We start from the raw sequence: 57,671 nt of genomic DNA, 5'->3' as shown, positions 1-57,671 counted from the left end.
CGCGTGACCGTGAACAACTCACCCAGACGATTCTCAAGTGGCGTGCCGGACAAAACCAACCGAAACGGACTCTCCAATTGCCTAATCACGTTGCTCGTTTTGGATTCCCAATTCTTGATCCGTTGGCCTTCATCCAGAATGATCAAATCCCAGGGCACGTTTTCGACGGCCGTCAGATCGCGCAGGACTTGTTCGTAGTTGCAGATCGTGAAGAACGCATCCCCTTGGTATTGCTCGATCCGTTCGTCGCCCTTCCCCAGAATGATCTGCGAAGAACGTCCGCTGAACCGAGTGATTTCGTCTCTCCATTGGCTTTTCAGCGAAGCCGGGCAAACGACCAGCACGCGAGAAATATCGGAAAGGTTGGCGAGCAATTCCGCGACGCCAATGCCTTGGATCGTTTTGCCCAATCCCATGTCATCGGCAAGAATCGCTCGTCCCGCTCCAGCGGCGAACGCGATCCCATCAAGCTGATACGGCAACAACTCAGCGTTCAGCAACTTCGTTCGCAGCGGGTGATCACTGATGGATGCACGAATCCGGTCGCATTCATGCCGAATGTGTTTCTGCATCAATTCGCGTTGCAGAAACGCTTCCGCATCCGGGTAGATTTTGACGTCATGCCCAGCCGTTTCGATCGCGTTCAAGCGGTTCATCACCAGGTCGGCCGCGAGCATCGGTTTCGTTGCCCCGTCGCCGATAATTTCGACGACGGATTCGTCCACCTTGGCGGGCACATGAAACATCAACCCTTTCGGGGTGCCGCCGTCGAACGATCCATAATGGACGGCCAGAGAAATCTGTTTGCGTTGGTAGGGCTGACGAAGCTTCGCAGCGGAAAAACGATTCTTGAGTTTCTTCTGGACATGCAAAATGTGCTTGCACGTCCCCAGCCGATTCGTGCGAAAGTCGGGGCAAGTGCAATACGATTCGCCATCGTCAAATCCACGCATCGCAACTCGGTAAGTGCGTCCGGAACGTTCACTGGTGACAACATAATCCGTCCAGGGCGTTTCCGTCTTCATCGATCGAACTCGCATGCGTTCTTCTTGGGCACGCTTGGTTCGCTCCGCGATCGCTCGCTCTCGAAGTTCCTTGGCGGTCAAATTCTCGAGCGGCACGGATTCATCCGGCGGCATCGCCAACCCCAAAACTGATTTCGCATCGAGCAAATAATCCAGCGCGGCCCCCAGGTGTTCGCAAGGAACCTCGCATTGATCGCAATTCAATTGGAGCTGTTTCTTGCGGTCCGAATTCAGCGTGATCGTCGCGATCGCAAAGCCCCCCTCGAACTGGGCATCTTCGACTCGAACTCGAAACAAATCTCCACCAAGATAAACGTCTCGGTCGGATTGGATCTCAAAGTTTTGCCCGCCAGTTCGAATCAACTGCGAGCCTTCCTCTCCCAACAGATTGACCGCTTGGTGATACGTCAACGTCCCCAATCGCTGGTGAAAAACATTCGGGCGACGCTCCGTCTTCGTCTTTCGTTTGCCTGCCGTCTTGGTTTCCGTCGCCATGTGTCAACGCTCCTGCTTTCCAAGCCACGATTTTGATCCGATACCAGACACGCATTAGAGCGGATCCGGGATGCTTGAGCAGGTGGGCAGGTTACGTTGGTCGTGGAGACGGACGGTAGCCAAGTGGTCCCATGACAAGTGAACTGGTAATCTGCACAACTCCATGGCCCTACCGGACGGCACAAAACATTCCGAAATACGAATCATGCAATACTTGATCAAGCTGCTGTTCCGAACGGCCACCAAGGCGATTCTCTTGATCGGTTTGTTCTACCTGTATTCTTTGCTACAAGCACACGTTCTGCACGTCGATGAGGACAGGAGGCTGCTCCGCGATTTTCCGTCCGACATTTGCTTCATGCTCCTCTTCGTCTCGTTCGTGGCCTCTTTTGTACAGGTTGAGAGAGAAGCCAAAGACCAAAATTCTTCGTCGCCCAGCGCCGACCTCGAAAGCCACCTGGTGCGAGCAGATCAGAATGGTCTTCCGTCATAGCATTCCCTTCACCATCAGAAGTCTGATGAATCAATCCACCAAAATCTTTCCGATCATCTTCTGTTTGCTTGGAACGCCGTTTCTGTCGGCAGATGAACCAGCAGAAATCGATACGAATCGTTTTCAACAGGCCAGCGAGCGGACTTTCAAAGCGTTTGACCCGCAAACCGAACAAACGTGGGACAAGCCCTTCTTTTTCATGCAGCTTGCCGATCCTCAGTACGGCATGTTCACCGGCAACAAAGGGCTGGACAAAGAAAAGGTGCTCGTTGACCAAGCGGTCGAACACATCAATCGCCTTCAGCCGAGATTCGTGATCGTTTGCGGCGACCTCACCAATGCCACCCCCGACCAAGCCCGCTACGAGGCTCAGGTCAGCCAGTACCAGCAAGATTTTTCGAAGATCGATCCCGAGATCCCACTGGTTTGCGTCTGCGGAAACCATGACATCGGAAATCGTCCCACGGCAGAGTCCATTGCTCGCTACAACCAGCATTTTGGCGACGACTACTTTTCATTTTGGGTCGGTGGCGTTTTCAACGTCGTGCTCAATTCAAGCCTGCTAAAAGATCCCAGCGGAGCTCCCGAGCGACTGCAACAACAGCAGAGCTGGTTGGGGCAGCAACTCCAGCACCCGAGAGTGAAGGAAGCCAAACACATTTTCGTGTTCCTGCATCATCCGCTGTTCTTGGAACAAGAAGACGAGCCAGACCAGTACTTCAACATTCCCTTGGTGCGACGCACGCCGTTGCTTGCGCAATTGAAAGCCGCCAACGTGCGAGCCATCTTCGCCGGACACTACCACCGCAACGCGTACGGGCAAGCCGGCGAGATGGAAATGATCACCACCGGTCCCGTCGGCCGACCGCTGGGAAAGGATCCTTCCGGTCTACGGATCGTTCGTGTTCAAGAAACGCAGATACAACACGCCTACCATTCGCTGGAAACCGTACCTGATGCCGTCGCCATCCCCTAAGCAGGTAGGCATGAAGGATGGGGAAGAATCATGTGAGCCGTTTGGGCATTGGCGCCGGTTGTGTGCGGGAACCGTCGTGAATGATGAATCGAGAATTGGCTGACACCAACCCAAAGCCACTCGCAAACAACCGCCTCACGCCAACGCTTCTCGGACACGCGTGACCAGCGAATTGTTTCGGTCGTTTTTCCCAGGTAGCAAATACGTCGCTGCGGCGAAGTAGCGGTTGCGCAGTTCCGGCGAAATCGCGTAGTAGTCTTCGAGCGCTGCGGAACTGTATTTGTAATCGTGCGAGTCGTTGCCTTTCAGGAACGTCAACTGCCGGGCAGCATGGATCAGATCCTCCGCCTTGCCGTCCGATTCGAGGTACTGGTAAGTCGCCGCGGAGGCACGCGAACGATCTTGACCGACCGAGTCAAAGATCTGGTCGACGCTCACGGCATCGTCGCTGGATGAATCCGCCGAGAGTTCGTTGATCTGTGAATCACTCACCTTGCCCCGAGAATCCATCGCTTGCCGAAAATGCGGGATGAACGCCGCGTTCTGGAGCAGCAATCGCATTCGGTTTTGATCCTTGGCGGCGGTTCGGTAGGCGTACTGCAACGCATTGGTTGATGTGGCCGAGTGCAACGCCACAATCGCGGGTTGTTGCATCACCATTTCGCCTGCCGACAAGAACAACGCGTCGCTGATCGATTGAGGATGCACACCGGATCGAATCAGCTTCGCCGTTTCTCGCACCGCATCCTCGGGTGTCGCTTGGCGAAGCGTTTGCAGGTGCTCGATCGCAGCTTGATGATCCACCTTTCCCTCATTCCACCGTGGATCCATTTCGAGGACCAGTTGTTCCGTCACTCGAACCGCACGATCCGCGGCCAAGTCACTCGTCGATGGGTTGGGTTCGCCGGAGTGATTGAGCAAGGCGTAGGTCAGCGATCGGAGCACCGGTTCGGCATACCGCCACCCAATGCACTGCAACGTCCGAAAACCATTGGCGACGTAGATCGCTTTGTGCCCGATGCTGCGGAAGTCACGACATCCAAAGTAGGCCATCGACTCGAAGACTTCATTGGCCCCCGCGGATCGAACGTAGCCCGTGATCGCGGCGTCGGCAGCTTCCACATCCCAGTTCCGCATCGCTTCTTCGAAGGCACGCTTGGCCTGATGTGGCGGCGGCACGGCGGATTCGTTGACGGCCGACATCGTCCAGTCGCCCTCGTTGACATCCCTGGACTGCGCGGACTTGAAGTAATCCAACGCCCAGAAGATTGGCAACCAGCGATCTTCATCCGGGGAACCGAGACTGGCCAAGTGCGCCGAGTTGACGACCAACACGGCGTGGAACTTGTGCCCAACAGAAGGTCGAGGCTGAACGTTTCGGATCCCTGCCAACAACAACGCCGTCAGCACCTCGCGGTAGCCGGTCCCACTGCGGATCTTGTCCGCGAACGCTTGGACGACGCGTTCGCGGGGAGTGTCCTCGAGCAACCGCACCAGAGGCTCGATGTCATCGCTGAACCGAACCGTGTTGTGATCCAGTTTGGCTTCCGCCGCGCTGACCCGCGGCAAGCCATGCATCATCGCCACGTCGCTCAACGCCAGAGCAGCGGACGCACCACCGAGAACCTCCATGAACTGGCGACGTCGCACTGGAACATTCACACGCGTCATCTCATTTCGTTTTGCTGGGTTCATCACAACCGTTCCTTTCGAGGCTTGAAATCCGTTGGCCCGCCTGATTGCCGTTGGCCCTCCGTCTCATTGTAGAGGTTGCCACCAACCGATGCATCGCTTTTGCCCCCGCCCATCGGCGGGCAAGCCATCAGAGTTCGTTGTCTTGCTTGGCTTTGCGATACTGGCTGGGTGAGAGACCCGTCGCCCGTCGAAATTGCCGAGTGAAGGCGCTTTGATCGGCGTAGCCAGCTTCTTGTGCGATTTGCACGATCGGTTGCTGAGTGGTCTCGAGATGATGACATGCGAAATCGATGCGTTGCTTCAGCAACCACTGGCCGGTATTGAGGCCAAACGCGATTCGCATCCGACGGTCCAATTGGAAGCGTGAAAGGTTGGCGACTTCGGCCATCTCAGTGACACTGGTCGGTTTGTCGCGATTGCGTTCCGCGTGCGCCAACGCTTTGGCAACGCTTTGATAGTCGTCGCTGGATTTGTTCGGCCGGCCCAGATCGCGAGAGATTCCGACCACCCCGACCGAGTCCCCATCGCGTCCACGCAACGGATACTTGTTCGTCAGGCACCACCCCACGTCTCGTGACGCATACAGGTGCAATTCCAATTGGGCTTCGAGTGGTTTGCCGGATTGCAAGACGGCTTTGTCTTGCGCCGTGAAGTTGGCCCCGAACGGTGCCCGCAAGATCTGCTCGGAAGTGCGACCGATCAACTGTGACTTTTGCTTCAAACCGCAACGCTGCACCAGTGTCTCGTTGACGACGACGTAATGCCCGTCAGCGTTCTTGATGAAGTACACCGTGTCGTGCAAACCATCAAACAAACGCTCCGCCGTGAAGGGTTCAGCGAGCAGTTCGAACAGCTGGTCAGGCAAGGGGTTGGACGACATGATTCAATTGTGCGCATTTTCAAGTTGCTTGTCGAGCCTCGGACAAGACAACCACGCCGCCAACATTTATCCTGTGACCGAACTTCCACCTTCCCATTGCGATTGCAGAGTCACCTTGCCATGAGCACCAGCCAACCCGCCATCGACGCTTCTATCTTTCAGGGTTGCATTCCCGCCCTGATGACACCCTGTGACGCCGATCGCAAGATTAACTTTGCCGGGCTGGTTCGCAAAGGCAAGGAAATGATGTCCGCGGGGATGAGGGGCGTTGTGTATTGCGGGTCGATGGGCGATTGGCCACTGCTGACGGATGAACAACGCCAACAAGGTGTTCGCGAACTGACCGAGGCGGGTGTTCCCGTGGTGGTCGGAACCGGCGCCCAAAACACGTCGTTGGCTGCGGCTCATGCCAGCCATGCGGCGGAAGTCGGTGCGGCAGGTTTGATGGTGATTCCGCGTGTGCTTTCGCGAGCCACCTCGCCAGCCGCCCAACGAAATCACTTCGCTGCAATTCTGTCCGCGGCGCCGAATACTCCCGCAGTGATTTACAACAGCCCCTACTACGGTTTCGAAACCAAAGCGGACCTGTTCTTCGACTTGCGAGCTGACTTCCCGAACTTGGTCGGATTCAAAGAGTTCGGCGGTGCCGCATCATTGTCCTACGCGGGCGAACACATCACTCACACGAGTGACGATGTGTTGTTGATGGCGGGAGTCGACACCCAGGTCTATCACGGGTTCGTGAAGTGCGGTGCCACCGGTGCGATCACAGGCATTGGCAACTGCCTTCCTGTTGAGGTCCTGAAGTACGTTGAATTGTGCGAAGCAGCCGCGAAAGGCGATTGCGAGGCCGATCAATACGCCCGTGAGTTGTCAAACGCACTGACTGTCCTCTCGACGTTCGACGAAGGCCCTGACTTGGTTCTTTACTACAAGTACCTGTTGTTCCTGTTGGGCGACGCGGACTACGAATTCCAACTGAACGCATCAGACTCGCTTGCCCCCAGCCAAGCCCGATTTGCGGAGAAGCAACTGGCACTCTTCCAAACTTGGTGGAAGAACTGGTCGGGTAAATCCTACACCTGTTCATGAGAACTCGATCATGAACGTCAACTCATCGCCCGAATCCGTCACCCTCGTTGGGGCGGGTGTTGTCGGAATCGCGTGCGCTCACTATTTAGCGGAGGCGGGGCTCGATGTCACCGTCATCGATCGCGGCTCCATCGCGGGCGAATGCTCGTTTGCAAACTGCGGGTACATCTGCCCCAGCCATGCGCTGCCGCTGACGGAACCGGGGGCCTTCTCCGTCGCCTTGCGATCGGTGTTCAACCCACGATCTCCGTTTCGAGTCAAACCCCAAATCAATCCGGCGTTGTGGAAATGGATGCTCCAATTCGCCAAACGCTGCACGCACCAGCAGATGCTGGCGGCGGGCAAACCGCTGCAGGCAATCCTGGATGCCTCGATGAGCGAATACCACTTGCTGATGGATCGGCTGAAGCTGGATTGCGAATGGAAGGAACAGGGCCTGCTGTACGTTCTGCAATCCGAACGCGGCATGGAATCGTTTGCGAAAACCGATCGTCTGGTGTCCGAAGAGTTCGGCATCCCAGCGACTCGCATCGACGGAAACAACCTGCCTAAATTTGATTCCGGCTTGAAAGAAGGATTGGCGGGTGCGTTCTTGTATCCCCACGACACCTCGGTTCGTCCCGATAAATTGAACTCTCAGTGGGCAGCGAACCTGAAGGAACGCGACGTTCGGTTCGTCGAAAACTGCGAGTTGAAATCAATCCGAAAAGAAGCCGGCCAGATCGTTGCCATCGAAACCAACCAAGGCGACTTCAACAGCAACCACTTCGTTTTCGCGATGGGAGCGTGGAGCACCAAGTGGGAAACGGAGCTGCAATGCTCCGTCCCGGTCCAACCAGGGAAGGGCTACTCGGTCACGCTTTCGAAGCCCGATCACTCGCCCAATCATGCCATTTTGTTCCCCGAACACAAAGTCGGTGTTTCGCCATTCGACGAAGGGCTCCGCCTTGGGTCAATGATGGAATTCGCTGGCTACGACACGACGATTCCCGAGCACCGAATCCAGCAACTTCGCGATTCGGCACGCCCCTACTTGGTCGCCTCCGTTGATGGACCGGCTCAATCGCAGTGGTTTGGTTGGCGACCGATGACCTGGGACAGTTTGCCGATCATTGGTTCGCTTCCAGAACTCAAAAATGGTTTGCTGGCAACGGGACACAACATGCTGGGGCTCAGTCTGGCGCCGGCAACGGGTCGCTTGATTGCCGAGATGATCACCGGACAAGAACCACACTTGAACCCAGCTCCCTATTCACCGAGCAGGTTTTGACCGACGGCCGAGTGAATTGCGTTCAACTGACGAAGGGCGGCTAAACTACAGGGACTCGTTTTCTCGCCCGGTTCCCTGTCACGTCCAAGACTGCTTCCCGATGAGCCTTCGACTGTTCGCCTGCTGCTTGCTATTGCTTCGACTCGCGACATCGACAACGGCTGAGTCGCCACTGCCGATCGATTCGAATCGGATTCTGCGAACTCCGACGCTCACAAACGGTGATCCTCAACCGGGGAAACGGGTTTCCGTCACGCCAATTGAATACGCTGGAACGGACGTCCATCACTCGATCTACCTTCCAAACGAATGGACCGCCGACGGCGAATCATTGCCGATCATTTTCGAATACACCGGCAATCACTATCCGGCATCGGGATCAACCGGCGAAGTGGCCGATGCGGGGTTGGGGTTTGGGCTGTCCGCCGGTCAATTCATTTGGGTGACGCTGCCATTCATCCGTCACGATCGTCAACGCAATCAGATCACCTGGTGGGGCGACGAGGAGGCGACGGTTGAATATGCGAAGATCAACGTTCCTCGGATCATGCGTCAATTTTCAGCGGATCCTGACCAAGTGTTCCTCTGCGGTTTTTCCCGTGGTGCGATCGCGGTGAACTACATCGGATTGCATGACGATGAAATCGCGAATTTTTGGACGGCGTTTGTTACCCATGACCACTTTGACGGTGTGCGTGCGTGGAAAGGGACCGATTGGGGCAGTCCCCTCGCAAACTATCAATCCGAAGCAAGCCAGCGACTCAAACGCGTGAGGGATCGTCCGTATCTGGTTTGCCAAAATGGTTCGTATGCCACCCAGGAATTTGTCCGTGACGTCCTCCCGAACGCACAAAACTTCACCTACCTGTCAGTCAACACGACCGAAGCACTTGGCCCATTCCCGAATGAATTCGCCAAGGCTGGACACAACGATCGCTGGCTGAATCGCCCCAACCGGTACCGCTCCGCAGCTTGGGATTGGATGAATCAAGTTCTGTCCGAGCGGACAAGCAAGACGTCGAAGTAAAACCATTCTCTCGAGGAAGATGCACGGGATTTTTGGATCATCCAAGCGATCAGGCGCGTTCGCCAAAACATTGGTCAGTTCCTGGTCCAGACTCATCAAACGGATGAGGCGAAACGCTTGAATCGTTCAGCCATTGACGCCGATCGGAAATTGGATTCCTGGCGAACGCGACGCGACCATTGCCATCGAAACGATGTGTCGCGACTGAAAGAAGGGTCCCCGACTCCTCAGCGAGCAATTCACATCCCATCCGTGGGCGGCGCGTCGGCCTACCAAGCAAGCTCACCCCGTTCCGGCGGCGTCAGTCGATCTCCCCCCCTCGGTCCCCACACGCAATGGAATCGCGATAAAATCGATCATCGAGCAGTGATTCAGTGCTCACCCGCGTCCATCACGATTGAATCCATGGTTTCCGAAAGCGAACGAGGGCGAGTAGATGACGATGGAAATCGAGCGTGCTGTCGTGATCAATCTCGATCGCGACTCCAAGCGACTGCACCGTTTCTATCAAGCTTTGCCGGCCGACTGGCCGTTTCCCAAACCAATGCGGTTCTCGGCATGGGATGGCTCACGAATCCCTGCTCCACCCTGGTGGGTTGCGGGGGATGCCGCCTGGGGTTGTTTTCGCTCCCATCAGTTCGTGATCGAGCAAGCCATCAACGATCAAGTCCAATCATTGCTCGTGATGGAAGACGACGCGTTTTGCCATCCCGAATTCAGTGGACTCTTCCAACGGTTCGCGATGGAACTTCCGAGTGATTGGCAGTGGGTTTACCTGGGCGGGCAACACATCCAAAGAGAGCGAGGTCTACCGATCCCAATCACCGAGCATGTCTACAGGCCGTTCAATGTGCATCGGAGCCACGCGTATGCGTTACGCGGTGCCACCGCCATGCAAAGGGTGGTCGCTCATTTGCATGACCGAGACTCATGGGGCGAGAAACACCACATTGACCATCGTTTCGGTGAGATGCACGCAACGCTTGACGCGGGGCTGTATTGTCCCGATCGCTGGCTCATCGGTCAGGAAGCGGGCTACAGCAACATCAAACGAAAGCACGTCGAAGCCAACTTCTTTCCCGATGCGCGATCGTTCTACGACCTGCAGATCGATCGTCCCGTCGTGGTGGTGGTTGGAATGGACCGGAAGCACCGACTGATCGTCGCGGCCATCCTGCATCGCATGGGCATCTCTTTCGGAAACGCACCGCCACCGGGATCAATCGACCAAGCACTGGATTCCTATTGTGCGCCGGGGCTCGATACCGTTTGCAACCACTTGGTCGTTGATCCGGTTCAGCATCTTGTCGCTGATGAAGCGTTCCGTATTTGCCACTTGAAAATGTGGGCTGACCGGCGTTTGAAGTCAGCCAATCCAAAGATGCCAATTGGTGCGACACAACCGAAACTCGCTTTGATGCATCGCGAGATTCGATCCGCCTGGCCGCAAGCGATCTTCATCGTGGTCCACGTTGAAAACCCGAGACCACCGGTCGGGCTGGATGCCGTTCACCATCGTCGAGCGATTTCCGCCATGGGGCACCTTCAGCAAGAGGCAAATTGCCATCGTGTCAACGGTGACGACTTCAAACGCCCCGATCAATTGGTCCACCAGTTGGCGGAGATGATTGCGGCCGACTTCAGCGCATCCGATATCGCGACCGCAAAACAATTTGCCATCGAACTTTGCCGGCAGGTCGAAGCAGGTGGACAGGAATGATCGGGAAGAACCATGTGATCTGTTTGGGCAATCGCTCCGGTTGCATGTGGGAACAGTGACGTTCGCCAAAACAGCTCCAGTGCCCAATGACTTCTGTTTAACCGGCGAAGACAACGCTGGTCCCGTTCCACTTCACGGAACGATTGTCGATCGTCAACCAATCCACCACCAAGTCGGGTGAACTCCCTTCCATCTGCCCTCAATTGCAAGACTGAGTTGCCTGGCAATCCGTTTGGTGGCTTACCGCCGACCCACGGGGTACAATCCCTCCTCCAAGGCCATTGAAACCCAATGCCTCCCACCCATGTGCCCCCACAGCACCCGCGAGGTCGTGACGACGCCTCGTTGCCTTCATCGCGGAGTCAGCGACACCCAACAGCGGCGTCGGCCCCTTCGCGGTGTCCCTCCTCCAGGCAATTCAAATGAATTCACTCCGCTGGTATGCATTGAGCTTCTTGATCGCCGCGAGCGTCGTGGCAGCCCATGCCGACGAAGGACTTTCGGACGCTCAAGTGGAGTTTTTCGAATCAAAGATCCGACCGGTGTTGGTGGAACACTGCTATGAATGTCACAACAGCGATTCGGCTCAGGAAGGTGAGTTTGCCTTGGACTGGAACGAACCGCTGCGAACTGGCGGTCAGTCAGGAAAAGCAATCGCGGAGTCCCCCAGCAACAGTCTCTTGCTGCAAGTGATGCGACATGAAATCGAAGGACTCGAAATGCCCGAAGGGGGCGAGAAGTTGAGCCCTGCGATTCTCGCTGACTTCGAACAATGGATCACCATGGGAGCACCGGATCCACGAGACGCTCCGCCATCCCCAGAAGCGCTGGCCAAGTCCACGTCTTGGGACGCCATTCGAAACAAGCGAGCCAAGTGGTGGAGTTTCCAACCCATCCGCGAGGTTCCCATTCCTGATCTAGAGCAAGGTTGGTCCAACCAACCGATCGACCAATTTGTGTATCGCAAGATGCACGCCACCGGTTTGAGTCCTTCCCCGCAAGCTGACCGGGTGACACTGATCCGGAGGCTGCATTTCGCGTTGATTGGATTGCCGCCGACTCCGGCCCAAATCGATGCCTTCGTGAACGATGATACCCCCAACGCATACGAACAACTTGTCGATCGACTGCTCGACTCTCCCCATTTTGGCGAACGTTGGGCTCGCCACTGGATGGACTGGTTTCGATACGCTCAGTCACATGGAAGCGAAGGCGATCCGCCTATCGTTGGAGCGGATCTGTACCGCGACTACTTGATCCGCGCGATCAATGCTGACGTGCCCTACGACCAACTGATCCGAGAACACATCGCCGGGGACCAACTCGCGCAACCGAGAATCAATCCCGAACTCGGGATCAATGAGTCGATCATCGGAACGGCCCACTGGCGGATGGTTTTTCATGGATTCGCGCCCACCGATGCCTTGGACGAGCGGGTGCGATTCACGGACGACGCGATCGATGTCGTCAGCAAAGCGGTGTTCGGGCTGACGGTTTCGTGCGCACGCTGCCACAACCACAAATTCGATGCGGTCAGCCAAGCCGACTACTACGCCCTTGCGGGAATCGTTGGATCCACGCGGCCTGCCCGGGCTGCCATCGATCTGCCTCAACGATTGAACATTCACCGTGACTCACTCGCCAACCTGAAACCTTCGATTCGCGACGCGATCACTGCTGACTGGCGGCCCGCCGCTGACCAACTCGTCGCTCGACTGCAGGACTCGATCGCGAATCCGACGCAGACAGAAGGTCCCGGTGCTTTGGTTGCGCTGTGGACTTCCCTGCAGAGGGAAATCAAAGCGGGTTCGTCATTCGAGGACGCGTGGCAACGCCGGGTTCAGGAGCACGACGCATTGCTAGAAGAACAGCGTCGATTTGCTGAACAAAGCTTCCCTCACAATTGGAACTTGGCAAACGAACAACCGGCCAACGAATGGTTTGCCTATGGCGATGGACTTGTCGATCGCGCGAGCGCCGATCGTCAACCGACCCCCACACCGGCAGGCGAGTTTTCAGTCTCGGTCAACGATCCCAACGCAGCCCTTCGAGCGATCTATCCTGCGGGTCTCTTCTCACACCTTCTCAGCGACAAGCTTCCCGGTGTGCTGACATCCACCGACTTCCGCGTGGGCGAGGAACAGCGTCTATGGTTGCAAATCGCGGGCGATGGCCAGGCATCCAATCGCTATGTGGTCCAAAACTATCCTCGCAATGGAACCGTTTACCCAGTCAACAATCTGGCGGGTCCCAAGGCGAAACAATGGCATTGGCAGGAGTTCAATCTCAGTTACTGGCAAGGCGATGACGCACACATTGAATTGGCCACCGCCCGTGACGCTCCCTTGCTGGTCAAGAACAGCGACCGATCTTGGTTTGGGATTCGTCAAGCGATTGTCACCTCACCGGGGCAAAGTCCACCGGCAGACTACCAGGAATCTCAGTCACCTGTTTTTCAAGCGGCTCGAACCCGCCAGCTCCAGTCGATGGAGGACCTCGCCACGCTCTACCGAGACGTCATCGAGCAAGCGATCGAAGCCTGGCAAAGCGAAACGCTCAGCGATTCCCAAGCGTTGCTATTGGACGCGTGTTTGCAACACAACCTGCTGCCCAACGCGCTGGATCAGCTTCCCAAGGCCAAACCGCTGATCGAACGCTACCGTCAATTGGAAGCCGAAATTCCTGTCGCGACGCGGATCCCAACGGTTGCTGAGTGGAAGGGGCAGGACCAAGCCTTGTATCTTCGCGGCGATCACAAACAGCCGGGTGCTCCCATTCCCAGACGATTCCTGGAAGCGTTTGATCCGTCCCCCTATCAAACGCAACTCAGCGGCCGCAGCCAATTCGCGGAAGACCTGATCGCGGATGAAAATCCGCTCACAACTCGCGTGCTTGTCAACCGACTGTGGCACCATCTGTTTGGCCGCGGCATCGTGGCAACGACGGACAACTTCGGTCGTCTGGGAGATCAACCAACGCATCCTGAACTGTTGGACTACCTCGCCACTCAGTTCCGCCAAAACGGTTGGTCACTCAAAACGATGATCCGCCAAATGGTGACCTCCATGACATGGAGACAGCAGTCCCAGCCAACCGAAACGGCTGAGCAGCTTGACCCCAAAAATCGGTTGCTCTCCTACCGAACAACCACTCGATTGGATGCCGAAGCCATTCGGGATTCATTGCTGTTTGTATCGGGGCGTTTGCAGATGACTCCGCCGCAAGGTTCCGTCGCGGGGAACAGCGATCGCCGGTCGGTCTACGTCCGTGTGATCCGCAACAACATGGATCCGTTCCTGGCCAGCTTCGATGCCCCGGTTCCCTTTTCCTGCAAAGGGCGTCGCGATGTGACCAACGTTCCGGCCCAAGCTTTGATGATGCTGAACAGCCCGTTTGTGGTGGGAACGGCGAAGTCTTCCGCTGAGAGCCTATTAGCGGATCCGTCGCTGACAGACACTCCCGCCAAAATCGGGGCCAGTTGGCGACAGCATTTCGGACGAGAACCGACTCCGGCGCAAGTCGCAGCGGCCGAGCAGTTCTTGCATCAAAGCGAAGTGAACTACAACGATCTCCGCCAAAAAATCTCGCGGCTCGACCAAGAAATTGCGGAGGCCACTCGCGAGATCGATACGATCCTTCTTCCCGCTCGCCAGCATTTGATCGCAGCGAAGAGCGAAATTCATGACGCTGATTTGCAGCAACCATCCACGACCGCTCCTGATTCGTCTTCCCGTCCAAGTCCTTTGAAGGAGTGGGACTTTCAACGACTGTCCGAATCCGACTCCGACTCCACCGCGAAGGACCTGACACTGCATGGCTCGGCAGCGATCCAGGATGGGGCATTGATTGTCGATGGCAATGGCTGGGCGACCTCGGATCCCTTGCCCGTGACCTTGTCCGCCAAATCGCTGGAAGTCGTCGTGCAATTGGATGACCTCCAACAAATCGGTGGCGGTGTGATCTCGGTGCAAACGACGGATGGTCTGCTGTTCGATGCCATCGTGTTCGCTGAACGGGAACCACAACGCTGGATGAGCGGAAGCGACTACAGCAAACGGACACAGAGTTTCCAGGGCACCGCCGAAGACGTCGCCAACACTGAACCGGTCCATCTGGTGATCACCTATGGCAACGACGGAAAGATCACTTGCTATCGCAATGGTCAGGCCTACGGAAAGGCTTATCAAACGACGGTGCAATCTTTTCCAGCCGATCGCTCACACGTGATCTTCGGCATGCGCCACGGCACCGGCCTCTCGAAAGGTCGAATGCTGAAGGGACGCCTGTTTTCCGCGAGACTTTACGATCAGGAACTGTCATCCGAGCAAGTCAAATCCCTGGCCCAAAACGCGACACACATCGTTTCGCGTCAGGCCATCGTTGACTCTCTGTCCCCGGCAACGCGAGATCGCCTGCTCACGCTCGAAGCACAACAGGCGGAACTTCAGCGGCAACGAGACACGAGCCCTGCGTTCCCGGAACCGCAACAGCACTGGATCGATTTCACGCATTCACTGATCAACATGAAGGAGTTCCTCTATGTCCGCTGAGCCTTCCCCGCACTATCTCGCCTCTCGTCGTCACTGGTTGAAATCCTGCAGCAGTGGGTTTGGCATGCTGGCGCTGTCGAGTTTGCAACACCGCCTTCATGCGGCTCAGGCAAACCTTTCGATCCAACCGAAAGCGACCAAGGTCATCCTGTGCTACATGTCGGGTGGAGTCTCGCATGTGGATTCCTTTGACCCCAAACCGGAGCTGAAAAAACGGCATGGCCAAGCGATGCCCGGCAAAGTCGAAAAGACTCAGTTCAACAACAATGGTTCCATCTTTGGCAGCCCCTTCGCGTTCAATCGGTACGGCGAGAGCGGACTGGAAGTCAGCGACCTGTTCCCCGAAATCGGAAAGTGTGCCGATCACTTGGCGGTGGTTCGTTCCGCGACAACCACAGTGAACGAACATTCACAAGGAAACTATGTTGCTCACACCGGATTCCCGTTTCTAGGTCACCCCAGCGCAGGTGCTTGGATCAGTTACGGTCTTGGATCCGCCAACGAAAACCTGCCCGGTTTCGTAGTCTTGCAAAGCGACGGAGGCCTTCCGCCTCTGGGCGGGGCCGGCGTGTTCAGCAGCGGTTACTTGCCCGCCCAACACCAAGCATCCATCCTGCAATCCGACCGCCAAGAGCCGATCCCTCACATCCAACCGGCTCAGGCAGCCGACATGCAGCGGCGACAGCTTGACTTCGTCGCCCAAATCGATCAATCCTTCGCAGCTCAATCACGCAACCAACAGGTCGACGCCGCGATCAAGAACTATGAGACCGCGTTTCGCATGCAGACTTCTGTTCCTGAGGTCTGCGACCTCTCCGATGAAACTGCCGCGACGCACAAGCTGTATGGCATCGATGATCCTGACCCGATGACCGCAGCCTATGGGAAACAAGCCCTGCTGGCTCGCAAGTTGGTTGAAAAAGGCGTCCGCTTTGTCGAACTGTCGTGCCTTTCACCAGCGACGGTTGCGCCCGCCTCCTCGCATCCTTGGGATCAACACGGCAACCTCGAAACAGGACATCGCGCCATGGCACATGAAGTCGATCGTCCGATCGCCGGATTGCTCCAAGACCTAGACGCTCGCGGATTACTCGATGAAACCTTGGTCGTGTTCACCGGGGAATTCGGCAGAACGCCCTTCTCGCAAGGATCCGCTGGCCGTGACCACAATCCATTCGGCTTCAGCATGTGGTTGGCAGGAGGCGGCGTGAAAGGCGGAACCGTCTACGGCGCAACGGACGAACTGGGATACCATGCCGTCGAAAACCCGTGCACGTTTTATGACCTCTGGGCAACTGTTCTGCATCAGCTTGGCATCGACCACGAACAGTTGACCTTCCGAAGCGGTGGTCGCGATTTTCGACTCACCGATGTTCACGGGAACGTGCTTCACGACATCCTTGTTTGAGCCGCAACCGCTTGGGACAAAAAGGTTGCCAATTGCTCAACAATGACTCAGTCAGAGGTCGGTGTCACGCCCCATGCTTCCGCCCCAAATGCAAGCAGGTCGGCAGGAATGATCGGGCACAATCATGTGAGCCGTTTGGGCGTTCGCCCCGGTTGTACGTGGGAGCAACAACGCTTTCCGAAAGAGTCCAAATGCGGAAAGACTCCTGCCGACCTGCTTCGGAGTCCTCGCCGAGGAACAACGCTTTCACTGGCACCGGCATGATCATCGAGTTCAGGTCAAGATCCTATCGAGAACGCTCGCCCCGCGAGGCTTTCTCAACGGCCTCGCTTCGTGCGTCTTCTTCTTTCCGGACGTTCGCACCATGAGCGTCGCTCCACTTTGGCGCCACGTTGTCGGCATCCCAGGCCTGGATCATTCCCGACAAACGAGCCACCTGCTCGGGATGCTGATCCGCCAAATCGTTCCGCTCCCAAGGATCATTCGCGAGATTGAACAGCAATTTCCGTTCTTTGTAGCGACTGTCGACCAGCTTCCAATTCCCATCGCGAACCGCATAACCATACGAATCGTTGCCCATCGAATATCGCCAGAACAAAGAGCGTTCCGGCAAACGTTTGTCTGCATCGGTCAACGCAGGCAACAGGTTTTGGCCATCGAGTTTTTCATTTCGAGTCGGGTCCATTCCCGCGGCTGCAAGTGCGGTGGGAAACAAATCGAGCGCAGTGATCGGTGAGTGTTCTTTCACACCGCGTCGAACCGTTCCCGGCCAGGAGACCAAGAACGGCACGCGTATGCCGCCTTCAAACAGCATGCCCTTGTGACCTCGGTATGGAAAATTCACCGCATGCTCGCGACGACCACCGTTGTCGCTGTAGAAGATGACCAACGTGTCTTCGTCCAACCCCGATTCGCGAATTTGGTCGACGACTCGACCGATGCCTTCGTCCATCCCCGCGACCATCGCCCCGTAAACAGCCCGACCTCCGTATTCGATGTGTGCCGTCTTCTGCAGGTGCGCTCGCGTCGCGTGGTCAGGTGCATGTGGTGCGTTGTAAGCCAGATACAAAAAGAACGGTTCGGTCTCGTGACGCTGGATGAACTTGACCGCTTCGGTTGAAAAGTCGTCGGTCAAATGGGTCAACGTTTTGGGGTCCACCGGTTCGTCCCCGCGGTGCACACCCAGAGAAGGATCCTTTTTGCCCAAGTCGCCCCAATAACTGAATCCGCCTCCACTGAAGCCAAACCATTCATCAAACCCACGACGATTGGGCCAGAACGGCTTTGCATCACCAAGGTGCCACTTGCCAATTGCACCGGTGACGTAACCTGCCTCCTTCAGAGCATCCGCCAAAGTTCTTTCCGTCAGTGGCATCCCCGGGGTGTCTTCCCCGTGCCACTGCGTCTCCGGTTCTGGATTGGACTCGTGTCCAAAACGTTGCTGATGGCGGCCCGTCAACAACCCAGCGCGGCTGGGACTGCAGTACGGGTGCGACGCATAACCGTTGGTGAAGACCACTCCAGATGCCGCCAGTTCGTCTAAACGCGGCGTGGGGATCTCTTTGCATCCATTGAAACCAACGTCGCTGAAGCCCAGGTCATCCGCCACGATCAGAACAATGTTCGGACGCTCTTGTGCATAGACACCTGACGCAGAAAGGCCGAGCAGGACCGCCAAAAGCAAAAATAAAAGACGACTTCGTTTCAACATGAGAGCACTGACTGGATGAGTGGGAATTGAATCAACAACGGAATCCATCACTTCGACTTGTAGTTTTCTTCACTATCGACGGTGTAGCGAAGCACAGCAGGAAACCCTTCGCCGCGAGCGTCCGTGAGTTGTTGTTTCCAAACGCCGCGAAGCTCTTCCAACTGCGTCTTCGCGGCAGGATCGTCGATCAGACTATTCAATTCGTCGGGATCGTTTTCCAAATCAAACAACTCTTCGTGAATCGGTTCTTCGCCACGCAAGGAAGCTTCTGCATGATTCCGATACAGCGCGATTTCATTGTCGTGAATGCCATACAGCATGGTGGACGACTTGATACCCAGATCTTTGGCCACCTGAATCTTGACCGAGGCGGGAACACAATCGTTGCGGTAGTACCGGATGTATTTCCACCGCTTGTCCTGCACCGCCTCAATGCGTGGGTTGCCGAAATGGGTCACCCACAAGTTTTCGGTGAAAACATAATCCCGAATCGCGCCGCCGTCGCCACTCAACAGTGGCCGCAACGATAGACCTTGAAATGTTTCGGGTTTTTCAATCTCAGCCAAATCCAGCATCGTCGCGGCGATGTCGATCGTCTGAACCAACTCGTTGCAACGAGCTCCTCTCAGCACCGTCGGCAGTTCCGGATCGAAAACGATCAGCGGCACATGAGTCGTTTGCTCGTAGCACAACGCTTTCCCACCAAGACCGTGTTGCCCCATGAACAATCCGTGGTCGGAACAGAAGATGATGATCGTGTTGTCGTCCACGCCTTCGGTCTCGAGCTTCGTCCGTAAGTTCCCGATCAAACGATCGATTCCGGTCAGGGATTGCATTTGCCGAATCGTGCGTTCTTTCAACGCCTCAGGCGTGTCGACAAAGTTGTAGCTGGCCTGCCGTTCGCTCGCTCGCAACACATCCGCTGGCAAACGCGGCGTCTCAATCTCGTCCTTCGCAACGTAGTGCTCCGGCAAAGGAATCTCGATGTCACGGTAGAGCGACTTGTAGATCTCATCATCGCTTTCTCGCTGTTGCATGGTGCCCGTTCCCGCACTGTGCGGCAGGTTCAAACAGATGCTCAAGCAAAACGGCTTGTCCGCCGGACGTTCGTCCAGGAATCGCACCGCGCCGTCCAAGCGATGCTCGTAGGACATGAAATCCTGGGCACCTTCGTTCACGATCTCCACCTGGGTGTCGTACGCCGCTCCTTCGAAGATTTCATGGACATCCTTGGGATAAAAACGGATGTGCCCGTGTCCAGCGTAGAAGTAGTCAAACGACTCTTCCATCAAACCGCTGTTGTAACCGCCTTTCCCAATCGGCGCGTGGTTCTTTCCGACATAGCCGGTGTAGTACCCGTTCTCTCGCATGATCACAGGATAGGACTTCGCCCAAGCCTCCGGCGCGACACTGGTTCCTGAATTGAAATTCACGCCGTGCTTGCGTTCGTACTGACTGAGAAAAATCGAAATCCGACTCGGAGTGCAAATCGCGCTGGTCACATAGGCTCGATCAAAGAACACGCCTTCGCGAGCCAACTGGTCGATGTTCGGCGTCCGAGTCAACTCGTTTCCGTCGCAGCCCATCATCCCGTAGGACTGATCATCCGTGAGAACGAACAGAAAGTTCGGCCGAGATTCGGCAGCTGGCAGGCTGGTAGCACACATCGCCGCGAGAAACAGCAACAACGGTGTGAGATTGATTGAGTGGTGGATTCGCATGAGTTCGGGTTTGAGCAGGGGAGGGCAGGGCAGCGGAGAACGTGCGGGACACAAACCAGATTCACTCCGTCGCGAAGACTTTCAGGTTGTCAAAATCGATGCTGGTTCCGTTCACCGTCATCCCAAACTGTGTCTTCGTTGGATGAGCGAATCCCGGCGAGTCCAAAGAGACCACTTCGTTGCCATCAAAATGAACCGTCATCACAGTCCCACGAATGATCAATTCCAGTTGGTGCCATTCCCCTCGCTTGGCACTGATCTCCGCTGACGCTTGCGTACGAGCTAACAGAGCGTCCAATTCTTTTTGTTCTTCCGCTGGCAGTGACTTCTGCTGGCGCTTTTGACGAACCTCTAAGTTCATGGATCCCAGCTTGTCATCGCTGATCGAAATCCGCTTGGGTGACAGCGATGCACGCGCGACGTGACCCGCGTGCACGGATTTGTCATTGTTGTCGTCGATCACAAAGTTGAAGCGGCTTCCGCCATTGAACCGGAAGTCAAACGACACATAAAGATCGCCAAACTCCATCTGCTTTCGCATGGTGGAGCCATGGTCGTCCCGAATTTGTTTGCCGAACAAGACACCATCGCGGATGCTCCATCCGGCCTCCATTCCTCGCCCGGTCCGATAGCCTTCGCCCAGCGTCGAACGACCTTCGAAGTCATCCTCAAACAAAACTTTGGTTTCGGGCAATCCAGAGGATGCTTCGTCGGCGACGAGCGTTGAATGTGTCAACAAGGAAGTCGTCACAAACGCGACGCAAAGGATGGGTCGAAACATAGTTTGGGTTTGGAAAACGAGAAGGAAGGTCAATGGAAGGAAACGAATGACAAGGACGGGATTTCGCCTCATTCACTGATGTGCCGTGGACGAGCCTGGAACGATCCAGATGTTGCGAAACCGGTTGGGATTGCCATGGTTCTGAAGGTAGATCGGGCCTTCGCTCACTTCGGGTCTTGGACCAGCTGGCCCGCCGCCCGTTCCCTCGGGCAGTTCCACCCGGTCGTGAATCAGGACACCATTCTGGGTCACCGAGATCACTGCGGACTGGATCTTCTTTCCGTCCTCGAATCGAGCCGCGGTGAAGTCGATTTCCATGCTCTGCCAAGCCAGCGGTGGCAAGCAAACATTCCCATCGGCTTCGCGAATACCGTAGATGCTGCCGCACCACGTGTTGACAGGTTTCAACATGCCCATGTCCTGCCATGCCAGGGGACTGGGGTCCAATCCAAAGTTGTCAGAGATCTGCACTTCATAGGCCCCGACCGCGAAAACGCCACTGTTGCCGCGATGCGGGTGACTGATCGGTGGTTCGGGTTTCAGCGGGATTTGAAATTCAAGGTACAGTCGGAAATCCTGAAACGTTGCTTTGGTTCTTGCTCCCGCTTTGAGCACACCATCCTCGATCTTGCCGTTCTGCCAAGCGTTTGTGTTCGTGCCATCAAACAACACGATCGCGTCAGCCGGCGGCTTCTTTCCGACAACCGATGCACTGCGATCAATCTTCTGCCAGCCCGCAACACGCGACTCGATTCCTTCGCGATCCGACCACTCATGCATGACAGGCTTGCCATTCCAACCGGCTCCGGGAAATCCACCTTGGAACACTGAAACGTAGAACCGGCCCTCAGACGGCGTGACCTGCATCGCTTGATCATCTCGAACGAATTCGCCGACAAACTCAAATCCATCGAATTCGGCTTGCGCTTTCGCAGTGGTCGTCCAGACCACTGCGTCGGGATATGGATGAATCTTCGGCTTCGCTTTTGCGGTCGTGTCCGCGGCCATTGCACCGCACACAGGGCCAAGCACCAGCAAAAAGAGAGCAAAGAGACAGACGGACACTTGGGGGCGAGTTGTCATTGACATCGAACACGTGAAACAAATGAGTGAGACGACTTCACAGGGAGGGGAATCATGTGGACAAGGCGAACGCCTCACATGTCGATTTCATAACCAGACCGATAGGGTCGCTTCATCATCGCAGCGGCCTGTTCATCGCCAACGACACTCTCTGTCGCTTGATCCCACTCGACTTTGCGTCCCAACCGACAACAGATGCCGGCCAAGTGACACACGTTGAGCATCTTCATGTGTGAATGCACGTCGGAAATCGGCAGCACTCGATTGTCAATCGCATGCATGAAGTTCGCCCAGTGTGCAGGGCGGTCATTGCCTTCCATGGGCATCCCGCGATAAATCTTCGAAATCGCATCTTCGGCGAGCGGGTTCGATTCCAAGTCTTCAACGGGTTTGCCAACTAGCTTGCCACGATTGACAAAGATCCGGCCTCGTTCGCCTTCAAACAAAATCCCGTTGTCGACGTCGTGGCGAATGTTCATCTCGACATCGCCATCCGCGAAAGCGACGCGAAGATCAAACGCTCGTGCGGTGTTGTAGCGATTGTTTTGCAGCGGCACTCCGTTGCGAAAATCCACGTCATGCTTCGCGGTCCCGTCGACCGAAACGGGGTCGTTGTTCTGCCCCGCCGCGGCGATCCCCAGCATCGCGATGTCAACGTGGTGTGCTCCCCAGTCGGTCAATTTGCCTCCGGAATGTTCGTACCACCAACGGAAATGCGTGTGCCCATTGGTGTAGTTCTTGTCCGCTCGTTTGGCGTCCTTCGCATAGCGATATTCCATTTCAGGACCGGGCCCCAGCCATCGGTCCCAGTCCAATCCTTTGGGCACATCGGCCACGGGAATCTCGGGGCTCCATCCCCCCGCATCGATTCCAACAACCAAGCGTTTGAGTTTGCCGAGTCGACCTTCCGCGATGATTGCCAGAGCACGATTGAACTTGTCGAAACTGCTGCGCTGCTGCGTTCCGACTTGAACGACACGTCCGGTTTGCTGTTGAACCTTCCGGACTAACTTGCCTTCGTCGATCGTCAACGTCAGCGGTTTTTCACAGTACGCATCTTTGCCCGCCAACATCGCCTCAATCAGAATTTTCGCGTGCCAGTGATCGGGCGTTGAGATTTGAACCAAGTCGATGTCATCGCGAGAAAGCACTTCGCGGTAGTCACGAAACAATTCGGCTTTGCCATCACATAGCAATTCGTTGCCATGCTTCAGATGATCTTCGTCGACATCACACAGCGCGACCAAGTCCGCGAATTCTTTTCCAACGGGCGAAGTCCGTGTCCCGTTTCCGCCGACGCCGATCAACGCAAACCGTTTGCGTTCGTTCGGTGACTTGGCAAGCGATTGCCGAACCGGCAAGGCCCACGGAGTCAGCGTTGCCATGGAGACAACTCCGGCGGTCTTCAAAAGATCTCGACGAGACTTGGAGGCGGTGGGAATGCTCATGAACAATCAATCGTGGAGGGCTGAGAATGTGGGTATGAAATGCGTCACTCATCGAACGAGCGAGCCAACAAATGACTCGCGCCGCGTGAGAGTCACTTCCGTTTCGCCTGATTTCGCTCTCGTTCACGGATGGTCACGCCCGGTCGTTGCATCTTCGAATTCACATCACGAAAAACCCAAGGTTCCCAGGCCTTGCGAGCCGATTCCCACTCCTCCAACGTTCGAGTTGGATACCAACTTGGCCATCCGAATTTTTTATAATCGTATCGCTCCGAATTGGCGTGAGCCCATTCGTCCACCGAGCCCGAAGGAAGCGATTCAGGGAAGACATCCAAGGCACGAAATTCATCACTGACTCCCTGGTCGAGAATCACGTGTTTTCGCCACTTGTTGAGTTCCTGAAGCATTTCATCGCGAACACTGGCGTACGTGGGATCATCCGCGACGTTGTGGACCTCGTGCGGATCCGTTCGCAGATCGTACAGTTCCAACTCTGGTTTCGTCGGAGCGAAGAAAGCCGCTTGTTCGGGTGTGAGTTGGCCACGCATGTGCATGACGTTCATTTCAGCTAGCACCGGGTAAGCCCCTTCCTTGTACTGGTTGTATTGGCAGTAGGCTCGCTCAGGCATCACGTTCTGAATCAGCTTGAAATCAGCGGAACGGATCGCTCGCATGGCGTCGTGCGTTTCATCCATTTTGTCGCGGGCGGCAAAGACATACTGACGATTCCGAACTTCGTCGCTCAACAGATTCTTTCCATGCAGAGGCACGGGGGCATCGATCCCAGCCGCTTCCAAAATCGTCGCGCAGATGTCGATTGACATCACCAAGTCATCGCTGACTTCACCCGGGGAAACCTTGCCAGGCCAACGCATGATCATGGGAATGCGAATGCCACCGTCGTATAGAAACTGCTTGCCGCGAATATGACACCGACCATGGTCTCCGATGAAAAACACAATCGTGTTGTCTGCGAGGCCTTCCTCGCTGAGTCGTTTCAGTATCTCGCCGACCTCGCGGTCAACCAATTGCATTTGTTCCAGTCCATTGGCCCAATCCCGTCTGACAAAGGGGGTGTCGGGGTAGTAAGGCGGCAACTCGACATCTTCGATCGCGATCGGCCGTTGCGGGTCGCGTTTCCACTGGCGGTGAGTGCCACCAAACGTGATCCGAGCGAAGAAGGGTTGTCCGTCAGCTCTTTGTTTCCAATCGGTGCCCTCGAACAACTCGTCCTTCCGATTGGGAACGAAATTGCAGTCCGTTTTGGAGCTCATCAACGCGGTGAAGTACCCCGCATCGGCAAACAGATGCGGGATGGGCCGAACACCGTGCGGCAACGGTTGCTTGTCATATTCACGGTGTTGGTTGGCACCAATGTAGTTCTGATGAAACCCCGTCATCATCGCGGACCGCGAGGTCGAACAAACCGGCGAAGTCGTGAAAGCACGCTCGTACCGGATTCCTTCGGAGGCCAGCCTGTCAACGTTCGGGGTGTGGATCCCTTTCGTTCCATAACAAGACAAATCCGCGGACCAATCTTCGATGGTGATCCAAAGCACATTGGGTCGTTCATCCGCCTTCGCAAAAGCAGCGTCAACGACACCGATAACGCAGATCAAAAGGACCGAAAGAATGGATTTCATTGGAGAATCAAATTTTCAGGGGGATGTGGCTGGAGAGAGGCAAACGTTCGTCGATCAGCGTGGCTCAGTAGGCCCCATTCGTTCCGAACATTTGGTTCTTCGATGGACGCGGACGAACCCGAACGGAATGGTCTGGCTCACCCGTCACGCGGTCGAACTCATCTGGTGTACGGCGACTGGGCAGGTAGTCACCGGTTCGATTGGTCCACTCCACGAGTGCTGACTGCAATCGCTGACGAACGGATTGATAGGCAGGGTCGTCAAACCGATTGTGCAACTCGCCCGGATCACGTTGCAAGTCGTAGAGTTCCCACTTCGCCCGCGGGGAATTGAAACAAGCTTCCTGTGCGGCGGTGAGCTTTCCGGCTTCATGCAGACGCAGCATGGCTTGCCAAGTCAGGCCTCGTCCCGCGTCCGCCGATGGTGTTGGAGGAAGGTCGACGTAGTCATTGCGAATCAACTTGTATTGCTGGGTCGCCACGGCGCGAGCATGGTCCTCGTAGTCGTGCCAGTGATCTTCCGCGAAAGCGAATTCGCGATGCGATCGCGTGCTGTCCTTCAAAACCGGAACAAAGCTTTGACTCGAAGGGGAGAATGTTTCGCTGCCTTCCACGCCAGCCAAATCCAAGAAAGTGGCGCCGATGTCGACCGCGCTGACCAAAGCCTGGGTCGTCTGGCCCGCCTGGACTTGGTCGGGATAGCGAACGATCCAAGGGGTTCGGATTCCACCGTCGTAGAGCGATGTCTTGTCACGAGGAAACGGACGGCCGTTGTCGCTGATGAAGAGAACGACCGTGTTGTCAGCGACGCCCTGTTCGGCCAGTTTTCGCATCACCTTGCCGACGTAGGAATCGAGACGCCCAATCTCGTCATAGTAAAGACGCAGGTCTTCGCGGACATCAGGAACGTCTGGAAGGTGTGGCGGAACGATGATGTCGTCATGCGTGTGAGGTGGATCCAGTGCACCGTCGTTGTATTCGCGGTGCGGGTCCAACGCTGCCAACCACAGGAAAAACGGTTGATCCTTGGGACGTTCCTCACAGGCTCGCTCCCAATCTTCGCAACCACTGGGCTGCGCCGCGATCATCTTCGCAGGTTGGCCGTCCTTTCCACTGGGGAGCACAAAACCGGCCGTCGAGGCCTCGTAGACTCGATCAAAGTGATCGCGAACAGCGTCACCCATGTGCCACTTGCCAGCCGCGGCGGTGTAATAGCCCGCTGACTGCAATCGCCCCACGAATGTGTCGCTTGATTCCGGCAACGGCCAGTGCAACTGTTCCGCGCCCGTGTTGTGGGGATACTTGCCCGTGATGATGCTCGCACGGGATGGGCTGCATGAATTCGTGGTCAGGTAGGCGTGTTCGAAACGCATGCCTTCCGCTGCCAGGCCGTCGATATTGGGAGTGCGAATCGCCGGATGACCATAGGCTCCACAATCGTCCCAGTTCATGTCATCTGCGATGATCAGAACGATGTTCGGAGGGGACTGAGCCATCACGGACGAGGTGATGCAACAAGCGATCAGAGCAACAAGGAATCGGTGCACGAGAATCCAGCGGGAGAGAGGCGGGCAAACGTTCGCTTTCGCAAGAAAACGCGAACATCAACGAAGATGCCTCGAGTCGACACGAAGCCCCCTGCGGCGTCGACAACGCCCTTCAGTGGTTCTATGCGTCAAACATCGAGCCTTCAACGGCTCACCAGTCTACACCGATTCCAAGATTCTCGCGCCGGTTCTCAACGCGTGAAAACGAGTTTTCAATCAATCCAAACGTATAGATCCCTGTCGGTTCAGGGGAGACTCCCGCACCCCCATTCACACTGAGCCTCTATACATTTCAAACGGCATTTCTCTTCACTTTCGAAAACCGTTTCGCATCAATAGATTGTCTGCAGATCCTCGTCACCACGACGTGCGTGAGTCGTGTCGATGGACTGACCAAACACCCAATCGGTCCCGCGATCCCCATCGGAATCGTCCACTGCACCGTCGGCAATCTTTGCATCCAACAGATCAGTGACCAAGTTCGCCATTCGGTCGGCAGGAGTCAGCGACGAATTGGACCAATCCCTGAGCAATCGATCCGCAGAGATTTCGTCGATGGCATCGGCGATCAGAAGATCGTCATCAAAGCCTCCGTCGATTCGATCAGCACCATAGCCGCCGACAATGGCGTCGTTGCCTGACTGGCCATTCAGTCGATCATCACCGGCTCCACCATCGAGGAAGTCGTTGCCGGCACCACCACGAAGCTCGTCGTCACCGGCTCCGCCATACAACCGCACCGGAATGGTGAGAGTACGATCGGCAGAGACATCGTCATTCCCATCGCCACCATAGACTTCAACTCGGCTGATGTCAGAGAAGATCTCGCGGGTCCAAGAGCTGCGTCCAGTTCGCGTTCGAACCTCAACCGAATTTGGTTCCAGACGAACGTCTTTCAAACGGATGTCGTTGTCGCCTTCCGTCCCACCAAATATCAAGATGAACTGTCCCGGTGCGTCGTCGTCGGACTTCCGTCGGTGGTTCAGCACTTTCAACGTATGAGTCATCGTGCCCGCACCGTTTTTGGTGTCCACCGTATCCACTTCCACGGTGTAGTCGTCGGCGACGTGCAAGGTGAACACAACGGACTGACCCGCACCGGTCTGCACCAATTCTCCGGAAGAATCCTTGACCTCCCACAGATAGCTGACGATTGCACCATCGGGCAGGGACTCGAATGTTGCCGAGTAGCTGATGGGTTGTCCAGTGACAGCGATGAAGTCTCCATCGAAATCGACGTCCCGTTCGGTCGGTACTGCCGGATCATCCGGATCGCCATTGCCCGGATCATTTTCGTTTCCACCAGAATCAACTTGCCAACCCACCGGGGCGATCGCTCCCGCAGCCGCATCGAGGAAGAGCTGCTTGTTCACGGAAGTCATGTTGTCGAAGCGGAACGCACCCAACTCTTCCTGCGGATCCAACTTCGGATAGTTGCCACCATCATTGCGGATCCAGTTGTTCCCCAGACCATCGGCAAGCGTGTCGAAACCGTTGCCACCCAGGATCGTGTCGTCGCCTTGCTCACCATCGATGTCGTCGGCCCCGACCGCCCCCATCAACATGTCATTGTCATCACCTCCGCGAATGTGATCGCCCTGCAGTGAGACGGTCACTCCATCCAGGCTGGATGATTCTAGGAAAGTACGCATCGAGTCGTCGATGAATTCCAGATGGTAATTCGAACGTCTCAGGGAGGTGAAAGCAGCGGGATCGTCAACCGTGATCGCAGCAACCATCGAGGCATGATCTCCCAGAATGACGTCGCTGCCACCATCGCCTTGGAGCGTGTCTTGCCCCAAGGTCCATTGGCCGCCAATTTGAACGTGACGCGATTCGGGAGCCATCGCATCGGTTGTCGAGGCGGCTTGAGCCTCACGTCCAACGCTGCGATCAAAGCTGGTCGCATGATCCAGTCGATCCAGATTGGCGATTTGATCCAACATGGCTTCAACGTGCTGGTCCAAATCACGCAGTGCATCGTCATCCGCGGGCGTGTCGCGGAGCAGAGGTGACACCAAAACGCCAAAATCGCCACCGATGAAATCGTTGCCTTCACCACCTTCGATGGTGTCGTTGTCGATCGAACGGTCCAAGGTCGGCACGTAAGCGATCCGATCCAGCGATGGCCGCCGAGCGAGCTCCTCAGCGACGTTGATCAGCCGCGACTGGTGACGTTCGTCAAGATCGACTTGCTGCAACCGAAGTTGTTCGAACAGGTTCTGCTCAAGAGCACGCAGTGAGTCAGGGTCCAGTCCAACGGCACCTTGCGAATCGGGGAAGTCGCCCTCTTCGCCGGTGACGTAAGGAGCGATCATCAGTGCATCGCCACCAACCATCGTGTCGCTTCCTGCATCTCCCAAGAGACTGTCATCGCCGAATTTCAATTGGTAGTGCTGAACGTACTGAACGTCGTTGCCAGCGATCACAGGCAACGTCGGTCGCGCGGCTTCTGCATCGTCAAGCAATTGATCAATCAAGTCGAGGTGACCGCGAGAGACCAATTGAATCGCATCGTCCGAGAGGGTCCGGTAAACATCCAGTCGCCGCAACAACTCCGCCGCGTTCTCGGCAACCGTTCCGGAACCAGGAATGGCTTGCGTCGAAGGCAGTTCCACCACCACATTGTCACCAATGATGGTGTCCGCACCGTCGCCACCTTGAAGCGAATCGCTCGCAATGGAGACATCACGTTCAACCACCGGTTGAGCGTTGATCGAATGTTGAACCACACCACGGTCCAAAGAGGCTGACTCCAGGGCATGCATGATGCCCGCGATGGTTGTTTGGACGCGTTCGATGGCTTCATCAACCGGTGCGATTCCGGACTGCAGGTCGCTGTTGACGATCCATTGGTCGCCCACAATCCAATCGTCGCCGCCTTCGCCGGTAATTGCATCCTCTCCACTCAACACATCGGTGTGACCGAGAAAATCGGGTGTCAGCATCACCGAGGCAGACAAACGCAAGTTGTCCATCGTCGAGATTCGGTCGTCGTTTGCCCAGTTGGAAAACGCTGCGTTGATGTCCGTCACGCGGTCCCAGCGAGGTCGCTCCGCCACCAAAGCACCGGGTTCGGCCACAAAGTCAGGAACAATCAAATGCCCCAAGCCTGGCAAATCCAGCTCGATCCCTGATAGCGAATCGTAGCCCGACACGGCCGCAATCAGACGCGTCGCGTCAATCATCTGAGGCAGATCGGTCTCGTAAGGAGCGACGTTGATGCCGTGATCACCGATCAACAGGTCGTCGCCGAGCCCACCACGAAGATCGTCATCGCCACGTTGCCCGAGAACGATGTCGTTGCCATCACCGCCGTCCACCGTGTCGTCGTCCGCGTCGACGAGATCAAGCAGCAACGCAACCGTTTGACTGATGCCTTCCGAGTTCGTGTGCAATTGCCCAGACGGCAGGTGCATGCTGGCCAAGACCACTTGGTCGGCATCCAACAACCGGTCGATCAAATCGGCTGGTGCGTCGATCAGACCGGTTGGCCCGAGCGGAATGATGTCGATCACCCGAGCAATTCGCTCGGTGAGGATGTCGCGATGCCAGACGCCATCGGAATTCAATTGAGGCGTCCCGTCCTCGTTCGTATCTCGGAGAATTTGTCCCGCATCCGCGAGAATGAAGTCGTGCCCGTCATCACCATTGATGGTGTCCGCCCCCAAACCGCCGATCAATTCATCATCGTCCGTTCCGCCGTGAATCAAGTCATTTCCGCGTTGCCCAAGAATCACATCGATTCCAGCGTCGCCAGACAGAATGTCGTTGCCACCAACCAAATCGAGATCGTCAAACGGTTGCAACTCACGCACCACAACGTGGTCAAAGGGAGCCAGGTATGTCGTCCAGGTACCGAGTTCGGTCCCGATCAACTCGCGAGTGATGATGCCGTTGTCACCGAGCAAAGCATCCTCGTCATCACCACCTTCGATGGTGTCGTCACCGTCGCTGCCGAAGGGAACGTTGTGGCCGCCGACCAAATCATCCTGCCCGGCACCACCACGAATGACATCGTCGGCTTGTCCGCCCCAGATGAAATCGTCGCCATCGTCTCCGTCAATCGTGTCGTTCCCACCGCCATCGGTCAGTTCGATGAAGCGGCTGATCACATTGCGATCGGCGGGGCGGGTGAAATCGACTTCACCGTGGTCACCCAAAATCACATCGTGCTCGGAGCCACCCGAGATCACATCTCCATCGGCACCGCCGATCAGAATGTCATTGCCACCTTGTCCCAAAATCGTGTCCACACCCCCAAAGGTCGGATCGGTGGTGATCATTCGCTTGCGAATGCCGCTGGCATCGAACTGGATCTCCCCGTTGTCACCAAAGATCACGTCCTGCGAATCACCGCCTGTGATGAGATCGTCACCACTGCCACCCAACAGGATATTCAGTGCGTCTCCAGCGGTGATCGTATCGTTCCCGCCGATGTCAGCAGTCTGCGTCGCGATGCGAACCCGAAGACCAGTACCGGCATCGAACGTCGCGGTTCCTTCGTCTCCGATGATGATGTCGGGCAAGTTGTCGCTACCGGCTAGCAACTGATCGTCGCCCGCACCGCCAAACAAAATCTTTTCGCCCGCACCTGCGGTGATCCAGTCATCGCTGCCGAAGGTTGGCTCGTTGGTGGAGACCTCAATCAGAATCGCAGCCCCCGAATCGACATCAAAATCAGCCGTGCCACCATCGCCCACGATGATGTCGTTGCCCGATTCCCCAACACCAGCGACTTCGGCTCGATCGTAATTGATGTAGTCCGACTCGAAGCCACCAAAGATGATGTCGTTGTCATCCCCGCCTGAGATCAGATCTTTGCCGCCAGCATCAGGTGATTTCGTCTGCACCAAATCAAGGGCACTGGCAATCACCGTCCCGGTCGCATTCGCATCAAGCGGAGCTCTTTTAATCACACCCGTGTCACCCAAAATGACATCATCACCGGCTTCCCCGAAGACATCGTCGTCGCCGGCACCACCAAAGATCTGGTCCGCTCCAGCACCACCGCTGATCGTGTCCACATCGCCTTCGAGGTCATCCACGGTGATCAAGCGAGTTGGACCGCGAACGATCCCATCGGTCTGATCCTCGGGATAGGTCGAAATCCGATACTCGCTGGTCGCATCAAGCGTCTCGGTGAAATCAGGAGAAATCGACAGCGTGTTTTCGTCGTTCACGGTGATCAATCGCGGGGTCTGCAGGAACCCGGTGCCGTTGTTGATGTCGACCATCAAACCAACCAGCCCAATGTCGAATCCATCAGCCACGGGGAACAACGCATTCCCATCGACAAGATTCCCCGACTCATCAAACCCACCAGTTGCATGACCTGAAACTGGCTGGGGTGCGTGCCCCAAACGAGTCACGATGGTGGATTGCCCATCCCCATCCGCTGCCGTGGAATAGTCCACCCGCCCGCGGTCACCGAACAAAATGTCGTCTCCCGAACCGCCAATCAAGGTGTCACGTCCGAGCCCACCAAACGCCACGACTCCAAGCGTCGAAGCCGACGCATCAACACGGTCGTGACCACCTTGAGCGTTGATCGCGATCGGACCGTCGGCCAGATCCGTGATCGTGTAAGTGTCTTCCGCGTTAGGAAGATCAATCCAGTCTCCTCGCAGAGAGATGGTGTCTTCCGTGTTTCGAATGATGGTGTAGGAGTGGTCTATTCCATCTCCGCTGGTCATCGTCAATTCCATTCCGACCAGCCCATCGTCCACGCCAAACGGGGCTGAAGTATCCACCAAACTGGCAAGCGCCGTCTCCACTGCATTGCTGGCCGAAGAGACCGATCCCGTCACCACGTCGGTGACGCTCTCTGCATTCACATCGATACAGAACCGATCGCCTTCGCGGCCAGTTCCCGGCACGTGGTCGACATCTCCACCGCTACAGGACCAATCGTCTACGAGGCCATGGTCCGGCCAGTAGACATCGTCCCCACCGTTGATGATGGTCCAGGTCTGGAATGTTTCATCCTCTGCGGTCGTCGGATCATCGGCGCGTTTGTGCGTGCCCGACACGTAAAAGTCATTATTGCCGCGTCCCAAGTCGATCTGCAGCACCTCGAGATTCCCGTACTGAACCCCGCCGGGTTGAAGGCGTCCGCCCACGGTGACATCGGGCCCCATGTTGAGTCCCCACAAACGGTCCGCCGTCAGATGCCCGGTGCTGTCCGCAGGACTGTCTTCGTCGTGCACGAACATGTAGTCAACGGAGGTCTGTTCGTTGACGAAGAAGTTCAAACTCTCCGAAGTGATCGCAAACTTTTTGACCAGATCGTCTGACTGAATGAAGAATGACGTGGCATCGGCCGCGATCGATGTCCAATCCGCCTCCACATCAATCGTGATCAAGCCATCGGGATCAGCCACCGCCGATATGATCACAGCGGACGATAGCATTTGACCATCCGCATCATTCAATTCGATGGTCCGTCCGTACAGATCGCCGACGTTCGCAATCCCAAGCCGCAATTGTTCTTGCCGCGAAAGACGTAAATCCACGCTGGAAGTATCAGCACCCGCTTCCAGTGAATCCAAGTCTCCACCAAGGCCAAACCGCTCATTGAGCGTCACCACCACCTGGCCGTCCTGCACGGTCGCTTCGGTGATCAATCGGAATTGTCCGACGACTGGATCACGGGGACTGCCTTCGGTTGCCAAAGGAAAATCCTTCGACCAATTATCGGTTGCTTTGGTCGCGACAACTTCAAACGTTTGTCCCACCAGCGACTGAACGTTGCTCAAATCCGAAGCCAGTCCGGCAGAGAACAACTGTTCGCTAGTCAATGTCTTGAATGTCACCGTCGTTCCGACAATCGATTCAACTTCGCCGGTGGCCGGCTTCACGTTGGTTTCTTGAGGCAAAATCTCAGGGTTGCCCAAACCAGCCAACGAACCATCTCCCCCCGATCCATTGACAATCACAGGCCCCAGAATTCCGCTCAGCGTGTTCGGTCCCGGAGCGAACACCTTGGTATCACCACCGTCGACCAACAGATCGTCGATGACTCGGACGCCAATCCGAACCGGAACGTCCCAGTTTGTTTCGTCAAAGGCGACAATCAGGTTGTTGGCATTGTCAGGATCGACTCGGACTCGTGAGGCATCCAATCCGTCTAGATTGAAAATTTCGACCTGACGAGCATCCGTCCGAACACCTCCGGTACGGGTCGTCTTGGTAACTTCCGGCGTGACAACAGCTTCCACAACGCGACGCCCCGCAGCAACGTCATCCACCGGCGGCGATGTCAGCACCAACTCATAGCGATCCTCACCCCAGGCGAGCGTTCCATTGCTGGTAACCATTCGCTGTTCAGCGTTCCCGGACACGATCAAAGTCAGCTCGCTCGTTTCATCTGGAACGGTTTCCCAGACGGTGTCCAAGGTGATCTGATTGCCTTCGTTCGCGATGATCGTGGCAGTTTGCCCCACGCCCGTCCCATCACTCACAGTGACCGTCTCGCCCACAACGTCACTGGTTGGAATCGCATCTCCATCCAGTTCAAGCACCATGAATGGAGTTGCTCCCTCCACCACATCAGTCGAACCACCAGTTTCTCGAACCAAAACGGTCGGCGCGTCCGCATCGCTGATACGCACCAGAACTGGGTGAGTGAAGGCGTCGCCAAATCCAGGATCCACGTAGTTGTAAGAGATCGCCAAATCACTGCCAGAAACTTTGATGACTTCTTCTCCCGCGAAGAAGACAATCTTGTTGCTGACAATTGCATAGACGGGTTTGGACTCGGTTCCCGCAGGAACGGCGTCGTCTTTCAGTTGGAGATTTTGACCTTTGTACTCAACGCTGGTGACTCCTGTGGGACGTTCACTCAGACCGACCCATTCCACTGCGGCGGTGTCGGGAATATTGAACTGGTCCACTTTGCTGAGTTCTTGATCCTCATCCTTGGAACCCAGTTCCAAACCGATCTGGCTGACATGGAACCCTTCGCGGATTTGATCCACCAATCCAATGATCATCACCTCTTGAACGACGTCCCAATTGCCAGGGGTGAAAACCAAGGAGTTGGAAGCGATGGAATGACCGTCGGTGGTTTGCAAACTCAGTTGAACATCGTCGTAGACCAACCGCATCGTCACATCGAAACTGGGCTGACGAGTCAACTTCAAACGCAGCACATCACGCTCGCCGAGTTGATCTCCGTCACCGCCTTCGATCACAGCGGTCACGGTGTCCTCACCTAAAATGCCATCGGTGGACTCGGAGAGATCCAGGCCATGCGTTTCGTCGACCACGATGCCAGCTTCGTCGTTGTCGTTGACTTCCACACTGACGCTCGAAACGGCCAAACCATCGAATCGAGCGATCCGATACACGCTCTCTCCCGCAACAGGATCCGTCCGCCAATCGCCATTCAAAATCAAGGTCTTCGCGTCGATCGCATCCAAGATCAATCGGCGTTGACCAGCCCCAGGGCCGCCCACAATTTCAATGGTCGCGCCGCGAAGACCTTCGGCACCAAACTCAACCGCAGTGAAATCGGCATCGCTGTCAACGAACGTCGTTCGCGTGTCCAACTCGGCGGGGAAGGATGGATCGGCCGGCAAGCCAACCGGCGACTCATCGAAACCTGAAACTCGTCCGACCAACGAGTCGTCGACGGCGATTTGATAGCGACTGTCCAACGCCGGCGGGTTCGTCAGACTCCATCCACGATCCAGAGTAAATCGGACATCGTCGCCTATCCCAGGCACCAAGTTGCTATTCACAACATCGATATGGAATTGCAAATCGAATGAGACACTGGATTTGAATTCGTAGTAGTCATCCAGGTTGTTGACTGAATCCGACGGATTCAGTCCGAGTTCCAAACGTCCGTCCGTCAGTGCAGCCTGCAATTGCGACTGAGTGAGAGGAATCGAGGCTTGTACGAAACTGTATTGGCGACCGGAATAGTCGTTGAACAAGACGTCCAACTGCGAGCCATCCAGAGTCACTTCGATGGTTTCACTGTTGTAGTCCAAATCAGCAACGAAACGCAGATTCAACATACCGCCGGTCGTTGGCGTCACCGATTCCCCACCGGTGCTCAATTGCAATGCAAACGTTTTCGGATTCGACCGATCAATCTCGACTGCACTGGATGCAAACGTGACAACTTGATCGGCACCGGTGATGAACCGGCTTTGTCCCACCCCGGATCCATCAATGATCGTGATCTGGCGGCCAAGAAAATCTTTTGGCTCTTCGATCAACGGGTTCGTCGGATCACTGGGATCGTTGACCGTGAAGGTGGTATTGCGAATGTCGACCGGATGCCCAGCTTCAGTCGATTCAGCCAAGACGATTGAATAGTTGCTGGACGTGTCCGGCAAATGAGCTCCGGCCAACCAAGAGCGATCGACTGTCAACTGCATCTTTCCGCCGACCAATCGAACATCGGTGATTCGACGTGTCTGAGTGGTCAGCCCATCCGATAAAGTGACCGTGATGGTTTCCCCAACGAATTCGTGGGACGGTAAACTGGTCTCAATCGTGATCGTCGGTGAATCGCTGAGCACCAGTGGAGTCCCCACGATGGTCGTTGCGGTCGACGACACGATGTGGTTGATCACGGCGGACTGTCTTCCTTCGAAAGCAGCGTCGTCATAGGAGAACGTGTCGGACTCTGACAACTCATCACGAGTGAACAATCGCCCCGTATCCAACTGAACTTCATCATCCGCAAGAATGTCGACCCTTTGTGGGATGAACCAGTTCTCAGACGTGAACGTCAACGTGACAGCGGATCCGTCCGCCTTTTTCTCTGATCCTGGCGCCACACTGCTCAGACGAAACGCCAATGCACCCAGTTCGCGTCCCGCGGTGCTTGGAAGCGGAGCGAGGGCCTGGACCAAAACATCAAAACCGCTCATGGGAGTCTGCGTGAGCACGACCTCGTAGAAGTCGACCACGCTTGCATCCACCGCCCCCGTTTCACCAACGATCGTGGAGCCATTGGATGTTCGAATGACAACAAAGGGCTCTTCGTTATCCGCCACGTTGGACGACACGCCATGCAGCTTCAGATCTTCATAGCGAAGGTCACTGCTGTATGACATGTTGTTGGTGACGATGCCGCTGTGGCCCTTCAGGTCGTTGCTGACGACCGGAGGTGTGTCGCCGGACAAGTTGAAGGTGTCATCGCCCAAACCACCAAACAGTTCTGTCAAGAACTTCTCGCTGGTGCTTTTAACGTAAAAGCGATCGTTGCCTTCCGCCGCGTCGACACGCAACGATTCAATGTTCGTGAAGTCGATCGTCAGCCCCGCGCCGTAGACACCGTCTTCCGTGATCACAAAGTCGTCACCGAATTCAGTGCCGATGACTGTCAGCGTGTCGAATCCATCGCCACCGTCGATGTTGACCGGAGCGTTGACGGCATACTGAACCAAGTCGGCACCTGCACCGCCTGTGATGTCTGTGCGAGCACGCTCGGGTTCTCGCGATCCGACCAACGCAAACGCGCGAACTTCGAATCCATCGTCGCCTTCGTTCCCGTTCAACGTCAAAACCGCTTGGTTATGAAAAACGACGAAGTGATCGTCGCCCAAACCACCGCTGATGGTCATCGGCTGGCTGATTCCGTTGGACAAGAAACCACGCGTCGTTTCGATTGTCGCGAAAACGTCATCCACTGAGACATTCGCGTCCACTTCGGTGCGTTGCGAACGGAACAATTGCCCGACTTGGAAGGCATCGTCACCATCGCCACCGTCGATCGTGACTTCCGCCGCCGTGTCATCGACTGCGAATTGATCGTCGCCCATGCCGCCCTGAACGAGGATCCGTTCGACACCTAGATAGTTGACTCTTTGGACCGATGGGTTGTACGCAGCCTCATCCGAGGAATGACCAGGATCCGTCAGAACAGCCACAAACGCGTTCGTCCCGCTAACGCTCGCCCGCAACAAGAACTGGTCGGGATCGATTGTCCCAATGGCGTCAAACACATCCACACCCGACATGCCTGTGTCGAGAATGGAAAGCAGCGAGTTCACTTTCCCACGAGCGAAGTAGACCTTGAAGGTATCATCGCCTTCCTGCCCATCGAGGTGGTCGTTTCCATCGCGTGAGTACACGAGGTCGTCGCCATCACCACCGTACACTTGGTCGCTGCCAAGTCCACCGTCCAACAAGTCGTCGGCCGCGCCACCTTGCAGTGAGTCATTGTGATGCTGGCCATACAACGAATCGATGTCCGCTCCGCCATCCAAGGAGTCATTGCCCAGCCCACCGAACAAGACGTCTTCCCCAGCCTCACCATACAGGGCATCTCTTCCGGGCCCGCCTTCCAGTCGGTCATCTTTGGCACCACCAACAATCGTGTCGTGCCCAATGTTCCCCAACAGAAAATCGATTCCATCGTCGCCGTGCAGTGTGTCATTGCCCTGTCCGCCGTCGATCAAGTCATCGCCATCGCCGCCATGCAAATCATCGTCGTCACGCCAACCACGAATGACATCGATCCCGGGACCGCCATAGATCGTGTCTCTTCCGTCACCACCAAACAACCAATCCAAACCTCCAGTGGCGCCAACTTTCAGATCACCCCAGATCGAATCATCGCCGAGACGTCCATCGATGGAATCATTTCCCAATCCACCGACCAGCTCATCCGGACCACTGCCGCCGAACATCACATCGTCGCCTTCTCCACCATCGAAGGACACCTGACGAGTCACTTCGGGACGAACGAAAAGCAGGTCATTTCCCGTGCCAGCGGAGGCTTCAATCAGAGAGACGCTGGACGCATGGAATCGTTCGGATTGCGAACCAAATCCCGAGACGACAATCTCATTGGTCCGTGGGTTGTAACCGACATAAATTGCTTCGTTCACATTGCCAGTTCGATACCCACGCGTCGCCGCATCGGATTCGCCCACGTGCAGCCGCAAGGTTCCACCCGACAGGGTCGCCAAATTAGGCGACGCAAACGACTTGCTCTCCAGAGGGATATTGAATCCGATCGTGAAGATGTTCACACGAACGTCAATGATCGTGATGAACAGAGCTTTGATCTTCAAAAACGCATCGCCGCGAACTTCGATTCGCACACTCTTGTCAAACGCATTCTCAGAATTCGCAAATGTCAGCAGACCGTTTTCATCCACGGCGGATTCGGTCAAGACATCGAATTCGCTGGCTCGAATTCGTCCATCCCCATTGGGATCGTGAAAGTTGAGATCTTGTCCGGTATGAAATGACAACTCCACACCGACTTTGAGATTCCCGAGTCCGGTTCCAAATTTACGGAACACTCCCACGCCAATTCCGCCAAGAATCCGAGATTGCGGAACATCGGTCAGTCCATAACTGGTCCCAACAGGCCCGCTTTCATTGCCACCAATGAGAGATGGATTCAGATCGACGCCGTCAGTATCGTCGAAGTAAAATCCTTCGATGATCGCATCCGGGTTCCCCGAGTCTCGGTAGAGTTCGAGGCCGGTAGTGTCGACCGCAACGCCATAGTCCATGCGTGCTTCGAATGAGACGGACACAAACGGAGTGGGAGATCCGCTGCTCACCACGTCACAGATTCCGGAACTGGCAAACGCAGAACCAAACGGCACTTCACAGAAGAACGTTTTCTTGTCCAATGGGAAGTCTTGATAGAGCGTGAACTGCAATTCGGGCGTGCTGTAGTGCAGCAGATTGCTTTCCGCCGCCGACTTGCCGTCAAACGTGGTGTCACCGATGAGCAACCCGAATGCCTGATTCAAAATGGGCAACTCAATGGGGTCGAATCCCTTCAGGGCACTGTCGATCGGAGAAAAGACTTCTCGGGTCACTCCGCCCAGCAAGTCAAAACCGTATCCAATTCCGCGACCTGGTAACGTCTGCGTCATCAGGAAGCTGGCCGCAGCCTGCTGAGCAGACGCAAGCGGATCGTTGAGGACCGCGTTGATCTGGCCCTTGATGGATCCTGAGTAGTCTCCCACCGCGTTCTGCACACGAACATTGGGGTTTGCTGACGATGGGACCGTCTCTTCCGCCACGAATGACGAACTCACGGTCAACTCAGTCTCGGAAACCGAAGAGACAGTGTACGTTCCAACGTTGGTGCCACCATCGATTCGAATGGTTTGTCCAGCTTGAAATCCATCACGGATCCACGTCGACGCGTTGATCACCAATCGTGGAACGGAGATCGATGTCCCGACCAGATTGAATCCATCTCGCGAAATCTGAGCCGTCGTCCCGGAGACAAGCCCTACCGTGTAACTGCCGTTGAAGACGGCATTGGCCCCGGTCAGATTTTGGATCGTGAGAGTGAATCCTTCTTCTACGCCATAGGTCGACCAAGGCACGCTGCTAGTCAGTGTTGATCCAGTGACCGCAGAGTACCCCCAACTAACAGTCTGACCAGTCAACACAAGGTTTCGACGCTCGATCGAGTTTTCACTCATGGAGAAGGCGAGCTCGGGGCTTCCGCTCAATCGCAACGGAGCATCCCCAAAGTCACCTTTCAATCGTTCCGCGTTGCTGGACTCATCGTAGATGGTTTCGACGGTCGCGTTTCGGCTCATCGCCTCACTGACACTGACATCAAAACGCCCCATGTCGATCCAGTGCTGGCCCGTCAATTCACTGATCGCGGTCAGCGTTCTCTTCGAATCAGCAAAACCAATTAGGTCCAAGTAGTTTGTGAATCCCGTGTGTGACGGTGTGCCACCGTCCACCAACTTTCGAATCACATCGGCGGCCCCCGCAAAATCGCCTGCCTCACTGCGTCCACCAAAAATGCCGGGGGCCGACGCATAAGACGTCCGTCCAAACAAGGCGGACAAAATCGGCATCGCTTCACTGGTCAGGAAATCGATGACTCCGTCCATGGGCTCCAATGCGGCCCGAAAACGCGTCAAAGACGGGCCCAAAAAATCACGCACAAAACCGACCAATTCAAACTGAACGTCGTTGAACGCGATCTCGTCTGGAGTCCCCTTGGTCAACAACGAATCGCTCAGGTCCCAGTCCCAGTTGGTCACGTCTAACTGAGCTCGGAATGGTGGGAACGCTGCCGTGCGAGGCAAATTGGTTTCCAGTTGAAGCGAAATATCGTTGAGAACAATCTCTTGCCCAACTCCAGTGCCCTCCGTCAGTGTGAGAAGTCCCGACAACGGAGCCGTAGTGAATCCGTTTCGTGGTGCGACGGGGAATTCAGGTTGCGAATCCAGATCGTTGACCGACAAACGTGTCTGGCTCCCGCTCTCGTTAGGACCATGCAAATCAAAGACAAACGTCCCGGTGAACTCCGACTGGTCAGGCGTCGCATCCCAAACGCGATAGGGAAGCACACCCATCTCCGCATCGAAACCATGTTGTTGATTGGAACGGATCCGAACGCCAGCGACTCCACTCGCATTGGTGGTCGGGCCTCCTTCCAATGTCAACGTTCGACCCACGGCATCGATCGCCGAAATGATCCACGATCCATCATTCGATCCGGCATTGTCGACAATGATCGTGTCACCCACTCGAAAACCGTCCTCCAACCAGCTACCGGCACCACGCGCGATGGTCTGTTGGCTAGCATTGAAATCGACGGCGTTTCCGCCAGTCATCGAAACCGTCGAAACCTGCACCTGGATATCCGTCGTGGGGCCCTCGGGAACGACGCGATCATCTGTCAGGCTGGAAGCGGCAAGAGCTTCATCGGTGGCGGCCAGCGTCAGTTCGGTACCCAACGCATCGATCGCAGTGATCACGAACCGACCGTCGTTGTTTGCCGGGTTGTCACTGCCTTCGACTTCGATGATTTGCCCGACCTTGAATCCGTCAAAGATCCAACTGCCTTGGTCTCTCGAAATTTTGGGCTGGGTCGAATCGGTGTTGAAGAATGACAGCGAGGCTTCACCGGACAAACTCGCCACGTGACTGGGCAAGGAAATGTCCAAACTGATTTCCACCTCGTTGTCAGAGGCGACGTCGAGGTAGACACCATCCAGAACACTCACGCCGACGATCAGCGGCATTTTGAAGCCAAACTTCACATCCGCGAGGGCTTCGGTCGTCAGCCCCACACCAGGCAACAACAAATCCAAATCGATTGGGAACTGCAGACTCTCCGGAGTCATCTCCAAATCCATTCGATACTCGACACCGGTCACCAATTCGCGGCCACTGGCGGTCACAATCGTTTCGCGAGTCACTCCCACATCGTCGATGTTGACAAACGTGTCTGGATTGGAGCGCAGGGTACTGTCTTGCAGCCATCCAAACCCACCCGGTCCAAACGCATCAAACAATGCCACATGAACGGAGTCCATTGTGATGCCAGATTTTGGAAGCAGATCCAGGTTGGCATAGACCGACTCACCGATTTGATCCAGAAAGTTCGCCGCCTCCGCCAGTTGTTTGCCGACCAGCGGGAGGTCTTGCCCCAACAACGCGGTGTCAAACACATCGTCCAATCCACGAAACAAACGCTGAACCCCGAGTTTGAAACCTTCCATGGAATCGGTCAGCGAAAAGTTCTGGGTCAGCGTTTCAAACGTCGCCCATTCGCCTGGATTCCCGGACATGTTCGTCGTCAGGGTCGAACTTCGGCTCGGATTGTCCGCTGCGATGTCGTTTAGATTGGTGACCTCGACCGTGATGTTGGGAGTCAAATGAGTAGGAGCGTCTTGCGGGATCACAGATTCCGGAAGCACGAGTCCGAAACTCCCCTTGGCTTCTCCTGCGACATCAATCTTCGTGATGACAGGGAGAGCGGCCCCCTCCAACGCCGTCGCTGCGTCGACATCGCTTTTCAACTTCACTTCATAGGTCGCGGAATCAGACGTGCCGACAACACCGTCCCGATTCAACACAAATTGACCACCAAAGACTCCGACCGCCATGCTTCCCAGCACGGCGGGGAAGTTCATGGACTCGGCCGATGACGCTTTGACATGGAACTCAGCTCGAGTTCCCTCATCAGCATCGGGATCCGAAACCAACTTGGTGGCTGGAGCATCCGGATTCGTCAAATCCATGCCGACAACAACATGCATCTCACCATCCGCGACCACATCCAACAGACTGGTTCCCGACGAGTCAACAATTGCAGCGACCTGCCGCAGCCCCAAGGCCTGCAGGTTATCGCCAGCCGCATTCAGATCGTCACCCAACGAAGTCAGATTCAGAGTCAACGGGAGCGAAGGATTGATCTGCTCCAGCAAGTAGTGCAAATCAAACAGGAACTGCGACGTCGCCTTCTCAAAACTCAAGGAAGTTGCCATCGCTCCTGCGAGTGTGTTCGTCGTTTTCTGCGTGGTGTCATTCAGCGCGGCATGAAGTTGCTGCAACGTCGCGATGGGCAAGTCGCGGATCTCGTCCAGTCTTTTCTCAAAGTTCTCACCAAACCCCAACATCGAGCCCACCGACTTGGGCAAACCTGGCAGCGACTTCCCCAGTTTCGACTGCGTCTGCAACTCAAAGAGATAGTCGCTCACGGATTCGAGAGTGCTCAAGAAGTCGTCCATCGTGACGGATGCCAACGATTGCAGCAGGGCACGAACATCATCGTCGCTGCTCATCGTCGGAATCAACACTTCGTCGCCCGACTGGACGTCGAAAATGTTGGCGACAGACACATCGAACGAGGTGGTTCCCGTGGCACCGTCAATGGCCACCCTCGGGTCCGATCCGACTTGCATAGAAAGATCAAAGGCGGAGGTCGAAACGATGTTGCCATCCTGAAGCAGCATCGAATACGGATCTTCCAATCCCGAGTTCAAACGGTCCAATGTCTTCCCACGAAGAGTCAATTCCGTTTGAAAGCTGGCTGCATTCACAGACACCGCGGAAACCGCCACTTCCAAGGGACCGTAGATCCCTGTGCCCGCACCCTGCGTGCCTTCGTCGAGATCCATGGAAATCTGCAGGTGCGGCTCGGATACTTGCATCAACTGCAATCGTCGGCTGGACGTATCCCCATGCAGCGGAGCCCCACCGACCGTCCGCTCGGAACCATCAACGCGTTGGTCATTGGTCAGACCAAGGCCAAACGCCGCGGCCGATCGATTCGCCGCGTTGACGAACAACCCGTTGTTGACTTGAAAGATCGACGTCGCATCCGGCTGGACGTCCCATTTTTCGGTCAGTGTCAGCACATCATTGGTGTTGGACTGGATCGTGCGTGTTTGCCCCTCGCCCGCCCCACCCGTGATCGTGACTGTTCGGAACGAAAGCGTTTTACCGGTGAACGTGCCTGTCGCGTGAAGCTGATCTTCGGTCGTGTTCGTTTCGGCGTTTCCCGTGATCTCACTTCCGATCGTGGTTTGATCCACGATTTCAATTCCAGCACCGACCAATCGAACGTCGAAGTCCCAACTGGCGCCGGCGTTGTCGGGATCGGGCAGTGTTAATCCCGCGGTCTCTGCCGCGTCGGTGATCCTGCTCACCAAGTCACCGAGTGTCCCCACCGTATTTTCAAACAGGATGGCATCCTTGCCGTCCACTTCGATCGAAACGGATGTTCCGAAGACCAAGGCATCTGCGACCCGCCCACTCACTGCAAAGGACGATGCGCCGGTTGTCTTGTCCAGCAATCGCAGGCTTGACCGAGCAGCATCAATCGTTGCTGTGAACTGCTCGCTCGTCACGCCAGCGTCCAATGCGGATGCGTTGATCAGCTCGAACAACTCTGCCAACGTCCCCGCAACATTCCCGGTGGAATCCACCGTTTCAGCCAGATCCACTTCAAAATGGCTGCCATCGTTCAGGATCACACTCAGGTCACTCCCGCTGCCGTCAACGATCCCAAAGTCAGAAAGGGAACGAATCCCAAGTCCCAGATCCAAGTCGACCGAAAACGTTGTTCCGTCGCCAACACGAATGTCTAAATCGGCAAGAAAACCATCGATGTCCTGGCTGACCGACACGCCTCTTCCGCCGTTGAGTTCCGCCAACGGAGTTGTCCGTTCCACGTCGCTTCCGACTTCCGTCAAAAGCAAATCAAAAGGGAACTGCATTTGGACTCGAGCATTCGAGACGTCAATCGTTCCCGCTGACAGATCGATCTGTTTCAGTTCTCCCAGGTCGATCAACGACATGGCGTTTCCATTTTGATCCGCAATCGATTGATCGATCACGACTTCAAAAGAAAGCGTCGGGCCACCGCTCGCATCCGCATCGTACGCGAGTCCAGTCACAACGCCCGCCGTCAGATCATTCGCAAGTTTCGCAAACGATTGAATCGATGTAAAAGCGGGACCGTTGACCGGAGCAACGTCGATCACCCACTCATCGCTCGCGTCCCCGGTGACGTCTCGCTCGACCGCAACCGCGTCCAAACCGAGGTTCCCGACCACCGCATAGTCTTCACCCTCGGAATCCGTTTCAGCAGAGAACTCAAACTTGTGATCTCCTGACGTGAGGTCGGCAAGCGTCAGTCCTCGCTTCGGATCTTGGACCACGACCAACTTGCTTGAATCGTTGACGGCATGAACGATTAACTGAACCACCGCCCCCAGCGTCGTCGGATTCCCAAAGTCCAAATCGATATGATACTTGTCGCCATTTCGAAGTTGCAGAACGAGGTCGGAATCGCCGTCTCCACTGGTTCCGAGCGGGTCCCCACCGTTGACCGCTAAAATCGAAGTCGCCGATGTGTGCTGCGGAAGTCGAGTGGGTTCAACAACCAAATTCTCGTAGACGCCTGACACATCGACCAAGTCCGCCACCGTGAGACTCTCGGTCAGCGGCACGACGTTCGAGTCGAGTGTTTTTGCCGATAGAGTTTCCAAGAAGATCGAAAACTGTTCGGCCATCTGCAGCAGAGTGGTCGCATCGGATTGGAAGAACGGTTCAAACTCCGAAGTCGTCAAGTCTTCCGACAAAACTGGATCGGCTTCGCTGTAAAGATCGTCACTCCACTGAATGTGAACCGCTTCGCTCTCGGAAATCCCGCTGATCCCCGTCGCCACGGCATACAGATCGACGTCCAATTGAGCCGATGGGTTCGCATCATCGGAGAGCAATTCCATTCGATCGGAACTTTGCAATTCAATGGTCTGGACAACTCCATCGCTGGCCCCTCCGTTCTTCCCATCCAGCGAAGACAATTCGCTCAGCGGGAGCGTCGTTTCGAAATCAAATTGCAACGAACTCGACGCCGACGCTGGGCCATGCTTCCCAACTTCCAATCCCAACAACCCCGCGTTGAGCTTGAAGTCGGCGTCAATGTCACCAATGGTTGCCGTGACCCGGACATCATCGGTGAAGTCAACGAAAAAGTATGGGACGGATGAGACATCCCAGCCGATCGACAAATCCCACGTGAATCCAGTTGTCAGGTTGGCTTTCAGCTCGTCAACACCGAGACTATTCTCGAGGGTCCCGTCCATATTCAGCAAAGAATCCGGCAACGACAAGTCAACACTCGAGTGCACCAATTCAGCAGTGATTTCCAGTGCCAAGGTCTCTCGCTCAGACTTCCCAATGATCTCCGCGTCAATCTCCCAATTCAGCAAGGCGTCTCCCAACTGGCTACTTGCCTTCACCGACTGCAGTTCCTCCAGCAATCCCCAAACATTGATTTCCGGTGAACCTCCGGACGAGAAATAGCTGGCCACCGGATTCGCGATCTTTTCGCGAAAGATCTCGCCGATCGGCAAGAAACTGCCCACCGACTTTTGATTCAACACACTTTGATTCTCTAGCAAACGATCGTGGGTGACGAGTTCGTCACCCAGGCTTGCCAGTTCCTCCAAGCCCTCGTTGATGGCCGTCAACGCACTTGACCAGGAAAGTGAATTCGGCGTCATCGTGTACGCATTGGCGTTTGGAATCGTCGCCGTGCTCGCGCCGCCATCGACTTCAACCGTCGCGGTCCCGCCAGACAAACTGGTCGTCCATGGCGATGTCAAATGTGTCAAATCAATGGCACCACCGGTGTCATTCACCGCGACAGTTCCAAATAAATCTTTCAAGACATATCCATCCGTCCCCGCTTCTCCATCAAGCTGGATCAGATACCCCGAAAGATCACCGACGGTGAACACGTTGTCTTTTGCCCCGCCACGGATTTCCACGCCCGAAATCGAACCGGTCCCCACGACGACTTTTTTCTCGTCGACGCTCATGTCGTACAGAGCAGGATCGTCCTCACTGATGAACGTGTTGCTACTGATCTGAAATGATTCGGTTCCGTGAAAATCGACCAACTGAAGATGATACTGATTGTGCACATCGTCATCTCCCACCGCGAGCAACGTGTTCCCGGACAGAGAAACATCACTGGCGAGCAAACGGCGGTCTTCCAAGGATTCCAAACGAGCCCGACGCCGTCGATTCAGAGCACGTCGAGTACGGACCTTGCGTTCGCTGTCGTCTCGCCCCCTCTTCGAAGCTCGGTTGGATCGTTGACGGAGTTGTTTCAGAAGGTGTTCGATATTCAAGGTTGCTCTCCAAATCCATTTGGCTCCCCCCAAAGCGATGCAGTGGAACCATGCACTGGGGATGATCAAGCCAATCCTTTGACTTGAATCAAAACCGCTCTTTCTCAACGGTTTTTTGACAGGGTCAGATTTAGTGGCAGCGTTAGTCGGCTTCCACCCAGTTTCGCGCGTTTCACGAGATTTTTTGTCAAATTGATTTCACCCTTTCGCTGCGATACCAACCCCTGCTAAGAGAAGACCTTACGACAACATGACATACCTTCATCGAACGACTTCGTGACCTCGAAACGTTCACCGCTCGCTCCCAACGAAAGCGACCTTGACGTGCACCGCCTTGAACCACCGCGTGACTTTCGCAACTTGAAATGGGCTTTGGTCTGCTCGCAACTGTGCCTGACTTTGATTGCGTTTGGATGGACAAGTCCCCTCCGTGCAGACGACGATCCGGTGCTGACCCTGTCTGACTTCCAGGGTTCCGGTACAAACGATTTCCAAAGCGAAGCAGCACCGGTTGGTTTCAGCGAGATTCAACCCATCGATCTGGATTCCCGATTCGCAGAAATGCAAATGCGGATCCAAGAACTCGAATCCGACCGATTCGAAGGGCGGCTGACTCAGCAACGAGCCAGCGAAGGACTTCAGCCCAAACCCGAAGAAGGACGCCTGTTTGCTACCTTCGAAAGCGTTCTCGTCCAACCCACTCAAAGCAACAGCACCGCGATCATCGTGCAAACCGATGACGGGTTCTCACACATCGGGTTCCCCTGGCAAATCGAGCACAGTCCGCGGATCCAATTCGGTCGCGAAGCGGAAGACAACACACTCGGTTGGCGAGTTCGATTTTGGGAGTTCCGCCACTCCGATGGTTTGACTGCCAACGATGCCAACGGACTGATTCCAACTGGAAACGAAGGCACTGCAGGCTACTTCATCGAAAATGGTGACATCCTGACCGGACTCGCGTTCATCAACGAAGGCGAATTTCAAAGCACCGTGCGAACCGATGTGATTGACTGGGAACTCCAACGCCGGATCGCCAATCCCATCGACTTCTACGCTGGCATTCGGTACGCCAAGGTCGCACAAGGCTACTTCGCTTCCACCGATGAAGGCACCATCCAGGGCCACTCCCAATTCCGAGGGATGGGACCAACGATGGCACTGCAAATCAACCATGTTTTACCGGTCGAAAACTTGCAACTCTTCGCGAATCTACGCGGATCGATGCTCTACGGGGCTCGCAAGTTTTCCGCCACGGACAGCCTCACACCTTTGGGCAACATTCGCCAAACCATCGGCGACATCGACTTGCGGCCCGGCGATGACTCCGCCGATTCTCTGGTGGCCAATGCCGAAATGCAACTGGGACTTCGCATCGTGATGACCGATCATTTTTCAATGACCGTTGCGATGGAAGCGATGCACTACAACGGCGTTGGCGGCCCCAACCCAACCGGAGTCTTCACTGGTCCCGACGGCGGCCTCAACGGAGACTCACCGATGGACGACAACCTTGGGTTTCTCGGCCTGACCGTTGGATCCCAGCTGATTTGGTAGCCGGAACCGCTCCGACACTCACTCCACGCCCATTGCTTTGCGAAGCACGGGGTCAAACACGTCGGCCTGACGCATGAAACCAAGGTCGCTGGCGTGAGAACCATCGGTCGCACCGTCGCCATCGGTTCCATAAAGCTCATCGCCAGCGATGTAGTGCAGACCGGTCACCCCGTCGGCGAGCAGCGACTTGCACGCCGCCTGCAGAGCCTCATGATTCGCTGTGTGGTGAGCGTCACGTGCGGGCAAGATCCAACTGTTTGTGTTCCGGCGATCTTCCACCAACACAATCGGCGTGTCCGGTTTCGCAGCACGAATTTGCTTGACCAATGGAACGCACCTTTCGGTCACCATCGCCGCGTTCATGTTGGGCAGGCAATCGATCACGTAGACCGCGGCATCGATCTGGATCAAATAATCCCCGACCTCGGGATCCATTTTCCCATTGCCGGAAAAGCCTAGATTCACGACGGGCTGATCAAAGCGACGCCCCAAGATCCCCGTGTGGACCATTCCCGGACGACTCGCACAGGCCCCGTGCGTGATGCTGGTCCCGTAAAACACAATCGGCTTTTCGCGGGGCGGCAATTGCTCGAACTTGCTGTCCGGTGAAACACCAATCTTCAAAGACTCGATCCCGTTGTAAAGCGGAAGGTACGCGGCGTACTCCCGCATCCCCGGTGCCAATGAATCGATGACCTTTGCCTTGACCTCTTGCGATGTCGGCCGCGTGACCTGCACCCAACGCCAATTGCCTTCCCCGTCGCGAGCATAAAAGTCCACCCCGCTGACTCCGGTCGCAGGCATGTGCGGCATCGCCACATTGCTGCTCAACAATTTGTAGTGAGCATGAAGGGCGGTGGAATCCGTTTTGAAGCGAACCATCATGCCCGCTGAATGACGACTCAGGTTCCAAACGTTTGAAGTCACCGAACCATTGGCGGAGCTTGGGAAGCGATCGAACCATCGCGTCCGCTCTTGATCGGGCAGGATTCGTCCTTCGATATTCTGTTCCGCAACGTCATACCACGCGACGCCGTCTTCGACAGTTCGACCGGTCGCCATCTCCGGATCCAGATTGCCGATCGAGTCGACGACCTTTTCTTGAGCCTTGACTGGAATGACAAACCAAGGCAGCACAGCGACGAGGATGAACCAACGAGTCTTCATTTGAAACCACATTTCAATCGGGGCAGGGCGGGGAGGGGCAGGGGAGGGAGACCGATCCTCTTGAGAATCAATCCAGCTTCTTTACGAGAAAGAAGCGGCTGACCAACATAGTCGCCCCGGCCAGCCCTGTGTGGGGCAGGGCAGGGTGGATCGTCTCAGCAAGCGTGTTCCCTTCATCGCACAGGGCGTCTAGCCCTGAGAGATCCGGCTTCCCAACGATTTCAATCGGAAGGCGAACGCGATCATCGCAATGCTGGACACTATCGCCAACGCGCCCAAAATTCGCACCAACGTCAGCCCAAATCCCATCGGCGCGACCAACAAAGCAATGCCGATCAACACAGAAAGAATCCCGGCCAAGATCAACCAACCTTCGCCTTGAATGTGCCGCCGATCTTGGATCGCAGCCGCAATCTCGACCACGCCCGAGACAATCACCATCGCACCGATGACACTGATCACAATCGTCGCGGTCAATCCAGCGACCAACATTGGGTTTGCAAACACGAACATCCCCGCCAAAACCTCGATCACGCCTCGGACGATCGTCCCCACTCGCGACGGGGTGTCGCCGATCACTCCCGCAATGATGGCCATGACCCCATCGAAGGCCAAGAAGAACCCAACGACCTGCGCGAACGTCGCCAAGGTCATCCCAGGTTGAAACAAGGCGTAAATCCCGAGAATCAATAACAACAAACCTCGGATCAGCGGCAACCACCAGAGTGACGCCACATCAACGAGCACGTTCCGCATGGCATCCTTCGGTTCCGAATCAGACATCTTTCATTTCCTTTGTCGTGAACTTTGTTCGCCAATGCACAGGAGCAAGCTGACCTTGCCAAAGTGGATGCATCCGGCGTTTCCTGGCGGCTTCGAACCGCATCTTCGCACTTTGTGAGCGTCTATCCAACCGACCCAAGCACCGTTTCGAAAACCTGGGAAGCAATTTCTCTACAAGGTGTCGTCGTCGCCAATCAAACTTCGATCGATTGCCAACGCTTCACATTCTTTCCGAATCGCAGGGCAGGGGAGGGCAGATGGAGTAGCCTCCACGCCCCTTGGGCCCCACAATGGCAGGGGATTTTGACGCTGCCACTGCGATGCCTTCATCGACCACGGCCGCCCCAACCGTCACCCGAACCAGCGTTTGCGAATGAGAACGCTTTCACCCCAAGGAATGTGCACGATGGAGCTCTCTCACCAACCGCAATTTCGCTTCGCTCGGCGCATTGCGATGACGACCGCAATCATCCTGCTGGGATGGACGCAGCCCGTCTCGGCCCAGGTTGTCGAAGAACAAACGGTCCAATCAGCGACCGCGGTCTTGAATGAAACCATGTCCACGCCGCTGAGCCAAATCCCGGCTCAGATGTTGCAAGATTGTCACGGGGTCGCCATCGTCCCCAACGTGATCAAAGGCAGCTTCATCGTTGGGGCGCGACATGGAAAAGGATTGCTCTTTATCCGTGATCCCGATGGCACGTGGCATGCCCCGGTTTTCATCACCTTGACGGGTGGCAATGTCGGTTGGCAAGTCGGCGTGCAAGCCTCGGACATCATCCTGGTCTTCAAAACGGCGCGCAGTGTGCAAGGGATCTTGTCAGGCAAACTCACGCTGGGCGGTGACGCATCAGCGGCAGCGGGCCCGGTCGGACGTCAAGCCGCCGTGGCAACCGACGGCCAACTGCAAGCGGAAATCTACACCTACTCTCGAAGCCGCGGCCTGTTCGCGGGCGTCTCGATCGACGGAACCGTCGTGCGGGTCGATCAAGTCGCAACCGGCATGTACTACCAAAGCCCCGCCCCAGGCCAACCGGTGGTCATCCCCACCTCGGCAGCCCAATTGACGCAGGCCGTTGCCCGTTACGCTGGTCAACAAGCCCAGGTCACGCCTCCGGAACCACAATCGCAGTTCGCTCAACAATACCGAAGTGATCGTCCCGCCGTGCTGCAGGACCAGTTGCTGCAAATCGCTCCTGAGCTGTTCAAACTGCTGGATCCCCAATGGACAGCGCACTTGGCACTGCCGCTGTCAGCCAATCCCAACCAAGCCCCGGATCCGCAGGCGCTGGCAGCGGCCGTTGCACGCTATGACCAAGTGGCAAACGACCCGCAATACGCATCCTTGTCGGCACGTCCGGAATTCCAATCCGTCTACAGCCTGCTCAAGTACTACCAACACGCGCTGACCCCCAACGCTCAAACGATCCAGCTGCCGCCTCCGCCGAGCAATCGTTGATCGTCTCTGGACCTGTCCTGCTCCTCCCCCAACTCTGCACGCCTGAACGAATTGTCGAATGCGTTTTCTCCTGATCTTGCTTGGTTGCCTTCCGCTGACCGTTTCGTCCGCCGACGATTCACGGCCCAACATCGTGCTGATCATGGCCGACGACATCGGCATCGAGGGATTGGGTTGCTACGGAGGAGTCTCCTATGACACGCCTGCCCTGGATCAATTGGCCAGCGGTGGCGTCCGGTTCACGCACGCGTATTCGCAACCGCTGTGCACCCCGACTCGAGTTCAATTGATGTCGGGCAAGTACAACCATCGCAACTGGAAGACATTTGGAATCCTCGATCCTAACTTGAAGACGTTTGGTCACCGAATGAAGGAGGAGGGTTACGCCACGGCAATCTTTGGCAAGTGGCAATTGCAATCCTACGACCCACCCGGATACCCCGGCGCAGAAGACCGGCGCGGAACCGGAATGCATCCCCAAGACGCAGGCTTTGACCAATACGCTCTGTACCACGCCTTGCACACGGAAGACAAAGGATCGCGTTACGCCAACCCAACGATGCTGGAGGGCGAAGCAGGGCAGGGCGGTGAACTGAAAACCTACCCTGGCCAATTTGGCGAGGATGTCTGGGTGGAAAAGACAATCGACTTCCTCAAGCAAGATCGCAACGAACCGGCGTTTGTCTATTACCCCATGGCTCTGCCTCACTGGCCGTTTGTCCCCACGCCAATCAGCGACGACTGGGATCCATCCCAACCAGTCGTGGAGCAACTGAAGTACTTCAAGGACATGGTCGAGTACATGGACGTTGCGGTTGGGAACTTGATCCAAGGGCTGCAGGCCAATGGTTTAAGAGACAACACAATCGTCATTTTTTACGGCGACAACGGAACGCACCTGAAAGTGGTCTCCAAGCTTTCCGATGGACGGTCCATCCGAGGTGGCAAGGGGCTGACCAAGCAAACCGGCATCCACGTACCGTTGATCGTGTCCTGGCCAGGCCACATCCAACCGGCCGTGAGTGACAAGCTGATCGATGCATCGGATTTCTATCCAACGCTGATTGAGTTGGCGGGCGGCGAAGTGCCGGAAGACCCAACGATGGACGGCATCAGCTTCGCCCCGGAATTGTTCGGCCAAGAAGGTCCGAAAAAAGAGTCCCTGTTCTTTTGGTACGACCCTCGTCCCGGCGAAGACAAATCGCAGTTCACTCGCGAAGTGTTCGCACTCAACCGAACCCACAAGGTCTTTCGCGATGGCCGTCTGTTTCGGTTAACAGATCGCCCGCTCGAAGAGATCGCGATCGATCTGGATCATGCCACCGAGCAAGATCGAGCCGCAATGAAAGAGCTTCATCAACGCATCACCGAGGCGATGGCGGGAGTCGACGAACCACCACTGCTGGATGCCACCGGCCAACCGATCGCCCAGCAAATTTCGCGGTAGCGTCGTGTGGACTTGCACGATCCGGCTGGCAAACATGCGGCCGCATCGGAACCAGATGCTCGAAAGACGAGCATCGCCTGCAGCATGAAAGCTTGGGATGAAACAGGTCGGCAAGAGTCTTTCGGCATTTGAACTCTTTTGGCAGACGCCACTGTTCCCACGTGCAAGCTGGGCGAACGCTGGGCTGCGAAATGTTTGGTGTTATGGAACGCATTCGTTTGCACACGTTTTCATCCCGGTAGGGATGTCAGATGGTAGCCGTCGGTAAGCGATCGCGTCACCGACGTACTGTAGCCCGCGTCGCCACTCTCCATCCCGCCGTGGCCATCGGCCACGGCGGGATGGAGAGTATTTTGGGGGACGCTCGTTTTCCGGGGGTACGCTGCTACGCAGCGACCCCCGGCTACCATCTGACATCCCTCCCGGGATGAAGAAAGGCAGGAGCTGGAAGAAAAGTGGCATCCGCGATCGGAGCGTCAACACCAAACGTTTCGCAGCCCAAGCGAACGCTCACATGGTTCTGCCCGATCATTCCTGCCTACCTGCTTAGCAACACTCCTGGACGTTTGGAATGCGATACAATTCGGGCCTCCCGCCTGAACCCCGCCTTCCTTCCCACCTGCAGAGGCCGCCCGATGCGTCCGATCGTTCAGATTTCGTTGGACCTGACCAACATTGATGAAGCCCTTGAAACTGCCGAACTGGCAATGCGTGCGGGGGTGGATTGGCTGGAGGCGGGAACCCCGTTGATCTTGGCAGAAGGCTTGCACGGCGTCCGAGAACTTCGTGCCGCGTTCCCGAAAACGCCGATCGTTGCCGACCTCAAAACAATGGACGGCGGGTACTTGGAAGCCGAGATGATGGCGAATGCCGGCGCCACCCACGTCGTTGTCATGGCTCGGGCTCACGAAGAAACCATTCGCTGCGTCGTCCAAGCGGGGGCCGACTTCGGTTGCCAAGTCATGGGCGACAACATGGTCAGCGAAGACATGGTCGCCGGTGCCAAACGACTGGAAGACCTGGGGTGCGGTTTTGTCATCCACCACATTGGGTACGACGAACGACGAGGCATCGCGGCTCGCGGCGACCGAATGCCCAGCCCGCTGGATCAATTGCGTGAAGTGGTTCAGGCGGTGAAGGTTCCCGTCCAAGCCGTCGGAGGTTTGTCGATCGAACAAGCCATCGAGTGCCCCAAGTACGGTGCCCCTTTGGTGGTCCTGGGCGCGCCTCTGACCATCGACGCCGACGCCTTTCGCACCGCCGATGGTGACCTGGAATCCTCCCTGCGAATGATCTGCGAAGCCGTGCACGCGCAAAACGTCGTCTAAGCAGGTACGCAGGTGTCATCGGGTATGTGAGCCGTTGGCGTTAGCCACGGTTTTCACTCGCAACCGGGGTCAACGCCCAAACGGCTCACAGGGTGAACCCCAATCATTCCTGCTTCACAGCGCCAACAAGCTCTCTGTCATAACCCGCAGCGTGAGCGAGGGACGGAGTTGCCCCGAACTCCTCGCGACTGCTCTCGGATTATCAGACGTTCCGACTCTTTTTCACTTCGACAATCAACAGGCAAAAAGATGCAATCCGCCGCGGTAGTGAACTACGCTCCCGAACCGAACTCCGTTGAAATTCGCGAAGTCGATCGCCCCGAGATCGGCCCGCAAGATGTCTTGCTGGAAGTCTCCCACGTCGGCGTCTGCGGCAGCGATCTCCATCAGTGGACCGCCCATCATTCTTGGCCGGTGAACTACCCCGTGGTTCTCGGCCATGAATTTGGTGGCCACGTCGCGGAGATCGGAAACGACGTGGAGGGCTGGAAAGAGGGTGATCGCGTGGTCAGCGAAACGGCCGCGATCATCGATTCCAACAACCCGATGTCACGGCGTGGCCTCTACAACTTGGACCCCACACGAAAGGGGTTCGGCTACGGCGTTGACGGGGCAATGACTCGCTATGTTCGCGTTCCTTCCCGCATTCTGCATCGTGTCCCCGACTCACTCGCGTTCGAACACGCTTGTCTGACCGAACCGTGCTGCGTCGCTTACAACGCAGTCGTTCGCAACGCACGCATTGAACCGGGCGATCGAGTTGTCGTGATGGGTCCCGGCACGATCGGCATCCTATGTGCCGCCATGGCCCGACTGTGCGGTGCCGAGGTGGCTTTGGTCGGGCTGGAATCCGATTGCCACCGACTCAACATCGCGGTGGAACATTACGGTTGCCAAGGCATTGTCGGTGATCCATCCGGATGGGCCAACGAACGTGATGGACTGGGATGCGACGGCGTGATCGATGCGGCCGGATCCAGTGCCACGCTGGAGATCGCCATGCAAGTTGTGCGACCAGCGGGATGGATCAGCAAAGTCGGCTGGGGCCCGCAACCGCTCGGCTACAACCTGGATCCACTGGTTCAAAAGAATGTGACCTTGCAAGGAAGCTTCAGCCACAACTGGCCCATCTGGGAACGCGTCTTGGCACTGCTCACCAGCGGACAACTGAACGTTCAACCGATCATCGGCGGGATCTGGCCCATCGACCAGTGGCAAACCGCCTTCGAAAAAATGCACCGTGGCGAAGTCGTCAAATCAGTCCTTCAACCCATCTGATCCCCCGTGGCATAGACTTCCAGCGTTTTGAAGAACACCTCCACAGGCTGGAAGCCGATGCCACTTTCCTCCAACAAACAGCAGTCTCTACCATGCCTCAACTGGCCGCGTTTCCCAAAGCCTACATGACCGCGTTGTGCAAAGACGGTTTGATGAAGCTGGCCGAGTGGTTTGAGCTTGCGTCGACACTGGATGTGCAAGGCCTGGAGTTCTACGCCGGGTTTCTTGAACTGGAAAACCAAAGCAACTGGCCCTCGCTTCGCCAACAAGTCGAAGACCTCGGGATGGTCATTCCCATGCTGTGTTGCTCGCCCGATTTCACTCACCCCGATCAAGCCTTCCGCGACGCTCAGATTCAACAGCAAATGCGTTGGATCGAAATGACGGAGACGCTGGGTGGCAGCTACTGCCGAGTGCTCAGCGGACAACGACGTCCGGAACTGTCGACCGACGAAGGCATCCGCTTGGCGGCCGACTGCATCACCCAGTGCCTCCCCTATGCCGCCGATCGTGGAATCACACTGATACTCGAGAATCACTACAAGGATGACTTTTGGGAGTACCCTGAATTTGCTCAATCGATGGACGTGTTTTGTGACCTGGTGAATGCCATCGATCACCCGAATTTCGGCGTCAACTACGACCCCAGCAATGCCTTCTTGGCTGGTGACGATCCACTGGAATTGCTTCGTCGCGTGTCTCACCGCGTCGTCACCATGCACGCCAGCGATCGCTTCCTGATCGAAGGCACGCTCGAGGACTTGCGTGCCGAAGAAGGTGGATCGGTCGGCTACGCCCAACGACTTCGGCATGGCGAAATCGGCAAAGGCCTGAATGACTATGATGCCATCTTCCGCGAATTGAAATCAAAAGGATTTGATTCCTGGATCAGCATCGAAGACGGGGTGGATGGCATCGACCAACTTCGCCGCAGCGCTGATTTCTTGCGCGGCAAAATTGCCGAGCACTGGAATGGATTCAACTGAATCCCCCACTTCATTTCATTCATTTTCCCACCCCGAAAGAACGCCGCTCATGTCCAGCCGTCGGTCAGTCACTTCAGCTCCAAGCAAACGCAAACAACTCCCCCGGTTCACTGCCGCCATCACGGCTTGCTTGCTCCTGATCAGCTTCCCATCCAAGCCAATCTTTGCGGACGAATCCGACATTGATTTGCTGGCCACCTCACGAATTGCGGTGGTGGGTGACAGCATCACACAAGCCGGCCACTACGTTTCCTTTTTGTCGTATCAACTGCACACTCAGTCGCCTGGTCGCAGCTTCGACATTTACCCTCTGGGCTTGTCCAGCGAAACCGTCTCGGGACTGAGTGAAAACGGGCACGCAGGTGGCAAGTTTCCACGGCCCTGCTTGTTCGAACGATTCGAGCGTTTGCTGACCAAAGTCAAGCCAGACGTTTTGATCGCGTGCTATGGAATGAACGACGGGATCTACCAACCGCTTTCCGACGATCGATTCGCGGCATTCCAAAACGGCATCCGCAAGATGATCGATCAAGCTAAGCAAGCTGGTGTGAAAAAGATCTATCTCGTCACACCACCCATCTACGATTACCAGCCCACCGACGACTCGTTCAATTACGACACCGTGCTCAGCGCCTACGCACGCTGGGAAATGGAACTGGACATCCCCGACGTCACCGTCATCGACTTGCACACCGCGATGCGA

General features: G+C 56.1%; 28 protein-coding genes (2 of these 28 cut by a window edge). 15 read left to right on the top strand and 13 right to left on the bottom strand.

The window, feature by feature from the left end:
- Nucleotides 1–1,520, bottom strand: partial view of a DEAD/DEAH box helicase gene (locus RISK_RS04310; RefSeq protein ID WP_047812979.1) — the 5' portion only. Its footprint begins 1,225 nt before the window's first position; only the first 1,520 of its 2,745 coding nucleotides appear in the window; the start codon lies at nt 1,518–1,520; its stop codon lies beyond the left edge, outside the window.
- A 205-nt stretch (nt 1,521–1,725) separates the two neighbouring features.
- Between RISK_RS04310 and RISK_RS32105 the strand changes: the two genes are divergently transcribed.
- Both RISK_RS32105 and RISK_RS04300 read left to right on the top strand, forming a co-directional pair.
- Nucleotides 1,726–2,013 carry a hypothetical protein gene (locus RISK_RS32105; RefSeq protein WP_047812978.1) on the top strand — a complete coding sequence of 96 codons (288 nt, stop codon included), beginning with the start codon at nt 1,726–1,728 and terminating at the stop codon, nt 2,011–2,013.
- Between the two features lie 25 nt (nt 2,014–2,038).
- The gene (locus tag RISK_RS04300; protein ID WP_047812977.1) at nt 2,039–2,989 is read left to right on the top strand and encodes a metallophosphoesterase; all 951 of its coding nucleotides are present in this window, start codon (nt 2,039–2,041) and stop codon (nt 2,987–2,989) included.
- A gap of 135 nt (nt 2,990–3,124) precedes the next feature.
- On the opposite strand, the gene RISK_RS04295 is transcribed toward RISK_RS04300, so the two are convergent.
- Entirely contained in the window at nt 3,125–4,684 is a 1,560-nt protein-coding gene (locus RISK_RS04295) for a hypothetical protein (RefSeq protein ID WP_047812976.1), read from the bottom strand.
- A 127-nt stretch (nt 4,685–4,811) separates the two neighbouring features.
- On the bottom strand, nt 4,812–5,564 hold the full coding sequence (locus RISK_RS04290; RefSeq protein WP_047812975.1) for an AraC family transcriptional regulator: 753 nt from the start codon (nt 5,562–5,564) through the stop codon (nt 4,812–4,814).
- A 120-nt stretch (nt 5,565–5,684) separates the two neighbouring features.
- Between RISK_RS04290 and RISK_RS04285 the strand changes: the two genes are divergently transcribed.
- The 6 genes from RISK_RS04285 (at nt 5,685) to RISK_RS04255 (ending at nt 16,631) form a co-directional block, all read left to right on the top strand.
- Nucleotides 5,685–6,656: a dihydrodipicolinate synthase family protein gene (locus RISK_RS04285; protein WP_047812974.1), complete on the top strand. Its 972-nt coding sequence runs from the start codon at nt 5,685–5,687 to the stop codon at nt 6,654–6,656.
- 10 nt (nt 6,657–6,666) lie between these two features.
- Nucleotides 6,667–7,926, top strand: coding sequence for an NAD(P)/FAD-dependent oxidoreductase (locus RISK_RS04280; protein WP_047812973.1), 1,260 nt, complete (start codon nt 6,667–6,669; stop codon nt 7,924–7,926).
- 100 nt (nt 7,927–8,026) lie between these two features.
- Nucleotides 8,027–8,953 carry an alpha/beta hydrolase family protein gene (locus RISK_RS04275; protein WP_047812972.1) on the top strand — a complete coding sequence of 309 codons (927 nt, stop codon included), beginning with the start codon at nt 8,027–8,029 and terminating at the stop codon, nt 8,951–8,953.
- A gap of 436 nt (nt 8,954–9,389) precedes the next feature.
- Nucleotides 9,390–10,673 carry a glycosyltransferase family 25 protein gene (locus tag RISK_RS27865; protein WP_053061054.1) on the top strand — a complete coding sequence of 428 codons (1,284 nt, stop codon included), beginning with the start codon at nt 9,390–9,392 and terminating at the stop codon, nt 10,671–10,673.
- 422 nt (nt 10,674–11,095) lie between these two features.
- Nucleotides 11,096–15,223, top strand: a complete 4,128-nt coding sequence (locus RISK_RS04260) for a PSD1 and planctomycete cytochrome C domain-containing protein (protein WP_053061053.1) — start codon at nt 11,096–11,098, stop codon at nt 15,221–15,223.
- Nucleotides 15,213–16,631, top strand: coding sequence for a DUF1501 domain-containing protein (locus tag RISK_RS04255; protein WP_047812970.1), 1,419 nt, complete (start codon nt 15,213–15,215; stop codon nt 16,629–16,631). The genes RISK_RS04260 and RISK_RS04255 overlap by 11 nt, the downstream gene beginning before the upstream one ends.
- Before the next feature lie 286 nt (nt 16,632–16,917).
- Here the strand turns inward: RISK_RS04255 and RISK_RS04245 are convergent, their stop codons facing one another.
- From RISK_RS04245 to RISK_RS04210, 8 genes are all read right to left on the bottom strand, one after another.
- Entirely contained in the window at nt 16,918–18,342 is a 1,425-nt protein-coding gene (locus RISK_RS04245; protein WP_047812968.1) for a sulfatase, read from the bottom strand.
- A gap of 47 nt (nt 18,343–18,389) precedes the next feature.
- Complete coding sequence (locus RISK_RS04240) at nt 18,390–20,063, bottom strand: sulfatase family protein (protein WP_047812967.1); 1,674 nt, start codon at nt 20,061–20,063, stop codon at nt 18,390–18,392.
- Between the two features lie 61 nt (nt 20,064–20,124).
- Nucleotides 20,125–20,844 (bottom strand): family 16 glycoside hydrolase, encoded by a 720-nt coding sequence (locus RISK_RS04235; RefSeq protein ID WP_047812966.1) that lies wholly within the window; start codon nt 20,842–20,844, stop codon nt 20,125–20,127.
- Nucleotides 20,845–20,916: 72 nt separating this feature from the next.
- The gene (locus RISK_RS04230; RefSeq protein WP_315852635.1) at nt 20,917–21,852 is read right to left on the bottom strand and encodes a 3-keto-disaccharide hydrolase; all 936 of its coding nucleotides are present in this window, start codon (nt 21,850–21,852) and stop codon (nt 20,917–20,919) included.
- Between the two features lie 149 nt (nt 21,853–22,001).
- Nucleotides 22,002–23,375 (bottom strand): Gfo/Idh/MocA family protein, encoded by a 1,374-nt coding sequence (locus RISK_RS04225; protein WP_047812964.1) that lies wholly within the window; start codon nt 23,373–23,375, stop codon nt 22,002–22,004.
- Between the two features lie 92 nt (nt 23,376–23,467).
- Nucleotides 23,468–25,018: a sulfatase family protein gene (locus tag RISK_RS04220; protein WP_047812963.1), complete on the bottom strand. Its 1,551-nt coding sequence runs from the start codon at nt 25,016–25,018 to the stop codon at nt 23,468–23,470.
- A 64-nt stretch (nt 25,019–25,082) separates the two neighbouring features.
- Nucleotides 25,083–26,564, bottom strand: coding sequence for a sulfatase family protein (locus RISK_RS04215; protein ID WP_047812962.1), 1,482 nt, complete (start codon nt 26,562–26,564; stop codon nt 25,083–25,085).
- A 332-nt stretch (nt 26,565–26,896) separates the two neighbouring features.
- Nucleotides 26,897–46,963 (bottom strand): calcium-binding protein, encoded by a 20,067-nt coding sequence (locus tag RISK_RS04210; protein ID WP_150122479.1) that lies wholly within the window; start codon nt 46,961–46,963, stop codon nt 26,897–26,899.
- A gap of 276 nt (nt 46,964–47,239) precedes the next feature.
- On the opposite strand from RISK_RS04210, the gene RISK_RS04205 reads away from it, so the two are divergent.
- Complete coding sequence (locus tag RISK_RS04205) at nt 47,240–48,520, top strand: Lpg1974 family pore-forming outer membrane protein (RefSeq protein WP_053061052.1); 1,281 nt, start codon at nt 47,240–47,242, stop codon at nt 48,518–48,520.
- 18 nt (nt 48,521–48,538) lie between these two features.
- On the opposite strand, the gene RISK_RS04200 is transcribed toward RISK_RS04205, so the two are convergent.
- Together RISK_RS04200 and RISK_RS04195 are read right to left on the bottom strand one after the other, a co-directional pair.
- A complete protein-coding gene (locus RISK_RS04200; protein WP_047813059.1) occupies nt 48,539–49,687 on the bottom strand; it encodes an SGNH/GDSL hydrolase family protein in 1,149 nt (382 codons plus the stop codon).
- Nucleotides 49,688–49,876: 189 nt separating this feature from the next.
- On the bottom strand, nt 49,877–50,470 hold the full coding sequence (locus RISK_RS04195; RefSeq protein WP_047812960.1) for an HdeD family acid-resistance protein: 594 nt from the start codon (nt 50,468–50,470) through the stop codon (nt 49,877–49,879).
- Between the two features lie 406 nt (nt 50,471–50,876).
- On the opposite strand from RISK_RS04195, the gene RISK_RS04190 reads away from it, so the two are divergent.
- The 6 genes from RISK_RS04190 to RISK_RS04165 all read left to right on the top strand — a co-directional run.
- Complete coding sequence (locus RISK_RS04190; RefSeq protein WP_236696012.1) at nt 50,877–51,929, top strand: lipid-binding SYLF domain-containing protein; 1,053 nt, start codon at nt 50,877–50,879, stop codon at nt 51,927–51,929.
- 58 nt (nt 51,930–51,987) lie between these two features.
- On the top strand, nt 51,988–53,376 hold the full coding sequence (locus RISK_RS04185) for a sulfatase-like hydrolase/transferase (RefSeq protein WP_047812958.1): 1,389 nt from the start codon (nt 51,988–51,990) through the stop codon (nt 53,374–53,376).
- A gap of 635 nt (nt 53,377–54,011) precedes the next feature.
- On the top strand, nt 54,012–54,704 hold the full coding sequence (locus RISK_RS04180) for an orotidine 5'-phosphate decarboxylase / HUMPS family protein (protein ID WP_047812957.1): 693 nt from the start codon (nt 54,012–54,014) through the stop codon (nt 54,702–54,704).
- 249 nt (nt 54,705–54,953) lie between these two features.
- Nucleotides 54,954–55,982, top strand: coding sequence for a zinc-binding dehydrogenase (locus RISK_RS04175; protein WP_047812956.1), 1,029 nt, complete (start codon nt 54,954–54,956; stop codon nt 55,980–55,982).
- Between the two features lie 92 nt (nt 55,983–56,074).
- Nucleotides 56,075–56,968, top strand: a complete 894-nt coding sequence (locus RISK_RS04170) for a sugar phosphate isomerase/epimerase family protein (RefSeq protein ID WP_047812955.1) — start codon at nt 56,075–56,077, stop codon at nt 56,966–56,968.
- Between the two features lie 49 nt (nt 56,969–57,017).
- Nucleotides 57,018–57,671, top strand: partial view of an SGNH/GDSL hydrolase family protein gene (locus tag RISK_RS04165; RefSeq protein ID WP_047812954.1) — the 5' portion only. Its footprint extends 309 nt past the window's final position; 654 of the gene's 963 nt are visible here — the first part of the coding sequence; the start codon lies at nt 57,018–57,020; its stop codon lies off the right edge, out of view.

The organism is Rhodopirellula islandica (genome assembly GCF_001027925.1).
Taxonomy (GTDB): Bacteria; Planctomycetota; Planctomycetia; order Pirellulales; family Pirellulaceae; genus Rhodopirellula; species Rhodopirellula islandica.
Note: the sequence above shows the minus strand (reverse complement) of the source record. Positions and strands in the feature narration are given on the sequence as shown.

What these genes read in the sequence shown, in the direction of transcription:
- RISK_RS04225 (WP_047812964.1), bottom strand. Translation starts at nt 23,375, where the DNA reads ATGAGCATTCCCACCGCCTCCAAGTCTCGTCGAGATCTTTTGAAGACC.
- RISK_RS04220 (WP_047812963.1), bottom strand. Translation starts at nt 25,018, where the DNA reads ATGAAATCCATTCTTTCGGTCCTTTTGATCTGCGTTATCGGTGTCGTT.
- RISK_RS04290 (WP_047812975.1), bottom strand. Translation starts at nt 5,564, where the DNA reads ATGTCGTCCAACCCCTTGCCTGACCAGCTGTTCGAACTGCTCGCTGAA.
- RISK_RS04245 (WP_047812968.1), bottom strand. Translation starts at nt 18,342, where the DNA reads ATGTTGAAACGAAGTCGTCTTTTATTTTTGCTTTTGGCGGTCCTGCTC.
- RISK_RS04255 (WP_047812970.1), top strand. Translation starts at nt 15,213, where the DNA reads ATGTCCGCTGAGCCTTCCCCGCACTATCTCGCCTCTCGTCGTCACTGG.
- RISK_RS04195 (WP_047812960.1), bottom strand. Translation starts at nt 50,470, where the DNA reads ATGTCTGATTCGGAACCGAAGGATGCCATGCGGAACGTGCTCGTTGAT.
- RISK_RS04300 (WP_047812977.1), top strand. Translation starts at nt 2,039, where the DNA reads ATGAATCAATCCACCAAAATCTTTCCGATCATCTTCTGTTTGCTTGGA.
- RISK_RS04275 (WP_047812972.1), top strand. Translation starts at nt 8,027, where the DNA reads ATGAGCCTTCGACTGTTCGCCTGCTGCTTGCTATTGCTTCGACTCGCG.
- RISK_RS04295 (WP_047812976.1), bottom strand. Translation starts at nt 4,684, where the DNA reads ATGAACCCAGCAAAACGAAATGAGATGACGCGTGTGAATGTTCCAGTG.
- RISK_RS04170 (WP_047812955.1), top strand. Translation starts at nt 56,075, where the DNA reads ATGCCTCAACTGGCCGCGTTTCCCAAAGCCTACATGACCGCGTTGTGC.
- RISK_RS04260 (WP_053061053.1), top strand. Translation starts at nt 11,096, where the DNA reads ATGAATTCACTCCGCTGGTATGCATTGAGCTTCTTGATCGCCGCGAGC.
- RISK_RS04185 (WP_047812958.1), top strand. Translation starts at nt 51,988, where the DNA reads ATGCGTTTTCTCCTGATCTTGCTTGGTTGCCTTCCGCTGACCGTTTCG.
- RISK_RS04285 (WP_047812974.1), top strand. Translation starts at nt 5,685, where the DNA reads ATGAGCACCAGCCAACCCGCCATCGACGCTTCTATCTTTCAGGGTTGC.
- RISK_RS04190 (WP_236696012.1), top strand. Translation starts at nt 50,877, where the DNA reads ATGGAGCTCTCTCACCAACCGCAATTTCGCTTCGCTCGGCGCATTGCG.
- RISK_RS27865 (WP_053061054.1), top strand. Translation starts at nt 9,390, where the DNA reads ATGACGATGGAAATCGAGCGTGCTGTCGTGATCAATCTCGATCGCGAC.
- RISK_RS04240 (WP_047812967.1), bottom strand. Translation starts at nt 20,063, where the DNA reads ATGCGAATCCACCACTCAATCAATCTCACACCGTTGTTGCTGTTTCTC.
- RISK_RS04180 (WP_047812957.1), top strand. Translation starts at nt 54,012, where the DNA reads ATGCGTCCGATCGTTCAGATTTCGTTGGACCTGACCAACATTGATGAA.
- RISK_RS04235 (WP_047812966.1), bottom strand. Translation starts at nt 20,844, where the DNA reads ATGTTTCGACCCATCCTTTGCGTCGCGTTTGTGACGACTTCCTTGTTG.
- RISK_RS04230 (WP_315852635.1), bottom strand. Translation starts at nt 21,852, where the DNA reads ATGGCCGCGGACACGACCGCAAAAGCGAAGCCGAAGATTCATCCATAT.
- RISK_RS04175 (WP_047812956.1), top strand. Translation starts at nt 54,954, where the DNA reads ATGCAATCCGCCGCGGTAGTGAACTACGCTCCCGAACCGAACTCCGTT.
- RISK_RS04280 (WP_047812973.1), top strand. Translation starts at nt 6,667, where the DNA reads ATGAACGTCAACTCATCGCCCGAATCCGTCACCCTCGTTGGGGCGGGT.
- RISK_RS32105 (WP_047812978.1), top strand. Translation starts at nt 1,726, where the DNA reads ATGCAATACTTGATCAAGCTGCTGTTCCGAACGGCCACCAAGGCGATT.
- RISK_RS04200 (WP_047813059.1), bottom strand. Translation starts at nt 49,687, where the DNA reads ATGAAGACTCGTTGGTTCATCCTCGTCGCTGTGCTGCCTTGGTTTGTC.